This window comes from Sphingomonas sp. IC081 (genome assembly GCF_006874585.1).
Classification (GTDB): Bacteria; Pseudomonadota; Alphaproteobacteria; order Sphingomonadales; family Sphingomonadaceae; genus Novosphingobium.
Genome location: NZ_CP029761.1, coordinates 1484694 through 1540638 on the forward strand (window position 1 = coordinate 1484694; position 55945 = coordinate 1540638).

Sequence of the window (55945 nt, forward strand, 5' to 3'; positions counted from 1 at the left end):
GTCCTGATCGTCGAACCATTCGACGAGGGTGATCAGCGGATCGACACGGTCAATCACGGTGCGCACGGCGGCCGGCGTGCCTTTGAGGCGGTGCGAGGCAATGGCACCCGCCACGGCTTCACGCTTGGTTGCTTCCGGCCAGTCGGCATCCCAGACATCGACGGAAAAGCCCCAGGCGAGCCACGGCAGCAGTTCGATCGGGCAATCGTGCGGGGACCAGACTGCGCGCACCAGTTCCGGCAGATCAAGCATGGAGGCTGCGACCTGTTCCAGCGCTTTTTCGAGCGTCGTCGAACCGGGGGGAAGGATGGTCGGATAGGTCATTCGCCGTTGCCCGCGAAGCGTGCCGTCACGCCCGTGCAATAGGGCGCCTGCTGGCGGCTGATGGGAATGTCAGCGGCGGGGGAGCGCAGCAGGACGTTCTGCGCGCCTTCGGCGAGCGCGGCGCGGTGCAGCGCGGCAATGGTGATATCGCGGCCGAGGCGGTGGCTGTCCGCGACATAGGCATCGACTTGCGCCTTGGAGGTGGCGAACACGACATCGCGATCGGGGCCGCTGTAGGCGGTCAGGTCGTAATCGACGGCATACTCGACGATCTCGGCCGACTGCACGGTAACAAGGTCGGTGAGCGGACGGCGGGTGGCGGCCGACAGGTAGGATTCGACCGTGTCCAGCACCGCCTGCGGCGCGGCGCCGTTGCCGGTACGCGAAAGCACGGTGACGAGGACTTGGCCGGGGGAAGGGCTGGTGGCGGTCGCGTCGAGAACGTCAGAATCGGCTGACAGCGTGTGGAAGATATAGGCGCCTTCCGGCCCGGCGACGGAATAGCCCTCGGGCGCCAGCACAACGCGGCGGCGCAGGTCCGTGTCGCTTTCCATGACGGCGGCGGTGCCGGTATCTTCGTCTGCCGGCGTGATCGTCAGGCGGGTAACCCCGAAGTTCGCGGCCACGTTGTCGAGATCATTGCCGGTGGCGCTGGCGACCATGACGGCGCGAACCGCCTCGTTGATGCGCTGGCGCATCAGCTGGGCGAAGTAGGAGAAGGCCTGCAGGAGTTTGGTGGCCGGATCGCTGTTGCGCGCCGCGAAGGTCAGGCCGCTTTCGGCCATATATTCGCGCATCTTCGCGATGGCGTCCGCGAGGATCGTCTCGAAATCGAGTTCCTCTACGGCGTCCGACGCGGCGAGACGGGACAGGTCAACAGCGGTGTAGGATGCATCGGCCATGCCGCCCATGTCGCGGAGGCGAGGGGGCGGGCGCTATCCCCCGGCATTTGGCTGGGCGGCAGGCCAAATGGATTATCGCTGCTAAAGGTCAAGGACTGACATTCGTGGACCGATACCGCTCGCCCGCTTTATGCGCCAATCGGGCTGGATTTGCCAAACGACTGGACGGATGCCGAGTAAGCGTTGCCGGAGCCTTCAATGCCAGTCGCTGCCGATGCCGGATGACATTGCAATTGCTTCAGAATTTGCGGTTTGTGACGCTCTCCGGATAACATTTCCCGCTGAAAATGAAGCGAAAGAGCAGATTTCCCTGACTGTTGAAAGTGTCAGCTTGATGCTCGATTGTTCCCGCAAGGCGGTCAATTGTCGTTCGGTTCGGGGCCAGCGGGTAGATGTTATCTGCAAAGACAATGCTTTCGGCGGTGTAACTCAGCGTGCAATTCTGGCCAGTGTTGCAAATCGGTTGGCGAACGCCATTAGCGACAAGCCATACCCGACGGGTTGCGTCATCAAATATGTAATGGCGTATGGAGGTCTGCTGTTGGGCATTTAGCGTGTCGTTCAACTTCGCGCTGTTGGTGTATGCACGTGACTTCAGCATGTCGCAGCGGACTCGAACTTCTTTGCCGATCGCTGCGCATGGCGAAATTAAGGTCGCAATTGCGGCGATCGCGTAAACCGCTGATTTCATAGCTGCCTCCATAATTGGATGCTGGCATACGTCAGAAGGGAAAAAGATCAATTAACTTCCTGAACTTCGGTGTCCGAGGCGTGATGCTACATTGCTTTTTCGCTCCAATGTTACTGCATGATGGTAACTTCGTTTTGAGCCAAGTGCCGTCGTTCAAGGGCCCGAACAAGATGGTCCGTGACCGCTTCAAACCCTGCTATCTTGGGACATTTGCGCGAGCAGGGCGTCCAGTAGTCGCTCGCGATCTGCAGCCGTAGCCCCAAGCAATTGGCGCTGCGGATAGGCAACTGCCTTTGCGCGTAGGGATGGCTTGTCCCGCAAGCCGAACTGGTGAACCTCAGCGATCTGCGAAACTTTCCCGGTGAAGCCCACCCAAATGCCCTGATCATCAACGCCGGAACGCAGGAAGCGCGAACTGGCGAGGCGGCGGAACATGGCCTTGCGGCGCAGGCTTCCCTGCCGGCGCAGGCTGCTGCCGGTGGTGTTGCGGTGTTCTTCCGGGACGGGGAGCCACTTCACGATCTTGTCGAATTCGAACGTGCGGATATCGCCGGCCTCGATATCGAAGCCGGTGAGCATGCGGCCGGTGCCCCATGTGAAGCTTTTCATGATCACGCGGCGCGGCTCGCCGCTGCCGTGGGCCGGGTAGAGGAAACATGCGGCGCCCCGGCTCTGGACGGGCGGTGCCTTTTGCTTGCGCGGTTCGAACGCGGCGCCGGCGGGATCGCGCTGGGCGGCAATGCGCCTACGCTGACTGGCGGCAAGGTCGCGCGCCATGCGGTGCATCAGCGCGCGGCGCGGGCCGGGCTCAAGGCCGCGCAGGATGGCGCCGGCAATGCGCTCCAGTTCCCCCAGATCGTCCATCAGTCCGTGCCGCCCAGCATCAGCGTTTCATCACCGACGATCGCGTCGCTGAAGGTCGCGGTGACGCCGGCAAAGGTATCGGTAAAATCGGGTTCGGGCAGCGTGGTGATATCGTAGCCGCTGCCGTCCGCGCGCAGGTTCACCAGCACGCTTTCGGTCAGGTCGATCGAGAATTCCACGTCGGCCGTCTCTGCGTCGAGCAGCTGCGCTTCGAAGCCGAAAGGCTGGCTGTCCGATTTGCGCAGCAGGGCCGGCTGTTCGCGCTGGATCCACGCCAGCAGGGGCACGATGATGTCATTGGCATCGCCCGCGTAGTCCATGAAGAGTGCCTTCACGGTGTAGCCATAGGCGAACGACAGCGTGGCAGAGCGGCGCGCGTTCACGGTGCCGCTCTCGATGTAGATCTGCAGCTTGTCCGGGTGGACTTTCAGGTACGGGATATAGGCGGTGAGCCAGCGGCGCAGCCTATCGGCCTTCTGCATCGGTGCCTCCCATAGCGGTGCGGACTTGTGCCTGGAGTTCGATCAGCGTCGCGCGGATCTGGCCGGCGACGTCATAGAGCGCGGTCAGGCTGTTATGGGCGTCGGCGCCGTCCATGGTGCCGACGCTACTGCGCTGCACCTTTGGCAGTTGCGCCGGCGCCACCAGCAGCGCTGGCGACACCCGCGCCGTTCGCGACGTCGGCTGCACGGTCGAGCAGGCTGACGCCATCAGCATCAACGCAGACATTGCGATAGACCGGGCGTTCAACGACCTTCTGGCTTTCATGGTAGATTTCCCTGACGTTGGCCTGCCGGGTGTATTCGGCGGCCTGACTGCGCTCTGTGGAGGCGTCGATCTGGCCCTGTAGCTTGGCGCGCACCGCTTCGGCGGCATCGTCCGCGCGCTTCTGGGCGGCCTGTTCTTGCGCGGCGCCGACGTGCGTGCCGTAGAAGAAACCGCCAATGCCGGCGACGCACGAAGCGAGCGCACCGGCAAGAGCGATATGGGTCAGACCGAACTGGGTCAGGCCCAGCGTCACACCCAACCTGCCTTGATGAGTGCCGACTGGATGCGATCGGCATAGCTGGCGATGTCATCGGCCCGATCGGTGCCGTTGATGATGCGGCGGGCCATGATGAATTCGGAATGGGTGCCGGTGGGGCTGACATAGTCGGCCAGCTTGCGGCCGGTGAAGGCGCCTGCTTCCATGCCCATGATCAGGATCCGCACCGAGATATCGGCTTCAAGCGCGCGATCGAAGTTCTTGAGCAGGGTGCTGCCGAGGCCAAGGGCCTTGTCCGCCCACTCGTAATTGCGATCCCACGTCAGCTGGACAAGGCCGCGCCCGTATTGCGACTGGCCGTATTTGCCGGCGGCGGCATAAGGCTTGCCCTTGCCGAGCCCCCATTCGCGCTGGGGCTTGAAGCGGGCTTCGTGCCACGCGGTGGCGAGGGCGTAGGCCATCCAGCCCGCCGGCCAGATAGCGCCGGCGACGAGGATGGCGTTGACGATGTTGACCTGCGCCTGCGTCAGCGAGCCGGTGACGCTGCGCAGGGCGGCGAAAAAGGCATCGGGCGAGGTAAGCGCGCGGCGGCGCAGTGAAGGGCTGGCTTTGGTGGCCATGGCGATCAGTCCTTTTTCGGGAGGAAGCGGTCTGCGAGGCGACCGGGAAGGCTGGTGAGCGCATCGATCACCGCCCTGGAGACGCGCGGGGTGGCGTCAAAGGCGAGCAGGGCGATGGCAAAGGCGATCGACTGGGCGACAAAGCCGTTCCAGTCCGTCACGGCGACGATCGCGAGCGTGGCGTAATAGCTGACCGTGGAGCCCACTGCCCACTGCAGGAAGCGCTGGCGCCATGGCAGGCCGGGCTTCCATGCCTGCGCGACGGCCGAGCCGATCAGCGAGGGCGTGAGCGAGCCGACGAATTCAGCCGTGGTTTCAAGGATGCTGCGAAAGTCCGACATTCAAAGGCTCCAGAGTTGGACGAGGGGCAGCACTTGCGCGGTGCCGGCATCGGCCGAGGCCGGGACGATCACGACGGTGCCGAGGGGGAGGATGGGGCCGAGATCAGCCAGGCCGGGGTTCGCGTCGAGAACGCGCGCCAGATCGGCAATGCCAAGCCCGGCATCGCGCCAGAGCAAGAGGTCCAGCTTGTCGCCGGCCTTCGCGGTAAGGCGCTGCTGTGCGGCCATCAGATCAGGTCGACCGTAGTGCGCGGCTTGCCGAGGATATCGCGCACCGCGTGCATGGCATCGCGGCGCAGATCGCCGATCGAGGCGGTGAGATCCTCGCCCTGCGCGTTGCCGGCGGCCGTCGTGTCAAAGTCGCGGTGGCGTTCGACCAGTTCGGCCTTGGCGTAGAGGGCGACCGCACGCTGATAGCGGATCAGCTGCACGCTCTGGCCATCCAGCTGTTCGGCCGGGACACTGGCCAGCGTGGCATAGCCGCCTACCTTGCGGGCGGCGGCATAGGCGGCAAGGTCGTTGCCCACGGTCATGATCGCACCGAGGATCGCCGCGCGCAGCCGCGCCGGCGTGATGCTGGTCGGGATCCGGGCCTCTTCGCGCACGGCAGCGGGATCGACGTCGGGGAAGAAGCCGTCGTTGATGACGGCCTGTTCCGTCGACGGCGACTGTTCGATCTCGGTAGAGGGCGGTAGCGATACGAAAGACATGAGGGTCTCCGCGCACCCCGCCGGCTAACAGGGGTGGGGACCGGGGCAGATGGCGGCCCTGCGGCCCGAAGGCCTCCCGCATCGCGCGATCCGCCCCTGAGCGCCGGGGGCGAGCTTGTCAGGCGGCAGGGCCGCCGGGTTCGGTGGTCTGGGCGGTTTCGGCTGCGGTCACGGCGGAAAGCAGCTTGTCGGCGCGCTTGATGCGATCCTTCACGCCGATGCGGTCATTGAGGCGCTGGGCATCGCGCAGCGTGGCAATGGTGGCTTCCAGCGCGGCCTTGCTTTCATCGGCGGGCAGTTCCTCGGCCGCGCGCAGCTGCTCGATGCCGATCGCCTTCACCAGCTTGGCGCGGACTTCGTCATGGAGATCGAGGTGGGCGGTGAGATCATCGACACGTTCGAGGATATCGAGCGGAAAAGGATGGCCGAGGTTGTGGGCCTTATGGGCCGCATTGCCGATATTCTCGACCACTACGGTGGCCGCGTCGCGCTTGTAGCGCGCGGGCATGGCGACCTGATGGCGGAAGATGAAGGGGACAAGGTCGAGCGCCTGGCCGAATTCGCCGACGTCGATCAGCCAGACCATGCAGGTTGGCAGGACTTCGGCGGCAACGCCCGCGCCAACGCCGGCATCGGCGGCGAGCAGGCCTTCGATCCACGCGGCGTATTCGGGCAGCATTTCGCGCTTCGCCTCGATCTTGCGGTCGATCGAGCGGATGGCCTTGAGGCGGCGCAGGTCATGCGTGAAGCGCAGGACGATCTGCGCGGAGGTACGCTGTTCGGCGGACGTGGCCCGTTCGGGCGCGGCGACGATGGCTTCGGCCGCCGCACGCTCGCGATAGATCATCGCGGGCGTGCGTTCGGCAGTGGTGGCATGGGCAGGCGCGGAAGTGGAGTGCCCGCCCTCAGCGGAGGTGACGACCGGCTTCGGGTCGGCGGTTTGGGCTGCGGCAAGGGCGGCCATGCGCTCCCGGTGGAGACGTGCGGGTGTCATGATGTCGTTCCTGCTCGATGAGGGCGGGCGGCGGCGGAAGGCTTACGCCTTCGGGCCGAGCTGGATGTTTTCGAGGAGGGCGCACTTGCCGTATTCCTCGACCATGAAGGCGTCGTTGATGCTTTCGAAGTTATCGATCTGATCGAGCGACGGGTTGTCCAGAATGGCGCGCCGGGCAGTGCCGATCTGCCAGTAGTAGGACAGGTTCTTGAAGCTGGTGATGAGGATCGAGCCGGTCGGGAAGAACGGCACCTGCACGGTCGGCTTGCCGCCCAGCTGGCGGCTCGACATCAGCACGTCACGCGCGACCTGTTCGGTGGCGGTGTTGCCGGCTTCCTCGATAATCTTGAAATACTTGTCGTGGACGAGATCGCCGCCGACCATCACGACAAGGTCCGTCGCAGTGCGGAAACGTTCGTGGATCAGGTTCTGGATCGCGTCGAACACCAGCGCGTCGAGGTTCGCGTAGTCGGCCGTGCCGTCTGCCGACACGTAGATCTTGGCGGTGTCCTTCGTGCCGTGGGCCATGACGCGGCTTGCGGCATAGTTGCGGATCTTGTGCAGCCAGCCATAGTTGACGTCCTGCAGCAGCGGGAAGGCATCGCGGTCGGTTTCCACGGCAGCGTCCACGCCGTTGAAGCCGATGCACATGATGTCCTCTGCCTTCTGCGCCAGCACCGCGTCACGGCACAGCTGCTGGAACTCGGGCATGTGCGCCCATGCATCGAGCAGTTCGTAGGACCACGCGTAGTCGTAGTCGGTCTTCTTGCAGAGGTACTGGTCGATCTGGTCGGAGCCGGTGACGTCTCCCGGCGAACGACGGTTGCCGGCGGCGCGGTTGGTGCGGCTTGCCAGCGAGCGGTTCACGCCCACGCCGACGCGGCTGCCCTGCTGGTTGACCACGGGCATGACGTTGATGCGCGACATGAAGTCGCTGATCGTGCGCAGCTTGGCCTGCAGGCGCTGTTCGATGGCGGGCGAGACGTTGAATTCGTCCAGCTTGCCCGGCACCGCCGTGAAGGCGGCGGGCAGGCCGTTCAGCTTCGCGACCTGCGCGACGAAGGCGTGAAGAAGCAGGCGGGTGGAAGTCTGCATGCGAAGGTACTCCGGTGAAAGGCGGGCGTGCGGGGAGGGGCGCGGGGGAGGGGTGGCGGCTGATCAGCAGTCGGTCAGGAACGTGGCGTTGCCGCCGCCGCCGGTGGCCGGGGCGCGGGTGAAGTCCTGCGGCTGTTCCTCGGATTCCAGCTGGGCCTTGAGCTTGGCGAAATCCGCCCGAAGTTCGGCGATTGTGTCGTAGGCAGGCTTGACCGCCAGCACGACCTGTTCGCCCAGCGCAGTGCTGAAGGCGGCAACGTCGAAGCTGTTGTCGTTGGCGGGCGCCTTGGGGGGCGCGGCCTGCTCTTTCGGTTTCTCGGTCTTGAACATGGTTGCGAAGGCAGCAAGGATGCCGGACTTCGCGGCCTCGGCCATGCCGGCAGTGTCAGCTGGCCCATCTTCCATGCCGATGTCTGCCTCGATCGCGGCCGAGAACAGGTTGTCGGGGTGCTGCTTGCGCGCGTCGAACATCGGCTTGAGCGCGGAGAACGACAGCGCTTCGGTGCCGAGCGAGGCGGGATTGTCCGTCACGGCAAGGCCGATCAGCCCGACTTTGCCGGTGCCGCCGAAGTCGGGCGAGATCTCGACCGAGGTGAAGATCTTCTGGCCCTGCTTGTTGATCTTGAGCAGCTGCTCGTTCGGCTCGATCTGGGCGTAGAGGGCGCGGCGGCGCACGGTCTCACCGTCGATCACCAGTTCATCGGTCTGGGCCTTCACGGCGCTGACGCTGCCATAGGCATTGAACGGCGGTTCGGGGCTGAAGCCCTTGATGTGTTCGCAGTTGATGCGCGGGGTGTAGGTGCCCACGTTGAAGGTCGAGACAATGTCCTCGATCCACGAGGCTTCAATCTTGCGGCCATCGCTGGCGGTGAAGCCTTCGACGAAGACGCGGAAAAACTTGCTCTTTGCCATGTTCGGTTCCGGTTCCCTGAGTTGCTCGGCAGCGAGGCGGGGGCTTTGACGGGACCAAAAGGGCGGGTCTGGCGCGTTCTCTCAAGGGGCAGCATTTGGTCGGGCGGCCGTCCAAATGGATGGCGGTGATCGGGGGGCAAATTGCGGGCCATGGTCGCCGCCATGCCCTACCAACCTGAACCCGGCGGCCTGACCGCAGCGTGGAAATTCGATCCCCGCCGACATGCGCGCAGCCTCTACTGGCGCGGGTGGGGCGTGAGCCAGATCGCGGCGGAATTCGCGCTGCACGGCGTTGCTGGCGGCAATGGCAAGGCGATCCCGCGCGCCACGATTGAATCGTGGAAGCAGCGCGACAGGTGGGACGATGCCCCCTCGATCAGCAAGATCGAGGACGGGCTGGAAATCCGCCTGCTGACGCTGATCGCGAAAGAGAAGAAGACCAGCGCGGATCTGGTCGAGATGGACGCGCTGGCGCGCCAGATCGAAAGCCTTGCCCGCGTGCGCCGCTATGAGCAGCCCGGCGGCCATAGCGGTGACCTTAACGAAAAGGTGGGCAACCGGAACGCCGGGGCGCGCAAGAAGCCGAAGAAAAACCACTTCACGGCCGAGCAGGCGGCCGAACTCAAGCGCATCTTCCTTGAGGGTCTCTACGACTACCAGCTGACGTGGTGGAACGCGCTGAGCCAGCGCACCCGCATGATCCTGAAATCGCGCCAGATCGGCGCGACGTACTACTTCGCCTTTGAAGCCCTGATCGACGCGATCGAGACCGGCCGTAACCAGATCTTCCTGTCGGCATCGAAAGCCCAGGCGCACCAGTTCCGCAGCTATATCGTCAGCTTCGCCAAGCTGGTGGGCGTGACGCTGGGCGGCGATCCGATGCTGATCACTTCGGACTTGCGGCCGGAGGAAGAGGCGGCGGCCGAACTGCATTTTCTTGGCACCAACTTCCGCACGGCGCAGGGCCGCCACGGCAATTTCTATTTCGACGAATTCTTCTGGGTCCACTCGTTCGAGGAACTGAACAAGGTCGCCTCGGGCATGGCGACGCACAAGAAGTGGCGCAAAACCTACTTCTCAACGCCGTCCAGCGTGGCCCATCCGGCCTATCCCTACTGGACCGGCGAGCGCCGCAACCGGCGCCGGAAGAAGGAAGAGCGCGTCTCGATCGACGTCAGCCATGCCGCGCTTGCGGCGGGCAGCGTAGGCCCTGACCGGATCTGGCGCCACATCGTCAACATCATGGACGCCGAGGCGGGCGGCTGCGACCTGTTCGACATCGACGAACTCAAGGACGAGTACGCGCCCGACGAATTCGCGAACCTGTTCATGTGCGACTTCGTGGACGACAGCCAGTCGGCCTTCCGCTTCAACGACATGATCGCCTGCGGTGCCGACAGCCTTGTCGACTGGACCGACTTCAACATCGAAGCGGCGCGCCCCTATGGCAACCGCGCGGTCTGGGCGGGCTACGATCCGCAGGAAAGCGAGAACGGCGACAATGCCGCGCTGGTCATCGCGGCGCCGCCGCAGGTGGAAGGCGGGCAGTTCCGCATTCTGGAGCGGCACCCGCTGCGCGGGCTCGACTTCGAACAGCAGGCTGAATTCATCAAGGCGATGCTCAGCCGGTACAACTGCACCTATCTGGGCATCGACGCGACCGGCGTGGGCGCCGGCGTTTACCAGCTGCTGGCGAAGCCCGGCGCCATGCCCGGCTGCGCGGTGGCCAAGATCGAGTACTCGCTCGAACTCAAGGCGCAGATGATCATGAAGGCCCAGAACGTGATTCGGCGCGGACGCCTGCTGTTCGACGTCGGCTATCTCGATATCGTTTCGGCCTTCGTGTCGATCAAGAAGACGCTGACCACTAGCGGCCGCAACGTCACCTTCAAGGCCGGGCGCGGCGGTGGCGACGGCCACGCCGACCTTGCGTGGGCAACCATGCACATCCTCATGAACGAACCGCTCGACGGCAAGGAAAAGCCCAAGAGCACGATGGAGATCATCGAATGAGCAAGCGTACGCGCCGCCAGAATGTGCGGACCATGAGCCAGCACGAATCGGCCGCGGCTTCCAAGGGCGCGATCGAGCCGGCGGGAGAGGGCGGTGGCGCGGTGGAGGCGTTCACCTTCGGGGATCCCGAGCCGGTGCTGAGCCGGGCCACGATGCTGGACATGCTGGAATGCTGGCACAATTCGCGCTGGTATGAGCCGCCAATCCCGCTGGACGGACTGGCGCGGGCCTATCGCGCCTCTCCGCACCATTCGAGCGCGATCATCCTGAAGCGCAACATGCTGGCGGCCAGCCTCGATCCCGCGTCGCGCCTGAGCCGCAAGGCTTTTGCCGGGCTGGTGCAGGACTATCTCGTGATGGGCAACGCCTATGTCCAGCAGGTCCGCAACCGCCTGGGCGGCGTGCTGCGTATCGACCACTGCCTTGCGAAGTACGTGCGGCGCGGCGTGGAGCCGGGCCGCTTCTGGTGGGTGCCCAGCTTCCAGAACGAAACCGAGTTCGAGCCGGGCAGCGTGCATCAGTTGATGGCGCCCGACGTCAATCAGGAGATCTATGGCCTGCCCGAATACCTCTCTGCATTGCAGTCAGCCCTGCTGAACGAGAACGCCACGCTGTTCCGCCGCCGCTATTACGAGAACGGGAGCCACGCGGGCTATATTCTCCACGCGACCGGCCAGTTCGCGGACGGTGACGTGGAAGCCATCCGGCAGGCGCTGAAGAAGTCGAAGGGACCGGGCAATTTCCGCAACCTGTTCATCCACGCCCCGGACGGCAAGGAAAACTCAATCAAGCTGCTGCCGATTGCCGAGGCCGGGGCCAAGGATGAATTCCTCGGCATCAAGAACACGACGCGCGACGACGTGCTGGCTGCGCACCGGGTGCCGCCGCAGTTGCTCGGCATCGTGCCGGCTAACGCCGGCGGCTTTGGCGATGTTACCAAGGCCACCGACGCCTTCTTCGAACTGGAGATCGAACCGCTGCAATCCGTGTTCCTTGAACTCAACGATATGTTGGGCGTTGAGGCGGTGCGGTTTAGGGAGAGGGTTAAGGCGGCGGCTTAGGGCTTGCAGTGGCCGATACGGGCACCGTGTCGGTAATACGCCCTTTGTTGCCGGTCAGCCCGGTCTGTCCAATTCCCGAAAGCTGCCGTTATACGAGGGCAAGCAGCAATCTGTTCGAAGGGCCGGTGACCATTGTGGACTTACATTCCTAACAAGTATTCCGCGAAGTCCTCGGTCAGGTTCCAGCGGGGGACTTGATTACGACGAACATCGTAAATCGCGCTATAATGTTCGCAAATTTGGAGTTTGGCGAGAAGTTCGTCATGGTCCTCATGGTAATAATAAAAAAATGGAATTGATCCGGGATTGTAAGTTACGGCATTGGACAGGGCGATTATTTCCCTAGTGAAGGGTTTAGAGCGAATATCTTCCCGCATTTCTTTGATGAGTTCTGGCATCTTCGCCTCTAGTCCCGCGAAGTCCCGCCCCTTTCGGACCACGTATCCTCGAAGTTCTACTGATGCTGCAGCTTCAGCAAAAGTCTTCCACTCGATCAGATCTGCAACATCATATGCAGAATCATCTGCATCGACGAGGCGACTGCACTGCTGGCACAGCCATATGCCATTCTCGGGTGCCCGTCGGCCTTCGTTCGTCAGGTGTTCGTTAAACCGAGGCCCGCCTGACGAAGCAGCGGTTATGTGTGCGGCCACACCAAGGCTTACGGTTCCGCCGTCGGCCCCAGGGCCACTAGTTGGTTTTCGGCAATCTGGGTTTGAACACTTATATCCGACCCGCTTAGCCAAGCGCTGCGCTGTCGCTTGCGTGAAATCATCTCTCATCACACCTATTCCACATATCGATAAATGCTTCACGCTTCGCCGATGCGATGTCGGCGCCTACACGTTGCACCATCGCAGGTGAGCGCAGTGCGATGGCGTTAAAGGATTGAGATAGCGACCAAACGCTTACATCATCCATGATAAGTCGGTCATGAAGCAACTTAGGCGCAGCAAGCCGAAGTTCGATCGGGCGCGCTTGAGCATATTGCATCTTCCACCGTTCGACGGCCTCCGGAAGTCCTGCGTTCTTTTGCTTTCCGCTGGCCAGCAATCGTAGTGAGACCCCTTCTTTCACCATTGGTAGAAAGTCCGTCAGTGCAATCGCATCCATGTAGGGATCGACAATAAGCACTGAACCTTCACACTCGCGCAGAACACCCGCAATTGCCGTGAGCGCATCGAACGAATTACCAGCAGGAATGAATGCGCCTTTCGCGGTAGCAGGGGCGCTAAGCTCAGCTTTTGCCAAAGCGGTATATAGCAGACCTCGAATGTGTCGCATCTGCGTTTCGGCGTCGGTCAGAGTGGCCGTAAGCATTGTGGTACGCAGAGTGCCAAATTTGCTGTGGTCAACTATGCCGCTGACTTGCTCTATCAGCGCTTCGGCACGTCCCAACCACTGTAAAATCTCAATTGAGCCTCGTCCGCCGCCGGTTGGAATGTTCGGCTCATCCGAGATAATTTGCCCTAGCTGATGATAGAGCGCTTCCCAATCCGCTGGCGTCAACATCCCGGGTAGTTTCGCCATGCTCGATCCTTATGCGCTTGGTAATGGTGATATATTAGGGCAGCTATTCTGCGTCCACCATCCCAATGCCGACATTCCGCTACCGGCCCTAATGCCCAATTAGCGTGGCAGATGATAGCGTATAGTCAGGCTTGCCCCTTTGCCACTTGGCGGCCTCGAAATGATTTCGTCCAACGTGCGGCGCTCTTGTTCCATCACCTGGCAGCAATTCGGCATTTGATGATTACTTCCCGGATAGCCACCAAGCTGCCGATGCAGTTCGCCCGCATTGATCTCAACATGCTTGAGGCCACGAAGCTCGGCTTCCCGGATGATTGCGCCCAACTCACGTCGAAATTCATCTGCCGTCGGCATCGGTCACCTCCTTGAAAACTGCTTCAGTAATGCCGCGCTTGCATTTCACAATTGAACCCGACATTCCGCACCCGGCCCATCATCGCCCAACCCAGCCATCAACCGCGAAAGCGCTTGCGTTCACGCTTCCAAATCCTCTCGTCCGGCAGGGGGAGTTCGACCACGATCAACTGCTTAACGCTCTCGACGCGGATCGGTCGGACTTTGCGCTTTGCCGCCAGCCAGCACATGCGGCAGTAAAAACGCTCCCGAGCGTCGAAAAAATTGTCATGCCAGCCCTTGCGATAGAACTTCCACCAAAGGCCGTGCGGGGCGAACACCGCAGTGTGTCCACAGCGACAGGACACTTTCACATCGTAGTGGAACGCGGCCGCTTCGAAGATGGCGGTGGGGACTTTCAGTCCGTTGACGTACCGCGCCACTTCACTCGGTCAGCGCCTCTTTCTGTAGGCTGGCACAGGCCAACGCGCCGGTCATGTATGGACCATCGTCCTGCTCGCCCGATCGAATCTGGCGCAGAAATTCACGGTTATCGAGGCCGCGCACTTCCAGTGCCTGGGCGACCGCATTGCGGATGTCTTGGATGCTCATGGAATGTCTCCTAACGAGGAACATATGCGGAACATTCTTTGAGTCGGTCAAGCGTTGCGCGGCGGTTTGAATGCGTTCCATGGCTGATTTGTAGCATCGACAGCGAGGTTGCCGGCGTAAGGTACGCAAAGTTCGAGAGCTTCTTCCGGCGTGCCCGTCGTCCACTGATGCTGCATTTCGCCGGTGAGGATCACGGGCATGCGATCATGGATCAGTTCGATCGCCGGAGATCCGTCGGTCATCACCATGGAATAGACCGCACCCCATTCGGCGCTCTCGCGCCAGATGCCGGCGCAGGCGAATAGGGATGCGCCGGGTAATGAGAACCATGTGCGGGTCTTGGCACCGGGCGGCCCCTCTGCTTCGGCAAAGGCGCTAAGCGGGATCAGGCAGCGCCGGTGTTCGAAGCTGGAGCGCCAGAAGCCGGACGTCAGCTTGTCCGTGCGGGCGTTGTTCACTGCCTTCGGCTTTAGCGGCTGACCCGACTTGCCCTTGAGCGTCAGCGGGAAGCCCCAGATCATGCTGCGCACCCGCCCATCGGCCATGACCAGTCCGGGATAGCCGGGATAGACTTCCGCGCCGACGTTCGCGCCAGCATCTACGGTGCCGCCGAACAGCCGCGCGATCTCGGCTGTGGCTGACGTCATCCTGTACAGGTTGCACATGCCGGGGATGCTATGCCCGATGGCCCGATCGGGCAACGTCAGAGGGCAGGGTGCCGCCGCATCGGGCAGGGTAACAATATTGCGCGACCCGAGGCCTTCGTTGCCGACCCTCGGCGCGGGCTTTTCCCCCCACCTCGCCCGCGCACTTTTCATGTCGGTTTTGATGCGTTTTGGGGAGTTCCGCAAACCGCCCCAGAGCTTAGGCCGGCCTCCCGATACCTGCCGAGTATCGCTGATGCGGATTGATGCACCTAGCGGTGCGATTTCGCGCCTTCTCCGGACGCGCCATTTCCGCCTGCACGACGGCCGCTAATTGGCACGGCCGTTGCTCTTGCCCCCCTGACAGCCATGGGCGGCGCAAGCCGCCCCGCACTCCGCCGCCGCTTGGGCTACGAAGGGGGCTGGGAACTTCCCGATAGGCATGGGGGCAATACAAATCTTACGCCTGAAGGCGCCCTAGCGCCTTCAGTCCTTTCTCTCTTCTGTTCTGGGGGAGGGGTACAATGCCAAGTTGGCACTCGCACTCATCCCAAAAGAAAGACCGAGCATTTCCTCATGTTCCCGCAGTGCGGCGGGGTCATCCCGGTACATGTGCGCCATGCGATCTGCCATCGAGCCGCCGGTGAGCGAACGTCGTTCGGCGCGCTCGCGGGCTCCGGGTGCTGACAGGGAGCCTGCGATGTTCGCGAGTAGCTTGGCTGTCTTACCAGCTATGCGCGACGGCACCGGGCCTGAGCCTACCAGCTTACGGCTCGTCTCACGCAGTTTGTCGCCCAGCTTTTGGCGCAGCGTGCGGCCGATCTCGACAGGCAGCTTCGCAAGATCGATGAAATAGGCATTGCTGGTCTGTTGGCGCTTGGGGCCTTCGCCGGGGGCATTGCCGGTTTTGACTGTCCGGCGCACCCAGTTGACCAAGTTCTCTTTGCGCAGAACTTCCAGTTGGCGGACCACGGTACGGCGGGAAAGGCGGCTGCGCTTGGCGAGGCTGTCCAGACTTGGGTCGCAGCGGCCCGTCTTGCCATCCATGAAGCCAAAGAGGGCCTTGAGAACCTGAAGTGCGTTCAGCGAGATCGGCAGTGTCTTGCCCGGCTTGCGCACCAGATCAGCGTAAGCAAGCACAGTGTCGCGATAGGCATCCCTGAACTGGAACATGTTCGCGTTGTTCGCGGTCGGCTCCCAGTAAATGGTTGAAACCTGCGCTCGTGCGTCATCGACATCGAAGCTGCGGCGCCAAGAAGGCGAGGGGAGGCGTTCGCGGCTCAAGCGCGACCTCCCTCATTGATCAGCGCCTGGGAAGGTCGAGCAGTGTTTCTGCTGGCGCGAATCCGTCCATGAGCAAGTCCGCCCATTCCTGCGAGAGCTGTCGCCGACGAGGCATGTACGCAGCCCGATTGTATCGTGATTCGACCCCGTCTGGCTGGTGCGCCAACATAAGATCGATGATAGCTCGGTCGCCCGGCCGCTCGAGAGTGATCGCCCGCTCGTTCATTATGGTCGAGAAGGTTGCGCGCCAACCGTGCGGCACATGCCGGCCGGCAAAGCCCTGTGCCCGTCGATAAGCGGTATTGAGCGCATTGTCCGTGATGGGGCGATGCGAATGGCGCGCTGACGGGAACAGAAACTTGCGGCTGACAGCATGCATCGCCGCAGCCTTCACTGTTTCGACCGCTTGTCTCGCTAGCGGAATAACGAATTCGAATTCCGCCAATTCTGACTGAGCCCGTTGCAGCTTCATTTTCTCGGCGGGAATGCGCCAAATCGGCTCGGAACCGTCCAGATCCTCGAACTCCCGAAGCTCGGCCATTTGGATAGTACCCGGTCGCGCCGCAGTAAGCGCCAGCAGCCGTGACGCCAAATTGGTGGTCGGATGTCCGGGTTCCGCCTCGAATGCTCGTAGGAACGCGCGAGCGTCCTCCAGCTTCAGAAGTGCGGGCTGCTTTCCGCGAACCACAGGTCGCAAGGCGGCGCCGATGGCAGCCGCAGGATCCATGTCCGCCAACCCCGACGCAATCGCAAATCGAAAGACTGCTGAAATACGTTGCCTGAGGCGATGTGCGGTTTCGATCGCGCCGCGAGATTGAACAGCTTCCAGCAGTTCGCGAATCTGCGCCGGGCGAAGTTCCGAGATCTCCAAATCGCCAATCGCAGGAAAGACTTCCGATTCGAGACTGCCCAGAACGTCCTGAGCGTGCCTTGCCTTCCACTGGGGTTCTTGCAAGCTGTGCCAGCGCGTCGCGACCGACCGGAACCTGCGATCGTCCTCTACGCCCGCAGCCCGCCGCGTTGCGCGACGCTTGTATTCCAGGCCGGGGTCGCGCCCCTCCCTCAGTTCGATCCGTGCATCGTCCCGCATCTCTCGCGCCTTTCGAAGCGAGATTTCCGGGTAAGGACCAAACACGATCCGGCGCTCCTTGCCGCCAAAGCGGTACTTGTACCGCCAAGACTTGTGACCACTCGTGGTTACGTACAAATGTAAACCTTGCGCATCGGTCAGCTTCAGCGCTTTGTCCGCTGTCTTCGCTGCACGACACTGCAATTCGGTCAACATTCGGTGCCCCCAATTTGTTGAGTGCGTGCCCCCAAGATGCCCCCAGATGCAACGCGCTCAGCCAAGAATGCACCGGAATTACACGGCACGAATCGGGCTCACAACCCTTGATTTTTTGCGATTTTTTGGAAGTCCGCGGCGCTGCCCGGAAGGGGGCTTGGCGGAAGAGGTGGGATTCGAACCCACGGATAGGTTGCCCCATCGACGGTTTTCAAGACCGTTGCCTTAAACCACTCGGCCACTCTTCCATGCAGGCGTTGCTGCTGCGGGCAACGCGCATAGAGCAAAGCTGACAGCATGCAAGAGCAGTCGTTGCACTGTGGACAGATTGGGACGGAGTGCAGCCGGCATGCGGTGACTGTCCACCGTTGATGCCGCCGGGGCATTTGCATCGGCGCTGCATTGTGCAAGATTTGGCGGCGATGACTTTTTCCTCGAAGCTTCGTTTTCTGCGCCTTCCCATTCTTGCCGCAGCCGCGACTGCCGCGCCGATCGTGCCGGCTCATGCCCAGGCCGTTATCCAGAGCGTCGCCCCTCAGGGTTTCGATGCCTATTTGCAGACGGTCTCCGCGAGGGCACGGCGCGAAGGTGTCAGCGAACCGACGATCGCAAAGGTGCTAACCGGCTTGACGCCCAATCAGCGCGTGGTCGAACTGGACAGCGCACAGCCCAACCGCAGCAGTTCGCCGCCGCCGATCGCCCCCTATATCGCCAAGCATGTAGGCTCGAGCATCATCGCCCGCGGTCGGGATCGCTATGCCCAGAATGCGTCCATTCTGCCTGCCATCGAGCAGCGTTATGGTGTGCCGGCCAAAATGCTGTTTGCCATCTGGGGGCATGAGACCAATTTCGGCAGCTATGTCGGCGATTTCGATCTGGCGCGTTCGCTGGCAACGCTTGCCTGGGAAGGGCGCCGGCGGCAGTTGTTCGAGAACGAGCTGATCGCACTGATGAAGATGGTCGATCAGGGGGTGCCTACCTACAAGCTCAAGGGCAGCTGGGCAGGGGCCTTTGGCTATCCGCAGTTCCTTCCCAGCGTCTACCTGCGCCTTGCCGCAGACGGCGACGGCAATGGTACGCGTGACATTTTTTCCAGCCCGGCGGACACACTGGCGTCGATCGCGAACTATTTTCGTGATGCGGGCTGGCGGCCGGGCCAACCCTGGGGCGTGCGCGCCTCGCTCCCTGCGAGTTTTTCGGCCAGCGACTATGCGTCCAAACTGTCGGCACCGACCTGCGCTGCGGTCCACGCCCGGCATGGCCAGTGGAAAAGCGTGGCGGAATGGCGGGCGCTCGGCGTGACGCCGCTGGGACCGATTGGGGATCAGGTGCAGGCCTCGCTGTTCCAGCCCGACGGTCCTGGAACTTCGGCCTATCTGTTAACCGGGAATTATCGGGTCATCCTCCAGTACAACTGCTCGAACTACTACGCCTTGTCGGTGGGGTTGCTTGCAGATGAGATTGCCCGTTAGCCATGTGCTGCCGTTTGCGGCGCTGATTGTCCTCGTTGCCTCGCCGCTCGCGGCGAAAGAGCGTGGGGCGCCCGTTGTCGCACCGGCAGCAAGCGGACCTGCTGCCGATTATCCGGTGGTAGTGGGGGAGCCGTTCACGGTCGCTGGCACGACCTGGACACCGGCCGACCAGCTTAATTACGACGCCGTAGGCTATGCCACGACGGGTGAGGGCAAGGGCGTGACTGCCGCGCACAAGACGCTGCCCTTGCCAAGCTATGCGGAAGTGACCGCGCTTGGCACCGGCCGCACCATCCTTGTGCGCATCGAGCGCAGGGGCCCCATGGTCAACGACAGTCTCGTCGAACTCTCCGGCGATGCCGCTGCCCAGCTTGGTGTCACGCCAGGCTCGCACACCCCGATCCGGATCCGGCGCGTCAACCCGCCCGAGGCGGAGCGGGCCCTGCTGCGCAGCGGCACGCGCGCGCCGGAACGCATGGCCACGCCCGAAGGCCTGCTTGGCGTGCTCCGCCGCAAGCTTGCTGAGCAGTCGCCGTTGCTGCCGCCGCCTTCGACGCCGCCCAGAATGCCGACGACGCTGCCCCTGCCTCAGGATGGTCCCGTTAGTGCGCCCGCGCCGACGCCAAATCCTGTGCCAAGAGCGACGACTGCCGCACTACAGCCCCCCATCCGCACTGCGCCGCCCGCAGCGAAGCCAACCGAAAAGCCGACTGCGAAACCGGCAGTGGCATCTGCTCCTTCCACCAGCGCACCGCGCAAGGATGGCTCCTTCGTTCAGGTCGGGGCATTTTCCGTCGAAGCCAACGCACGAAAGGTGGCCGCGCAGCTGGGCGGCTCCGTTAGCAAGGCAGGCAAGCTCTGGCGTGTCCGGCTCGGTCCATTCCAGGCGGACACGCAAGCTGCGGCCGCGCTGCGCAAGGCGCAATCGGCAGGCTACAAGGACGCCAGGATCCAGCGCGGGGACTGATCGCCGGGGCCAGGGCCGGTCCGCTCCTTCGCAAACAGTGCACAAGCTGCCGCAGCGCTGGAGCGGACACCGCGCGCGCGGTATAGCCAATCGCGAATCTCGCGCGCCGGCCAATCTGGCGGCGCGCCCCGCACCATCGCACCCCACCGTGAGGGCGCGCCGGGAGAAGTCGCGTCTTGAAGTTCTTTCCTAAGTCCGCCCGTTTCATCACCTCGGCATTGGCTATCGCGCTCGGGGTTCCTGCAAATGCGGCAATTCCGACGCCGCCTGCGGAGTTGCAGGGCATTCCGGTCAGTCTGCTGGTCGATATCGGCTCGGGACAGGTGCTCGTGCAGAACCATCCGGACATTCCGTTCCTGCCGGCTTCCGTCACCAAGGTGATGACGGCATTCGTGGCTTTCGAGGAAATCGACGCGGGGCGCCTGCCGCTCGACCGCCGCTTCGCAGTGCGCCCGGAAACCGCGCGGGAATGGTTTGCCAAGGGTACCTCAATGTACCTGACCGAAAAGGACCAGCCCACCACGACCGACCTCCTCCACGGCATCATGACAGCGTCCGCCAATGACGGCGCGATCGTGCTTGCCCAAGGCTATGCCGGCAGTATTCCTGCGTGGACCGCAAAGATGAATGACGCCGCGCGCCGCCTCGGCATGTCGCGCAGCCACTACAATACGCCCAATGGCTGGATGGACGAGGGACACACTTACGTCACCGCCAGCGATCTTGTCCGTCTTGCCGACGCGATGATCACCCGCCATCCGGCGCTCTATCGCGAATTCTCGGGTGTAAAGCACTACATGTGGCGCGACGTCGCCATGCGCAGCCATGACCCGACAGTGGGGGTGGTTCCCGGTGCCGACGGCATCAAGACCGGTTACACGCGCGAGGCAGGATACAACTTCCTTGGCACCGCAGAACGCGATGGCCGCCGGCTGGTAATGGTGCTGGCAGCATCTCCCCTGCCCAAGCAGCGCGATGCCGCGGCGCGGGCCTTGCTGGAATGGGGCTTCTCCGCGTGGACGCCTCGACACCTGTTCGATCAGGGCCAGCCTGTCGCGCAGGCCGAAGTGCAGGGCGGAACCGACCGCTCGGTGCCGCTGGTCGCCAACCGCGAGGTTCATGCGACCCAGCCTACCGGTGACAATCGCAAGGTTACGCTCGCTGTCCATTACAAGGGGCCGCTGGTGGCACCGATCCGTAAGGGAGACGAAGTCGGAAGCCTCGAAATCAAGGTCGACGGCCTTGCGCCCGGCCGTGTCCCTCTTTACGCCGGGCGCGACGTTGCCGTGGGCGGCCCGCTGGACAGGCTCTGGAACGGCCTTATCAGTCTCTTCGCATGAAACCGGGACGATTCATTGCGCTGGAAGGCGGGGAAGGGGCTGGCAAGTCCACGCAGGCACGGCTGATTGCCGACGCCTTGCGTGGACTCGGGCTGGAAGTGGTGACCACGCGGGAGCCGGGCGGAACGCCCGGTGCCGAGGCGATCCGCAACCTGCTCCTCCATGCCGAAGGCGAAGGCTGGGGCGCACGCGCCGAGGCACTGCTGTTCGCGGCCGCCCGCGCCGACCATGTCGAGAAGCTTATCCGTCCGGCACTCGCCCGCGGAGCCTGGGTCATCTGCGATCGCTATCTCGATTCCAGTCGCGCCTACCAGGGCGGCGGCGGTGGGCTGTCGGATGCGGATCTGCGCACTTTGCACGCCATCGGCAGCGAAGGCCTGCTGCCGGACGTCACCCTGCTCATCGAAGTGTCGCCGGAAGTCGCCCGTACCCGCGTAACCCGCCGCGACGTCGACGGAAGCGATCGCATCGGCGGCCGTGAAGCGGCCTATCACGCGCGCGTCAACGCCGCATTTGTCCGGTTTGCGGACGAGGAGCCGAAGCGCTTCATTCGCATTGACGGCAATGGGTCGCCGGAACAGACACGTGCGCTTGCCGTGCAGGCACTGGAACCGCTGCTACCCGAAAGCGCCGGGACGTGAGCGAGGTGCTGCCGTTCGTCGGCCAACGCGAGGCATGGCACGAGTGGCTTGCTGCCATCGGCTCGGAGCGCATGCATCACGCCTGGCTGCTCGCCGGGCAGCGCGGGCTGGGCAAACGGGCCTTCGCGCGTGAAGCGGCGGCGGAACTGGTTCGCCAGCCCGGCCACCCGCGCCCGGATCACGCCTCCCACCCGGATATTCACATCCTCGAGGCATTGCCCGCAAACGACGACGAAGCCAAGAAAAAGGCGGAGGGCAAGCCCTGGCAGGCCAAGCGCAGCATCTCCGTGGACCAGGTGCGCGAGATGATCCGTCGCCTCGCCACCAAGCCCACGTTGGGCGAGCGCCGCGCCATCGTCATCGATCCTGCCGACGAACTGGAGAAAAGCGCGGTCAACGCCTTGCTCAAGGCCTTGGAGGAACCGCCGGCGGGAACGTTTTTCCTGCTGGTCACGCACCAGCCGGGGCGGCTGCTGCCGACTGTCCGATCCCGCTGCCGGGTCCTGCGCTTTTCGGCGCTCAGCGAAGCCGAGCTCGATGAAGTGATCCGGCGAGAGCTGCCGGAATCGGATGCCTCGATCCGCCGCACTGCCATCGAGGCCGCGCAGGGATCGCCCGGCGTTGCGCTGAGCTTTGTCGAGCATGACCTCGCCGGGATCCATCACTTGATGCTGAGGATCCTCCACGAAGGAGACCGTGATTACCACCTTCGCGGGGCCCTCGCTGACGAGATGGGGGCGAGGCCGGCGCGCGGCCGTCAGTTGGCGACGCTGGAACTGGCCCGCACGGTGGTGGCGGGAGAACTGGCTGCGGCTTCGCGGCCCCGGCAACTCGCGCTGATCGAGGCCCATGGCACGCTGATGCAGATATCCGCACAGTCACCGACCTACAATTTCGATGCCGGCCTTCTCGTAATGGAAATTGGCGGCTTGCTGGCATCGGCTGCGATGCCTAGAGAGGCGGCTCGCCCGTAAACTCCAGCAAGGAATTGCGACGCCGCATGGCCGAGCCTTATTACGTCACCACCGCCATTTCCTACCCCAACGGCAAGCCGCATATCGGCCATGCCTACGAGGCCATTGCCGCCGACGTCATCGCCCGCCACCGCAAGGCGGAAGGCTTCGACGTGCGGTTCCAGACCGGCACCGACGAGCACGGCCTGAAGATGGCGCAAAAGGCTCGTGACCTCGGCATCACGCCGGCGCAGCTGGCGACAGAAATGTCTCAGCATTTCATTGATATGTGCGCGGCTCTTAACATCGAATACGATGTCTTCATCCGCACCACCGAACCGCGCCATCACGAAGCGACGCAGGAATTGTGGCGCCGGATGGAAGCGAACGGCGACCTCTATCTCGACCGGTATGAAGGCTGGTACTCGGTTCGCGACGAAGCCTATTATGACGAGTCCGAACTGGTTGCCGGGGAAGGGGGAGGCAAGCTCTCGCCCCAAGGGACTCCCGTGGAATGGACCGTCGAGGAATCGTGGTTCTTCCGCCTGTCGAAGTACCAGGACAAACTGCTCGAGCTCTACAATTCGAGCGACTTCATCCGTCCCGACACCCGCCGCAACGAGATCCAGCGCTTCGTCGAAGGCGGCCTGCGCGATCTTTCGGTTTCGCGTACCAGCTTCGACTGGGGCATCAAGGTGCCGGGCAGCGACAACCACGTCATGTACGTCTGGGTCGACGCGCTGACCAACTACCTCACCGGCCTCGGCTTCCCGGATGAAAGCGGCGACTACGCCAAGTTCTGGCCGGCAGACCTGCACCTGATCGGCAAGGACATCGTCCGCTTCCATACGGTCTATTGGCCGGCGTTCCTGATGAGCGCAGGCCTGCCGCTTCCCAAGCTGGTCTACGGCCACGGCTTCCTGCTCAATCGCGGCCAGAAGGAATCGAAGTCGCTCGGCAACGTGACCGATCCGATCGGCCTTGCCGAGACCTTCGGCGTCGATGCCGTACGCTATTTCCTGCTGCGCGAAGTGGCCTTCGGTCAGGACGGTTCGTGGTCGCCCGAAGCGATTGTCACGCGTACCAATGCCGAACTCGCCAATAGCTTCGGCAACCTTGCCCAGCGCAGTCTTTCCATGATTTTCAAAAACTTGGACGGATCAATCAAGGCCGACTTCGAGGAATCTGAAGCTGACAAGGCGCTGTTTGCCGCTGTCGCCGAGGGTATCGCCGGCCTGCGCAAGAGCTTCACGGATCTCGCCTTCAGCGACGGCCTCGAAGCCTGGATGCGCGCCGTCTTCGCGTGCAACCAATATGTCGACGAGCAAGCTCCCTGGACGCTGCGCAAGACCGACCCCGCGCGCATGGAAGTTGTGCTCATGACCTTGTTCCGCGTCGTGCGCGATCTCGCCATCGCGGTGCGTCCGGTCGTGCCCAACTCGATCGACAAGTTGCTTGACCAGATGGGTATCGCCACGGAAGCTCGAGGCTACGCGTCGCTGGGCGATGCGGACTGGTTTACCGCACTTGCCGCAAGGGGCTTCAAGGTGGAAAAGCCGGAAGGCGTGTTCCCCCGCCTCGAATTACCCGAGGGTACGGAAGCAACGGCTTGATGTTTATAGATTCGCATTGCCATCTTGAATACGAAGGCCTGGTCGAGGATCAGCAGGGCGTGCTGGATCGCGCCCGCGCTGCCGGGATCAAGGGGTTCCTCAACATCTCGACGCGGCAAAGCGAATGGGATCGCGTGGTCGGCACGGCCGCGCGTATCCCGGACGTATGGGCTTCGGTCGGCATTCATCCCCATGAAGCCGACCAGCATGCCGATCTGGGCGAAGCTGCACTGCTTGAAGCAACACGGCACCCCAAGGTGATCGGCATCGGCGAGACCGGCCTTGATTACTATTACGACAAGTCTGATCGTGAGGTGCAGCAGGCGCTGTTCCGCACGCATATCCAGGTCGGCCGGACCACCGGCCTGCCGCTGATCATCCATACGCGCGATGCGGAAGACGACACCTTCCGCATTCTCGAGGAGGAAATGGGGAAGGGCGCATTCCCGGCACTGATCCACTGCTTTACCGCTAGCGCGGACTTCGGCCGCAAGGTGCTGGACCTGGGCCTCACGATCTCGATCTCGGGCATCGTGACTTTCAAGAACGCGGCTGACTTGCAGGAGGTTGTTAAGACGATTCCTGAAGATCGGCTGCTGGTCGAAACGGACTCTCCTTTCCTTGCCCCGGTCCCGCATCGCGGCAAACGCTGCGAGCCTGCCTATGCGGCCGACACCGCGCGTTTCGTCGCGAACCTGCGCGGCGTGAGCGAGCAGGAACTGGCAGAAGTTACGTCTCGCAACTTCTTTGCGCTGTTCACCAAGGCCGATCGAAAGGCCGTGTCGTGAAGGTGGTGATGCTTGGTAGCGGAACCTCGACGGGGGTCCCGCGCCTCGGCGGCGAATTCGGAGCCGATTGGGGGCTTTGCGACCCCAGCGAGCCTAAGAATCGCCGAACCCGCGTATCGATCCTGCTGGAAAGCGATGCCGGAAGCCGCATTCTCGTCGACACGTCGACCGACTTGCGCGCGCAGCTTCTGGCCAACGACATCCACCGCATCGATGCGGTTTTCTGGACCCATGACCATGCGGACCATTGCCATGGCATCGATGACATGCGTCCGCTGCGCTATGGGCGCGCAGGCCCCATACCCGGCTTTGCCAATTCCGAAACGGTCCGGCGCCTCCGGCAGCGCTTCGGTTATGTCTTTGCAGGTCAGTTCGGCTATCCAACCCTGATAAGCCTCGACAATCTCGATACCATGCGGCTGTGCGAAGGTTTCCGTGTCGATCACGTGCAAATGCCGCACGGACCGGCGGAATCCACCGCGTTCAGATTTGATTGCGACGGAAAATCAGTGTGTTACGCGACAGATTTCAGCGAAATTACCGGGGGAATGGTTGACCTCTGTTACGGCGCGGACCTGCTCGTGGTCGACTGCCTTCGCCGCGAACCGCATCCCACGCACGCACATCTCGGCATGGCGCTGGAACTGGCGTCGGTCTGCCGGGTGGGCAAGGCGGTTCTGACCCATCTCGACAAGTCGATGGACTACGCAACGCTTTCCGCCGAAGTGCCGGACAATGTCTCGGTAGGTTATGATGGAATGGTGATCGAACCGTGATCAACAGCGCAACGATCGTAGGCATCATTTCCGTGATCGGTGCGCTGATCCTGGTTTCCAGCCATTCGCGCTTTCGGGAGCTTGGCTTTACCAAGGGCATCAAGCTTGCGCTGATCTGGGCACTTATAATCATTGCGTTGACGTTGGTGATCGAAACCCTCGGCATGCGGCTAAGGGGATGACGTCGGATCGTACCGACCGCTCATTTAACATAATACATATTATCAACCTATCAAACCCCAGGTGACCATGACCCCGCACCACCACCAGATCGATCGTCTTCTGGGCATTATGGCGCGACTGCGCGATCCGGTTTCAGGCTGTGAATGGGACCGCGAGCAGGATTTCGTGACGATCGCTCCCTACACGATCGAAGAAGCCTATGAGGTCGCCGACGCTATTGCTCGCGACGACATGGTCGATCTGCGCGGAGAACTCGGCGACCTGTTGCTTCAGGTCGTTTTTCATGCTCGCATGGCCGAAGAACTGGGCCACTTTGCCTTTGGCGATGTCGCTGCCGCAATCTCGGACAAGCTGGAGTCACGCCATCCTCACATCTTTGGTGAAGAGACCTCGGGCGATCCACAGACCGAGCGTTGGGAAAAGCTGAAAGCCAAGGAACGCGCGAGCAAGGGCGAAACGAGCGCGGTCGACGGTGTGGCGATCTCCCTGCCGGCGTTGATGCGGGCCGAGAAGCTCCAGAAGCGAGCCGCCCGCGCCGGTTTCGATTGGCCCGATCCCAGCGGTGCTGCGGAAAAGGTTACCGAAGAGATGGCCGAACTCGCAGAGGCTGGCGAGGCAGACCGCCTGGAGGAAGCCGGCGACCTGCTTTTTGCTGCCGTCAACCTGGTCCGCCTCAATGGTATCGCGCCCGAAGACGCCCTGCGCGCCGCCAATGCCAAGTTCGAGCGCCGCTTCCGGTCCATGGAGGCCTTTGCCGCCCGGGATGGACTGGATTTCGCGGCGCTCTCGCTCGATGAACAGGAGGCCTACTGGCAGGCAGTCAAGCGGTCAGAGCGCGCTGAAACGGCCTAGCTCGCGGTCGGCAAGGCGTACCTGCACCCGCAGCAGAGGCCCCTGCTCGTTCTCGCCGGCATCTTCTTCGGACACGACGTCACCCCGCGCATGCAGGAATGCCAGCCGCTGGCCGTCCGCCGCAGGAATGACAAAGCTGTAGAGCTTTGCATCCTCGGTGAGAGACAAGCCCACCGTATCCAGCAGCGCGTCGCATCCCATGCCGGTGAGCGCGGAAATCGGCACGATCGTCTCGCCAACGCGGTGAGCAATTACCTCGCGCAGTTCTTCGGCCTGTTCAGGCCCGAGAAGATCCCACTTGTTCCACACCTCGACCATTGGGATCGCGGGCTCGGCCTCCCCTTCTCCGTCCTCGTTCTCGCCGCTGCCGAGCACTCCGAGGTCGGCCAGTACGTCCAGCACTTGCCGCTTCTGTGCTTCGGTGTCGGGGTTGGCGATGTCACGGACGTGCAGGATAAGATCGGCGGCTGTCACTTCCTCCAGGGTCGCACGGAAGGCCGCGACGAGCTGGGTAGGAAGGTCGGAAATGAAGCCGACGGTATCCGAGAGGATCGCCTTTTCGACGCCGGGCAATCGAATTGCCCGCATCGTCGGATCCAGCGTGGCGAACAGGAGATCCTGCGCCATCACCTGAGCGCCTGTCAAATAATTGAAAAGGGTCGATTTCCCTGCGTTCGTATAACCAACAAGCGCGACGATCGGCCAGGGCGCCTTTTCACGCCGGTCGCGGTGCAGGCCGCGTGTCCGGCGGACTTGCTCCAGTTCCCGGCGGATCTTGCCCATGCGATCGCGGATCATGCGGCGGTCCGCCTCGATCTGCGTTTCGCCGGGGCCGCCAAGGAAGCCGAAACCGCCGCGCTGACGCTCAAGGTGAGTCCAGCTGCGCACGAGGCGACCAGCCTGGTAATCGAGGTGCGCGAGTTCGACCTGGAGGCGGCCTTCCGCGGTCGCGGCGCGTTCGCCGAAAATCTCCAGGATCAGTCCGGTACGGTCGATGACCTTGCGCTTGAGCTTTTCCTCGAGATTGCGCTGCTGGATCGCCGACAGGGAGCCGTCGACGATGATCAGTTCTGCCTCGTTCAGCTCGCAGGCGACGCCGATGTTCTGGATCTGGCCTTCGCCGAAGAGCGTGCCGGCGCGCGGCTCGCGGATGGGAATTGCCATGGCTTCGGCCACGACAAGGCCGATCGCGAGGGCGAGCCCTTTCGCTTCTTCAAGACGGGCTTCGGTATCGAGGTCTCCACGACCCCGCATTTGCGGATAGACGACAAGGGCACGCGCGCCGCGCGTGACCTCGCCCTTGAGTTCGTCGTTCAAATCGGTTCAGCTTTGCTCGTCAGTCTTCGTCGATTTCTTCATGCGCCTGAAGGTCGACCGGAGTCACGGGCTGAATCGTCGAAACCGCATGCTTGTAGGCCAGCTGAACGTAGCCTTCGCGTTCCAGCAGCATGCAGAACAGGTCGTAAGCGGCAACACGGCCCTGAAGCATGACGCCATTGATCAGGAACATCGTGACCTGCACACCGGCGTTACGGATGCTGGACAGGAAGACATCCTGAAGAACGCGGGTCTTCTTGGTGCTTTCAGCGCCGTTGGAAAACTGACGCGCGTCGATCGGTGTCGAGGGCATGATCGTCGAGATCGCATGCTTGTAGACAAGCTGCGACTGACCGTCACGACGCAGGAGAATCGAGAAATTGTCGAACCAGGTCACGATGCCTTGGAGCTTGACGCCCTTCACGAGGAACATCGTGACCGGTGTCTTGTTCTTGCGGAGGAGGTTCAGGAACTGGTCCTGGAGGTTCTGCCCCTTGCTCGCCGAAGTGCCGGCGGCAACCGGAGGCGACGCGAGGTTTTCCTCCGCAGGCGGGGGGGTGGGACGAGGACGCGCGGTCAGCGTGCGGCCAGCCATGTTCATGCTCCTTTTTTTGGCGGCCGCTTATGCGGTCCGCGATCTGGCCCTGCCCTGATGGCAATGACCGTTCTCGAATCAAAATCTATCGCCTTGCTGCAATGCAGTAAACGCGAAAAATGTAGCAAGACGATGACAGATGCTGAGAGACGCTCCGAATCCCTGAGGTTTCCGCCATTTTGGAGGCCTCAGATTTCCTCGTCGTCAGGCTCGCCCTCGCGCCGCTCGGCCATGCCGAGCAGCTTGAGTTTGCGATGCAGGGCCGAACGCTCCATGCCGATGAACGATGCCGTCTTCGAGATATTGCCCGAGAAACGGCGAATCTGAAGCCGCAAATATTCTCGCTCGAAGGTTTCCCGCGCCTCACGCAGCGGTGCGCTCATCATCACCGAGATTCCGGCCTCGCCGCCGGTGCGATTGGCGAAGATCTCGGGCGGCAGCATGTCTACCTCGATCCGGGCCAGCTTTTCGCGCGGTGCCATGATGACGGTCCGTTCGACCACGTTGCGAAGCTGGCGGACATTGCCTGGCCATTCATAAGCCTGCAGCGCGGTCATTGCCTCGGCGCTGACCTGCGGCGGGGCAATCCCCTGTTCGTTCGCGTAGCGTGCGAAGAAATGATCGATCAGCGATGGAATGTCATCGCGCCTCTCGCGCAGAGCGGGAATGGTGACTGGTACCACGTTCAGGCGATAGAAAAGATCCTCGCGGAAGCGCCGTTCGGCGATTTCCTTTTCGAGATCGCGCGATGTGGAGGATACCACGCGCACATCCACGCGGATCTGGCGGGTGCCGCCGACACGGACAAACGCCTGATCGGTCAACACCCGCAGGATGCGGGCCTGCGTCGATAGCGGCATATCGGCCACTTCGTCGAAATAGAGTGTCCCGCCGTCGGCCATCTCCAGCAGGCCCGGGCGCACGAGTGCCCCTTCGCTTTCCTCACCGAACAGTTCCTGCTCGAAGCGTTCAGGCGTGATACGCGCCGAATTGACGCTGACGAAAGCGCTGCTTGCGCGCGCACTCCAGGCATGGAGCAACCGCGCGGCCACTTCCTTGCCCGATCCTGCGGGCCCCGTAATCAACAGGCGGCTGCCGGTATTGGCGACTCGCTTCAGCGTCGCGCGAACCTGGTTGATGACGCCGCTGGATCCGGTGAACTCCTCGCCACTGGTGAAATCCGAGCGCAACTGTGCATTTTCGCGGCGCAGCCGCTCCGTTTCGGTTGCGCGCTCGACGAGGTGCAAGAGCTTTTCGGCCTCGAACGGCTTTTCGATAAAGTCCACGGCGCCGCGACTGATGGCCGCAACCGCAGTATCGATATTGCCGTGGCCGGAGAAGATGATCACCGGCAGCCCCGGCTCACGCGCCTTGATCGCGTCGAGCACCTCGAGCCCGTCCATCGGGCTCCCGTGAAGCCACACGTCCAGCAGGACCAGCGAAGGACGGCGCGCATCGACCGCGGCCAACGCAGCGCCGCTGTCCCCTGCTGTGCGGCATTCATAGCCTTCGTCGCTCAACACGCCCGCAACCAGTTCGCGGATGTCGCGCTCGTCATCGACAATCAGAATTTCGAGGGCCATGGCATTGTCTTCATCTGGAGGAATATGGAGAGCGATCGAAGGATCGCTGGAGACCTTGTTGGAGGACGCCCTGTCATTCAGCGGCCTCCGCCTTGCGAGCCTGCGCGGTGGGATCGACGGCGAACCGCATGGTCACCGTGGTCCCGCCGCCAAGCGTCGGCAGGAACTGCATTTCGCCGCCATGCTCTTCGATGATCTTGTTGACGATGGCGAGACCGAGGCCGGTCCCCTTCTCGCGCGTGGTCACGTAAGGCTCGATGATGCGTTCGCGGTCCTGCGACAAGCCGATGCCGTTGTCGGCGATCCGCACGAGGATGGCGTCGCTCAGCGCGTCGACAGAGACCGCGATGGCGCCGTGATAGTCGTCACCGGCATCCTTGGCCTTGGCCTCGACTGCCTCGACCGCGTTCTTCAGCACGTTGGTCATGGCCTGGCCGAACTGGTGACGGTCGCAGTCGATCGAACCGATGGCCCCGTCGCTGGCAAAGCTGAAGGCGATGTCCGGACGGGCGACTTCCTGCAGGAACAAGGCCTGCCGGGTCAGTGCGACCGGGTCCTCAGGCCGGAAGACCGGCTTGGGCAGGCGGGCGAAGGACGAGAACTCGTCGACCATCTTGCGCAGGTCTCCGACCTGGCGGATGATCGTGCGGGTTAGATCCTCGAACAGTTCCGGATTGTCGACGATCTGCTTGCGATAGCGCCGGCTGAGGCGTTCGGTCGCGAGCTGGATCGGAGTCAGCGGGTTCTTGATCTCGTGGGCGATGCGCTGCGCGACATCAGACCAGGCCGCGGTGCGCTGGTCGAGCAACTGGCGGGTGATGTCCTCGAAGGTGATGACATAGCCGGTCGCATCGCGCGTGACCTTGACCGCGAACGTGAGCAGGTCGCCGTGCCGGTGATACTGAACAAGCCCGCCGCTACTTCCCTGCTCGACCAAAGCGGCGAACTGCGCGGCCACATCGGCCAGCGGAGTGCCTTCCGGCACCTGCTCCAGCGTGGTGAGCAGCTTGAGCGCGGTGCTGTTCATCAGGAGGATGTAGCCCTCCTTGTCGAGCGAGATGATACCCGAGGTGACCGATTCCAGCACCGCCTCGATGAAGATACGGCGTTCGTGCAGTTGCCGGTTGGCCCCCAGTAAAGCCTGGGTCTGCTTCTCGATCTGCGCGGTCATCCGGTTGAAGGCACGGTTGAGCAGCCCGATCTCGTCGGTGCCCACCCTTCCCTCCAGACGGAGTGCGAAATTGCCGCTGCCGACCGTACGTGCCGCGTCGACAAGTTCGTAGAGCGGCTTGACCTGCCTGTCCGCAAATCGCAGCGCGAACCAGACAGCCAGCCCCACGAGTGCGAGCGAAGCGATGAACAGCGCGATGTTGAAGCGCAGCTGGAAAACCCGTGCGCGGCTTGTCAGCACTTCGTAGGCCTGGACGATATTCTCGGCGTTTTCGGCGCGTTGTCCCTGGCTCAGGGCAAGCAAGTCGTTGCTGCGCGCCGCGTAGAGATAGATGCCGGCATCCCGCTCGATCGGGACGACCGCCACGATCCGGTTGGCGTCCGAAGTGACGACGTAAGGCTCCTTTTGAAGCCTTTGCTGAACATCCGGTGCGATCCGCTTGGAATCCGATTTCCGGTCCGGATCGACGATGATCGGCGTGCGCTGCTCACCGTCGGGCGTCACCTGGACCAGGGCGGCGACCGAAAGGTTTCGGCGATAGACCTGGTCGCCGAAAAACGCCTGGAATTCGCGGCTACCCACCGGATATTCACCCAGCCAGTCCCGGGTGTCCTGCGCCATGGCCACAGATTCGTAACCGACGTCGCGCTGGGTCTGCTCGTAATAGCCACGCGCCAGCTTGTTGGCGTTTTCCAGCAGGCCGCGCGAGGAATCAGAGAACCAGAACTCCACGCCCGACTGGAACAGCCAGGACGCAAAGACCACCACAAGCAGGGTCGGCACCGCGGCGATCAACGAGAAGATGAACACCATGCGCACATGCATCTGCCCGGTGCCGCCGATATGTTCGGCCGCGCGGCGCAGGGCCATCCGGCGCCCGAACAGCACGAGGATCGCCATGGCCGGCACCAGCGTCCCGACAAGCAGCGTGGCCGTCAGGTTCGAGGGGAGCAGCGTTCGCTTGTCCGCCCCGGTATTGAGCGCCATCCAGGTTGCCGCCGTCATCGCCAGGAAGGCGAGAATGGAGGCGACTTCCATGACCGCAAAGAAATTCGCCCGGCGCGCCCCGATCTGGACACGCCGCCACCAACGCGGCCAAGCGCGCTTGCGGACCCATTGTTCGTTCATCGTGGCCGAGTTACAACGCCAGTGTTGCCGGTTTGCAAGTGCAAATGCATCAAGCGCGGCTCATGAACGACGGGTGAATTCCTCGGGATCGAGCGCAAGTTCGCTCAATCGCTTGCGCAAGGTGTTGCGATTGATACCCAATGCCTGAGCAGCCCGAAGCTGGTTCCCACCGGTCTCGCGCAGCACTTCGCTGAACAAGGGCCGCTCGAAGGCAGCCACCGCCGCTTCGTAGATCGTGCCGCTGGCAGGCCGTTCGGCTGCAAGCCAGCGACTGACCGCATCGGCAATGCCCCCTTGCCCGATCACTGCCCCCTCTCCGCCGCCCGAAAGGTCGTCCCCGGCCGCAGCGGGGGCGGTATCCGGGCTCAATAGGGCCTGTACGCTTTCGGCATCGATCATATCCTCCCGCGCAAGCAAGGCGAGGCGATAGATCACGTTCTTGAGTTCGCGCACATTGCCGCGCCACGGCTGCCGGGCCAGCAATTGCGCCGCTTCAACGCTCAACTGGCGGCGCGGAAGCCCTTCACCTGCGGCCAGTTGCAGGAAATGGCGGGCAAGAACCTCGATGTCGTCGCGCCGCTCGCGCAGGGGCGGCATATGGATCGGCACGACGTTGAGGCGGTAATAGAGATCCTCACGGAAGCGCCCCGCAGCGATCTCCGGTTCGAGGTCCTTGTTGGTCGCTGCGATGATGCGCACGTCGAGGCGAACCTCCTCGCGTCCGCCAACACGCCTGACAGTGCCGGACTGGAGGGCGCGAAGGAGGCGGGTCTGCGCCTGCATCGGCATGTCACCGATCTCGTCCAGGAACAGCGTGCCCCCGGAAGCCTGTTCGAACTTGCCGACATGGCGCGCGACAGCGCCGGTGAAGGCCCCTTTCTCGTGGCCGAACAACTCGCTCTCGATCAGGTCGGCCGGGATCGCCGCGGTATTGACCGCGATGAACGGTCCGGCCCGGCGATGACCGAGATTGTGCACGGCTTCGGCCACCAGTTCCTTACCGGTTCCCGATTCTCCCAGGATCAGCACGGTCAGGTCATTGCGCAGGACCCGCGTTATCATGCGGAAAACCGATTGCATGGCGACACTGCGACCCACCAGCGGCAGGCCGTCGCCCAGCGGTTCATCCCCGTCCGGCAGCAACTCCTTGCCCGCCCCGGCCGCCTGGCGCACGGTGCGCGCGAGTTCGTCGATGTCGAAGGGCTTCGGGAAATACTCGAAGGCGCCGGTATCGCTCGCCCGCACTGCGGTATCGAGCGTGTTCTGCGCCGAAAGAATGATGATCGGCATCAAGGGGTGCAGCGCCCGCGCACGATCGATCGTCTCGATCCCGTCGCCGTCCGGCAGCATGACGTCGGTGACCAGGGCGTCGAAACCACGCTCACCCAATAGACGGTCACGCTCGGCGATTGTCTGGCAATGCGTCACCGCAAAACCCTCGGCCTCCAGCGCGGCGGTGATGACGATGGCGATCGAGACGTCGTCCTCGACCAGCAAAACACTCATGGCGCGACCTTTCTCCTGCTCGCCCTGCCGCGGGTTTCACGCGCAAGCGGCAGGTGAACGCGAAAGTGCGTCAGGCCTGCTTCATCGTCGCGTTCGTGGGTAATGCGCCCGTTCATGTCGCGAACGAGCTTGCGCACCAGCGGCAGGCCGAGCCCCTGCCCCGCCTTCTTGGTGGTGACGAAGGGCTCGAAAATATGTTCGCGCATTGCCGCATCGACGCCGGGACCGTTGTCGGTGACGCGCAGTTCGACGGGGAGCCGCACCGGCTCGCCCGAATCGGTGGTGTGAAGCTGGAGGCCGCTGGCAAAGCGCGTGCGAATGGCCACTCGCGGCGCGGCTTCCCCCTGACAGGCTTCACGGGCATTGGCGACAAGGTTGATGATCACCTGCACCAGGGCATCGGGACTACCGAGTACGGCTGGCAAGGAAGGATCAAATTCTTCCTTAATTCTGACCTTTACCACCGAACCTTCATGCGCCGCTGAAAGAACGTCGATGGCGCGGCGAGCGGCCTCGTGGAGGTTGCACGGCTCGACCGGCGGCGTCGTGCGCCGAGACAGCTTCTGCATGCGTTCGATCAGGTTGGCGATCCGGTCCACTTCGGAAGTGATGAGTTCGGTCAGCGGAAGATCGCGCTCGCTGGCATGGCGCCCCAGCAATTGCGCTGCCCCGCGAATGCCCGCCAATGGGTTCTTGATCTCGTGCGCCATGATCTCCGGGCCGCGCAGCACGGCATTGTCGGCGCTGCCGGAATCGTCTCCCAGCGCATCGGTGGCGCTATTGTCGTGGATCGTCAGGACCTGCCAGCCCGGCGTGTCGGCCACCGGCGCGACGTTGACATCGATGCGCAGGACCCCGCGCCCGCGGATTGAGACCGTCACCTCACGTGCGGAAACCGGAGTTTCGTAATCGTCCAGACGCTCCAGCAGGCGCGCGTCGGGCACCGTCATGACGTCGCGCAGGCGATTGCCGACAAGACGGCGGGCAGATTGCCCGAAGAACTGTTCCGCCGCCGGATTGAGCGAAGCGATCCTGAGCCCCGGCTCCAGCACCACAACGGCCACCGGCAGGCTCGCCATCAACCGCCCGATGTCCGGCCGAGCATTGACCGAAGGGGCGTTCATGCAGCCTGACGCTGAAGGGTGTTCGCCTCGCCGGGTTCATCGCGATAGGGAGCGTAGAACTCGGCAAGTTCGGCAAGCACACGATCGGGATCGTCGATGAAGTTCACGTGATTTCTGAACTCTGCCGACCCGCGAATGCCGCGCACGTACCAGCCCAGATGCTTGCGCGCCATCTTGACGCCGGTCTCGCGCCCGTAATGGCTGAGCATCTCTTCGTAATGCTCACGAATGATCTCGTACTGGGCGCCGAAACCGGGCTCAGCCCCGAAGCCGTTTCCGCGCCACCACTGCATGATCTGCGCCAGCGCCCAGGGCTTGCCGTAGGCACCGCGCCCGACCATCAGGCCATCCGCGCCCGACTGTTCCAGCGCCTTGGCCGCATCTTCGATCCCGCAGATATCGCCATTGACGATCAACGGGATGGAAACCGCGTCCTTGACCCCGCGCACAAATGCCCAGTCGGCCGAGCCCTTGTACATCTGGTTGCGGGTACGACCGTGAACGGTGATCATCTTCGCGCCCAAATCCTCGGCAATGCGCGCGAGTTCCGGAGCGTTGAGGCTGTCATGACACCAGCCCATGCGCATCTTGACGGTGACCGGGACCTTCACGGCCTTCACCGTCGCCTCGATCAGGCGAGTCGCCAGGGGCACATCGCGCATCAGCGCCGAACCGGCATCGCCGTTGACGACCTTGCGGACCGGGCATCCCATGTTGATGTCGATGATGGCAGCACCGCGATCCTCGACCAGCTTGGCGGCCTCGCCCATCTGCTCGGGATCGCAACCGACAAGCTGCATCGACACCGGGTCTTCCACCGGATCCCACATCGCCTTCTGGAGCGACACGCGAGTCTCCCGGATGGCCGCCGGGCTGGCGATCATCTCGGTGACGTTGAGGCCTGAGCCGAAGCTGCGCACCATACGGCGGAACGGCAGGTCCGAAACCCCGGTCATTGGTGCCAGCACGACCGGACACTCGATCCGCACGGGACCGACTTCGATCGGCTTCATGGCCGGAGGAGTGGGAAGTTCGTTCATGATGCGAGCCCGACAATTGCCTGAATGACGCCACGTGCCTAAAAAACGTGACATGCCTAAAAAACAGGCAGCGCATAGTGGATTGCCCTCGGGACGGCAAGCGATTACCGGCAGGCACGATGTCGCAGGACCAGACAATTTCGCAGGCGCGAAGCATAGCCGGGCAGAAGGCCGCAGCCATCGTCGTTGCAGCCGGCCAGGGACTTCGTGCCGGCCAGCCTCTCCCCAAGCAATTTGCGCTCTGGCGCGGCAAACCGGTGCTGCGGCACTCGGTGGAGGCCCTGGCGAACGCCGGCATGGCCCCTATCCTCGTGGTCATCCCGGAAGGCGCCGATCCGCTGGTTCGCGAGATTCTTTCGGGGATCAAGGACATCCAGCTGACGACAGGCGGCGCAACTCGTCAGGAATCGGTTCGGATCGGACTTGAGGTGCTGGCCGGGTCTGCGCCAGACCTCGTGCTGATCCACGACGCGGCCCGCCCGGTCCTGCCGGCCGCCGTGATCGAGCGATTGACGGCGGCACTGGACCGCCACCCAGGCGCAATCCCGGTGCTGCCGGTGGTCGACAGCCTTGCGCATGCGGAGATGGGCGCAGAGGGCGAGACGATGGGCGCTCCTGCCCGCCGCGAGGACCTGCGCCGCGTCCAGACCCCGCAGGCATTCCGATTCGCCGAAATCCTCGCCGCCCATCGCAACTGGGAAGGCCCTTCCCATGCCGGCGACGATGCCCAGGTCGCACAGGCTGACGGCCTTCAAATCGCGCTCGTCGAAGGAGACGAAGCCTTGCACAAACTGACGTTCGCGACCGACTTCGCGCCCTCCGCCCCGCCGATACGCGTCGGTACCGGCTATGACGTCCACCGCCTTGAAGCAGGCGAGGACCTCTGGCTCTGCGGGGTAAAGATCGAGCACAGCCACGGCCTTGCCGGCCACAGCGACGCCGACGTGGCCATCCACGCACTGGTCGATGCCCTGCTGGGCGCGATCGGCGCGGGCGACATCGGCCAGCACTTCCCGCCGAGCGATCCGCAATGGAAGGGCGCCGCCTCCGATCGCTTCCTCGCGCACGCCGGATCACTGGTCACCAAGGCGGGCTACATGCTTGCCAATGCCGACGTCACGATCATCTGCGAAGCCCCCAAGATCGGCCCGCACCGCGAAGCCATGCGTGCCCGGCTTGCCGAAATTCTTGGCGCCGATCCCACCGTCGTCAGCGTCAAGGCAACCACGACCGAGAAACTGGGTTTCACCGGCAGGTCCGAAGGCATCGCGGCGCAAGCCGCCGTAAGCCTGATCCGCCTCTAGGGAATAGTCGATGACCGTTCACCGCAAGACACTCACCCTCGCCGCCATGCTGCTGGGAATCGCCCCAAGCATCGCGCAGGCAGAAACGGCCTGCCTGACACGGCCCGAAGCGCAGGCCATGTTCACCTATGCCCTGCCCCAGGTCATTTCCGGCACCGCCAAGCGCTGCGAGCAGGTTCTGCCTGCCGACTCCTATCTAAGGACGCACGGCAGCGAACTGGCAGCGCGCTATGCGTCTCAGAAAGGACGCTCCTGGCCCGAAGCCAAGGCCGCTTTCCTGAAGCTTTCCCAAGGGCAAAGCAGCGATGTTGCCAAGTTCGCGCGCAATTTGCCCGACGAATCGCTGCGCCCCCTGGTCGACATCACGGTCGAGGGACTGGTCTCGCAGCACCTCCCGCTCAAATCGTGCGACCGGATCGATCTTGCGGTCGACCTGCTCGCCCCGCTGCCGCCCGAAAACACCGCCGGCCTTATCGCGCTGATCGTCGAGATGACCGCGAAGGCCAAGGACGTCGCGCCCGCCGATGTGGCCGACAAGGCGAAGATCGCCGGCCTGACCCTCTGCAAGGACTGACATGCCCGACACCCTCCTTTTCCCGCAGGATCTCTACGCCCTGGCGGAGCGCGTCATTACCGAGAACAAGGCTGCCGGCCGCAAGGTGGCGGTCGCGGAAAGCTGCACGGGTGGCCTCGTCTGCGCGGCATTAACCGAAGTTCCGGGCTCTTCGGCGGTACTGGATCGCGGCTTCGTGACGTATTCGAACGAGGCCAAGCAAGAACTGCTGGGTGTCTCACCGGACATCATCGATACGCTGGGCGCAGTATCACCGGCCACGGCATGGGCCATGGCGCAAGGCGCCATTGCGAACAGCCGGGCGGATGTGGCCGTGGCAATCAGCGGCATTGCCGGTCCTGACGGCGGCAGCGAGTTCAAGCCGGTGGGAACCGTGGTCTTCGCACGCGCCTTGCGCGGCGCGGAAGAGGAAGATGCCGAACAGAAGCTGCTGGACGGCACGGGCCGGACGGAAATCCGCCATCAGGCCGCGCTGATCGCACTGGAACTGCTGCTGCCCGAAAACGCCTGAAGGACGGCCAGAAGGACTGGATGGAGCGGCCCTCGTAGCAGGCCGCTCCAAACTCATGAAAACTCAGCTTTCCTGCGGCTCGCCATAGAGTTCGTGCGCCCGGGTTTCGAAAGCGGCGACCATCTTGCGGAAGGCCTTGTCAAAATACTGGCCGGCCAGCTTCTCGAACAGCACGTTGCGGAAGCTGAAACGTACGTCGAACTCGATATCGCAGCTATGCGCATCCACCGGATGGAAGATCCAGTGGTTGTCGAGATCCTTCATCGGCCCGTCGACATAATGCACCTTGATCTCGCGCGGACGGACCTTCTCGACGCGCGAGGTGAACTTTTCGCGCAGCGCCTTGAAGCCGACCAGCATATCCGCGATCATCTCGCTGCCGTCGTCCGACTTGACCCGGGTGGCGACCACCCAGGGCAGGAATTCCTGGTAGCGGCCTACGTCCGCGACAAGATCGAACATCTGTTCGGCGCTGTAAGGCAGCCGCTGCGTCTCATGAATACCGGGCATGCGTCAGGCCTTCGGAGCGGCCTTTGCGAGCTTGGCTTCACGCGCCGCACGCATTTCCGCAAAGTCCTTGCCGGCATGGTAGCTCGAACGCGTCAGCGGCGAGGAGGCGACCTGCAGGAAACCCTTGGCACGGGCAATCGCGCCATAGGCATCGAATGCCTTGGGGGTGACGAACTCCTTGACCTCGGCGTGCTTGGGCGTCGGCCGCAGGTACTGGCCCATGGTCAGGAAATCGATGTCGGCGCAGCGCATGTCGTCCATCACCTGATGGACTTCGAGACGCTCTTCGCCCAGCCCCAGCATCACGCCGGACTTGGTGAAGATCAGCGGATTGTGGGCCTTCACCTCTTCGAGCAGACGCAGCGATGCGTAGTAACGTGCACCGGGACGAATGGTCGGGTAAAGGCGGGGAACCGTCTCGAGGTTGTGATTGTAGACGTCGGGCCCGGCCTCGACGATGGCCTCGACCGCGCGGCGCATCTTGCCGCGGAAGTCGGGCGTCAGGATCTCGATGGTGGTATTGGGCGTTGCTGCGCGCAGCGCCTGGATCACCTTGACGAACTGGTTGGCACCGCCATCGGGAAGATCGTCGCGATCGACCGAGGTGATGACGATATGTTCAAGACCGGTCTTCAGCGCCAGTTCGGCGACATGTTCGGGTTCGAGCGGATCGACGCGCCCCGGCATGCCGGTCTTCACGTTGCAGAACGCACAGGCGCGCGTGCAGGTATCGCCCAGGATCATCACCGTGGCGTGCTTCTTGGTCCAGCACTCGCCGATATTCGGGCAAGCCGCCTCTTCGCAGACCGTATTGAGCTTCAGGTCCCGCATGAGCTGGCGCGTTTCGCCATAACCCTTGCTGGTCGGCGCCTTCACGCGGATCCAGTCGGGCTTGCGCTGACGTTCGGGCTTCTGCTCGGGGCTCGGCACGGAAGAGAGGTCGTTCATGAGGCCCAGATAGTCGCAAGCGCCGCCGCTTGCCAGTGCGAATATCCGGTCTATGGGTTGCGTGCGTTTCAACGGAGGCCCCCATGACCGATTCTTCCACCGGAACCAGCGCAGGCGACAATCGCGTGCTCGATGGTTTGATCGCCGGCTACCGCCGTTTCCGCGACTCGGGCTGGACCCCGCATCGCGAACGCTGGGCCCGTCTCAGCGAAGGCCAGCAACCCGAAGTGATGATCGTCGCCTGCTCCGACAGCCGCGTCGATCCTTCGCAGATCTTCGACGTCGACCCCGGCGAGATCTTCGTGGTCCGCAATGTCGCCGCCCTTGTCCCGCCCTTCGAGACCTCGCCCGGCCACCACGGCGTGTCCGCCGCACTGGAATTTGCGGTACAGGTCCTCAAGGTGAAGGAGATCGTAGTCATGGGCCACGGCATGTGCGGTGGCTGCAAGGCGGCGCTGACGCAGGAACTTCACGGCACCGAGCCGGGTGAAGGCGGCTTCATTGCCGACTGGATCTCGATGCTCGACGAGGCCCGCGCCCCGGTCGCAGCCGAATTCGGCACCACCGGCCGTCCCGCCGAGCGGGAAATGGAACAGGCTGCGGTGCGCGTCAGCATCGAGAACCTGATGTCGTTCCCCTGCGTGCGCCACAAGGTGAAGAACGGTGAACTGACCCTGCGCGGCACCTTCTTCGCCATTTCCGATGGCGTGCTGCACCTGATGGATCAGGAAACCGGCGAGTTTGCACCGGTAGCCTGATCGCTCGCTACCGACAGCCCACAAATAAAAAGGGCGGCGGGTAATCCCGCCGCCCTTTGTTTTGGGCATATATTGCCGATCAGGCGGCCGGCTTGCCCTTGGTGGCGGCATAGGCCGACCACAGCTTGGCAATCGACGAGCGCTTGTCGGTCACCTTGGCGAGCGTGGCCTGCGCTTCGGCAACCTTGCCCTGCATGGCCTGGGCCATGCCGAGGCGCAGGTTAGCCTTGTTGGCATCGACACCCGGCTTGGTCAGTGCGGACTGGAGCAGCGCCTCGACCTTGGCATACTGTTCATAGCTCAGCAGCACGTCGGCCGCGCCCATGATCTGGGCTGCGGTCGCGCCGGGCTTCTGGGCATCGCGTTCGGTCGCGGCGAGCGAGGCCTTGTCGCCAGCGACGCGCGAGGCGGCATTGGCGCGATCGGCGCCGACTTCTGCCTGGGTCAGCTGGCCCTTCGCGAGGCCCTGATCCATGACCTTGAGTGCTTCACCCGGATAGGCGCGCGGATCGGCGTTTTCCAGGTACTCATAGTAGTCGCGCTTGTCCTTCATGCCGCCGGTGATGAACATCAGGCGCATGAGGTCGAGGTTGTCCGACTTCTCGAACGACCCCAGCTGGCGCACGATCGAAGCCGAGATGTTCCAGGTGTCGTTGCGCGGATAGTACTGCGCAAGCATCGCCGCGTAGTCTGCCGAGGCGTCGAGCTGCTTGGCGGTATAAGCCGCCTGAAGCACGTTGCGGATCGACGTTTCGCTCGGCGCCACGCCCTTGGCCTTGGCGCCGTCGACTTCGGCCTTGGCCATGTCCATGGCCGCCTGCGGGTTTCCGCCGCGCTTGTAGGATTCCGACAGGATCAGGTCGAGCTGGTTCTGGGGATCCTGATAACCGGCATCCTTTGCCTGCTTCACGTATGTCGCAGCGGTCGCATAGTCCTTCAGGTTGAAGGCGTTGACGCCGGCATCGAAATAGGTCGCGGGAAGCGAGGCGGCGGGAACCTTGCCGCTCTCGATCATCAGCAGGACACCCTTCTGCTTGAATGCGAGGTCCTGCGAAAGCACGCCATAAGTGCGGGCGAACTGGCCCATCGCCATCTTGTCGTCAGGCGTGGTGGCCGAAGGCAGGGCCGCCTCGATGGCCGCCTTGCCGTCGCCGCCAAGCGCGGTGTCGATGCTGGCCTTGGCCGCCGGGAAGGCATCCGCGCCAGCGCCCTGCGGAATCGCGGCGGTCGCGGCGTTGATCGCCTTTTCGATCGGACCGGCAGCCTTGATGAAGCCTTCCGAGTACTTGCTTTCGGATTTCTTGGCTTCCTTTGCCGAAGCAACCGGCGCCATCGCCACGGCCATGCCGCCACCCAGGGCCACGGCAAGGGCAACACGGGAAATCAGGAACTTGCGAGCCATCAAGGCCAACTCCTCAAAAAGACATGTACGGTCGCGCCGCGAACCACGGCACTATAAATTCGCCGGGCCGGTTTGACGGCGAAATCGCCGCTTGGCAACCTTGCCGCCCGATTAGACGCGCCCCACTGAACGCTGATTGAATGCAATTCGTCGCAAGTTCGCAGGGCTTCGCCGCAGCCCTTTGGCAACGCCTTGCCATAAGTGTGGAAAAAGCAATGCCCACCCCGGTCCCCGCACGCGTTCCGGTGGCTTTCATCCGCCGCATGCCCTAGGGCCGAATATCAACCCTTGTCCCGCAGCAACGAACGATCCAGCGCGTGAGCGACGACACCGACATTCCCGAGCAGAACGGTTCCGGACACACCGGCCCCGAAGGCGAATACACACGCATCGACATCGTCGATGAGATGAAGACGAGCTATCTCGATTACGCGATGAGCGTGATCGTGAGCCGCGCGCTTCCCGACGTGCGCGACGGCCTCAAGCCCGTCCATCGCCGCATTCTCTATAGCTGCCACGAAGCGGGCTACGTTGCGGGCCGACCGTACCGCAAGTCGAGCCGCATCGTCGGTGACGTCATGGGTAAATATCACCCGCATGGCGACAGCGCGATCTACGACGCGCTTGCCCGCATGACGCAGCCCTGGTCGATGCGACTGCCGCTGATCGACGGTCAGGGCAACTTCGGCTCGATGGACCCCGATCCGCCGGCCGCAATGCGTTACACCGAAGCGCGCCTCGACAAGGTGTCGAACGAGCTTCTGGCCGACATCGAGAAGGCCACGGTCGACTTCGCCGACAACTACGACGGTTCCGAAAGCGAGCCGACCGTACTGCCGGCGCGCTTCCCGAACCTGCTCGTAAATGGCGCCGGCGGCATCGCCGTCGGCATGGCCACGAACATTCCGCCGCACAACCTCGGCGAAGTGATCGACGGCTGCCTTGCCATGATCGACAATCCGGCGGTCACCATCGAGGAACTGATCCAGATCATTCCGGGGCCGGACTTCCCGACCGCTCCGCTGATCCTCGGCCAGGGCGGCGCCCGCAACGCGTACCTGACCGGGCGCGGCTCGATCATCATGCGCTGCCGCCACGAGATCGAGGAGGGCCGCGGCGACCGTCGCTCGATCGTGCTCACCTCGATCCCCTACCAGGTCGGCAAGGCCGGTCTGGTCGAGAAGATCGCCGAAGCCGCCAAGGACAAGCGCATCGAAGGCATCGCGGACATCCGCGACGAATCGAACCGCGAAGGCATGCGCGTGGTCATCGACCTCAAGCGCGATGCAACGCCGGAAGTCGTGCTCAACCAGGTCTGGCGCAACACTCCGGCACAGTCGAACTTCGCGGCCAACATGCTGGCCATCAAGAACGGCCGCCCCGAAGTCTTCAACCTGCGCGATATCCTCGCCTCGTTCATCCAGTTCCGCGAAGAAGTCATCACCCGCCGCACCAAGTTCGAACTGAACAAGGCGCGCGACCGGGCGCACATCTTGCTCGGTCTGGTCGTCGCGGTTTCGAACCTCGACGAAGTGGTGAAGATCATCCGCGGCGCGCCGAACCCGGCGGAAGCCCGCGCCCGCCTGCTGGCGCGCGAGTGGCCGATCGGCGATATCGCGCCCTACATCCGCCTGGTCGAAGCCATCGAGCCCAATGCCGAGGAAACCGGCGGCGTCTATCGCCTGTCCGAGATCCAGGTGAAGGCCATCCTCGACCTGCGTCTGCACCGCCTGACGGCACTCGGCCGGGACGAGATCGGCGACGAACTCAAGGAACTCGCCGCCGCGATCGAGGAATATCTCTCGATCCTCTCCGACCGCGTGAAGCTTTACGGCGTCATGCGCGGCGAACTGGTGGCCGTCCGTGACCTCTATGCCACCCCGCGCGTTTCCGAGATGACTGGCGCCGCCGAAGGCATCGAGGACGAGGACCTGATCGAGCGCGAGGACATGGTCGTTACGGTGACCATGGACGGCTACATCAAGCGCACGCCGCTCTCGACCTTCCGGGCCCAGAACCGTGGCGGCAAGGGCCGCGCCGGCATGGCGACGAAGGACGAGGACGTGGTGACGACCATGTTTGTCACCTCGACCCACAACCCCGTGCTGTTCTTCTCGACCGCCGGCAAGGTCTACCGCCTCAAGGTCTACAAGCTGCCCGAAGGCGGCCCGACCACGCGCGGCCGCCCGATCGTCAACCTCCTGCCCGCGCTGGACAAGGACGAGACGATCCAGACCGTACTCGCCCTGCCCGAGGACGAGAAGGAATGGAGCAAGCTCTCGGTCGTCTTCGCGACGGCCAAGGGCAACGTGCGCCGCAACGCGATGGACGCCTTCGCGAACATCCCGTCGAACGGCAAGTTCGCGATGAAGTTCGACGAGGACAGCGACGATCGCCTGATCGGCGTCGCGCTGCTCAGCCATCAGGACGACGTGCTGCTGGCAAGCCGCCAGGGCAAGGCAATCCGCTTTGCCGGCGATCTTGTACGCGAATTTGCAAGCCGCACCTCGACCGGGGTCAAGGCAATGACGCTGAAGGACGACGACGAGGTCATCTCGCTCTCGATCCTCCACCGCGTCGGCGTGAAGGACCAGGACGAGCGCGAGGCCTACCTGCGCTTTGCCCCGTGGAAGGGCGAAAAGGAGGGCGAACCCTCGCTCGAAGCCGACCGTTACACCTACCTGGCCGAGATGGAGCAGTTCATCCTCACGGTCTGCGCCAACGGCTATGGCAAGCTGTCCTCGGCCTACGAGTATCGCCGCACCGGTCGTGGCGGCCAGGGCATCACCAACATCGACAACATCGCCCGTAACGGCCCTGTCGTCGCAAGCTTCCCAGCCACGCGTGCGGACCAGCTCATGCTGGTGACCGATCAGGCCAAGCTGATCCGCCTGCCGCTCGATTCGCTGCGCGTGATCGGCCGCGGTTCGGCGGGCGTACGCCTGTTCAACGTCTCTGGCGGCGAACACGTGGTGAGCGCCGTGCGCCTCGATGAAGCCGAAGCGGAAGACGTGGCCGAAGGCGAAGCCATCGACACCCCGGCAACCGAAGCACCCGAAACGCCGGAATCCGAAGCGTGAGCGATACCGTTGCCTACAAGATCCTGACCGGCGAGCAGTTCCAGCAACTGCTCGCCGACAAGGTGTTCACCGGCGCACCGATCGACAAGGCGGATGGCTACATCCACATGTCGACCGCAGCGCAGGCCCAGGAAACGCTCGAAAAGCACTTCGCTGGGCAGGACGGCCTTGTTCTCGCCGCCGTTGATCTGTCGGTGCTGGGCGATGCGGTGAAATGGGAAGTATCGCGCGGCGGCGCGCTGTTTCCGCATATCTACGCCGATCTACCGCTCTCCGCGGTAATCGCGCACGGCCCGGTCGCCTACGACGCCGACAGCAAGCTGACCTTTCCTGCGTAAGCGGGGCGCGCTCACCCTTTCCCATCCCGTCGCAAAGGTCTAGGCGCAGGCGCCATGACATACGACGTTCACATCATCGGCGGCGGCCTTGCCGGCAGCGAAGCCGCCTGGCAGCTGGCCCGCCGCGGCTTCAAGGTCCGCCTCTCCGAAATGCGCGGCACGGGTGAGAGAAGCCCCGCGCATCAAGGCGATGGCCTGGCCGAGCTGGTCTGCTCCAACTCGTTCCGCTCGGACGATCACGAAAAGAACGCCGTCGGCTTGCTCCACGAGGAAATGCGCCGCTGCGATTCGCTGATCATGTCGGCGGCGGGCAAGGCGCAGGTTCCCGCAGGATCGGCGCTCGCCGTCGACCGCGACGTGTTCTCGGCGGAAGTCGAAGCGCGCCTTGCCGCCCTGCCCAACCTCGACATCGTGCGCGAACGGATCGACGTTCTGCCCGAAGCCGGCACCACCATTGTCGCCACCGGACCGCTCACCGCCGAAGCGCTGGCCCACAGCATCGGCGCGGCGACCGGCGCGGACAGCCTGGCGTTCTTTGATGCCATCGCCCCCATCGTCTACCGCGACACCATCGACATGGACGTGTGCTGGATGGCCTCGCGCTGGGACAAGGGCGAGACCAAGGACTACATCAACTGCCCGATGGACAAGGACCAGTACCTGGCTTTCCATCAGGCCCTGCTCGACGGCGAAAAGACCGCCTTCAAGGAATGGGAAGCCAACACGCCCTATTTCGACGGCTGCATGCCGATCGAGGTCATGGCCGAACGCGGCGTCGAGACCCTGCGATTCGGCCCGATGAAGCCGGTCGGACTCGACAATCCGCACTGGGCGACCGAAGAGCACCCCAAGGGCCGCTGGGCCTATGCGGTTGTCCAGCTTCGGCAGGACAACAAGCTGGGCACGCTGTGGAACATGGTCGGCTTCCAGACCAAGCTCAAGCACGCCGAGCAGGTGCGCCTGTTCCGCACCATTCCGGGGCTTGAAAATGCGGAATTCGCGCGCCTCGGCGGTTTGCACCGCAACACTTTCCTGAATTCCCCGGTACTGCTGGATCGCCAGCTTCGCCTGAAAAGCGCGCCGCACGTCCGCTTTGCCGGGCAGATCACCGGCTGCGAGGGCTACGTCGAAAGCGCCGCCGTCGGCATGATGGCGGGACTGATGACGGCAACCGAACTCGCGGGCCGCGAATGGCAGGCGCCCCCACGCACGACCGCACTCGGCGCCCTGCTCTCGCACATCACCGGTGACGCCGAGGCGGACAGCTATCAGCCGATGAACGTCAACTTCGGCCTGTTTCCGCCGCTTCACGAGGTGAAAAAGAAGCAGCGCAAGGAAGCCTATACCGAGCGCGCCAAGGAAGACATCGCCCCCTGGCTGGCTAACCTTTCGCCCGCCTGAGCTATTTGCAGGAGCACTTGGGCTTCGGCTTCGCCGGTGGCGGAGCCGTTGACCGAAACTCCTCGGGCGTCAGGATCTGGTCGTGGTCGCCGTCGGCATGTTCAAACTTGTCGACCGTCGCCACGGCCCATTCCTCGAAAGTCAGCAGATTGTTGCCGTCCTTGTCGAGCTTGCGAAATGCGGCTGTGCGCGTCGAGAGCATCTCCTCGCGCGTGATCCTGCCGTCACGATTGAAGTCATAACGCGAGAAACGCCGCTGTTCGCGCGTCAGCGGCGTTGCCTCGGGCAATTCGGGGCCGGCGAGGTCTTCAAGATCGGCGCTAGGTATTTCGGTGGGCTGCGGCTGCGCCTGCATCACCGCCGGCGGCGGAGCGGCCTTCTCCACTTCCGCCCGGCCCTGCCACCAGAACAGGCCCAGCGACAGCAGTACAAGCACTGTCACGCCGCCGAGGATGAAGCGCTGCATCGCCAAACTCCCTGAAGTCGCGCGCGGGTTATCCGCCCACCACGGCATTCCAGGGAAATTACATAACTGTTATCACGGGCAATTCAGCGCCCGAGCAGGCCGATCCTCATGGCCTTCAGTACGGTTTTAGCGGAGCCCTGCCCACCATTGGCCATGTTCTCGCTGGCCAATCCTTCCAGCACGGCGAGAGGACGCAGCATCCGCGAAACCCGCGCCAACCGTCCCTTCTCGGCTTGAGCCAAACGGCGCACCACCACGCTTTCGCCTGGATGGTTCAGTTTGGTGGCAAGATCGGCCAGGGCCCAGCGCCGCCCGAGTGCGCGCGCAACCCCTGCCTCACCCTCCCGACCGAGCGCCTCGGCCAGCCCGCCAAAAGCAGCGGTACGGCCATCCACCATCTCTTCCAGAGCCGAGGGCGCCAAGGGGGCTTCTCCCGTCAGCGCTTCCCAGCCATCGACCAGGCCGACAAGAGCACGGTGCTTGCCGTTCCAGCTTCGCAAGACGGCCAGCAAGGGTTCGCCCTCAGGCCATTCGGCCGCATCGCGGTCCAGCGTCTCGCGCCACCACGCCAGGCGGATCTGCGCCATCATCGGCTCGCGCGAATGGCGCAGCAAACCGGCGAGACGCTGGTCGAGCGCCAGCAATGCCAGTGTCGGCAACTTCGCGCGCGCGGGCGCATAAGCGAGCGCCAGTTGCATGGTCTGCGGCAAAGCAGGCAGCAGCAGGTCTTCGGGGCGACTTGAAGGGGCAGATGGCTCGAACACCGAGCCTCTCTAACCGGCACGGCCCCTCGCGCAAGTGCGTAACGCAAAACGGCGGCGAAGCCAGTGCTTCGCCGCCGCTTCAGACGCCTACCAGACGGCAGGATCAGCGATAGCAGACCTTGCGGACCGCTTCGACGATGCGCGGCGTGTCGATCAGCGCGAGCTTCTCGAGATTGGCCGCATAAGGCAGTGGCACGTCTTCGTTGCAGACGCGGACAACCGGGGCATCGAGGTCGTCGAAGCCGTCTTCCATGCAGATCGCGATGATTTCCGAAGCGATCGAGCAGACCGGGAAGCCTTCCTCCGCAACGACCATGCGGTTCGTCTTGGCGAGGCTGGCCAGCACGGTTTCCTTGTCGAGTGGACGCAGGGTGCGAAGGTCGATGACTTCGGCATCGATGCCTTCACCGGCCAGCTGCTCGGCGGCTTCGAGCGCAAGGCCGACGCCGATCGAGTAGGACACGATGGTCACGTCCTTGCCTTCGCGCATGATGCGCGCCTTGCCGATCGGCAGGACGTGATCGTCGAGTTCGGGCAGTTCGAAGGTGCGGCCATAGACCAGCTCGTTCTCAAGGAACACGACCGGATCCTCGCTGCGGATCGCCGCCTTGAGCAGGCCCTTGGCGTCCGACGCGTCATAAGGCGCGATGACAACCAGACCCGGCACGTTGGCGTACCAGGGACCGTAGTTCTGCGAGTGCTGCGCGCCGACGCGGGCGGCAGCGCCGTTGGGACCACGGAAAACGACCGGGCAGCGCATCTGGCCGCCCGACATGTAGTTGGTCTTGGCGGCCGAGTTGATGATGTGGTCAATCGCCTGCATGGCGAAGTTGAACGTCATGAACTCGATGACCGGGCGCAGACCGCCCATCGCGGCGCCGGTGCCGATACCGGCAAAGCCGTACTCGGTGATCGGGGTATCGATCACGCGGCGCGGACCGAATTCCTCGAGCAGGCCCTGGGTCACCTTGTAGGCGCCCTGGTACTCGGCCACTTCCTCGCCCATCACGAAGACGCGGTCGTCGCGACGCATTTCCTCGGCCATCGCGTCGCGCAGGGCTTCACGAACGGTCGAGGTCTTCATGTTGGTGCCGAAGGGAACTTCGGGGTCCTTCTTCGCAACCGGAGCAGGGGCTTCGGGGCGAGCCGCAGCCGCGCCAGCAGCAGGGGCAGCCTCGGCCTTCGGCGCCGCGGCCGAAACGGTCGAAGCATCTTCGCCTTCACCCGCAAGCACGGCGATCACGGTGCCGACCTTCACGCCCTCGGTGCCTTCGGCCACGAGCAGCTTGCCGACGGTGCCTTCGTCGACGGCTTCGAATTCCATCGTCGCCTTGTCGGTCTCGATTTCGGCGATGATGTCACCCGAGGTGACTTCGTCGCCTTCCTTTACCAGCCAGCGGGCAAGCTTGCCCTCTTCCATCGTCGGAGAGAGCGCCGGCATCTTCAGTTCGATCGCCATCAGTAGCGCTCCACCAGGACGTCAGTATAAAGTTCAGCAGCTTCGGGCTCGGGCGAATTTTCGGCGAAGTCAGCCGATTCGGCGACGGCCGCGCGCACGCGCTTGTCGATGTCCTTGAGCGCGGCTTCATCCACGCCCATGGCGATCAGTTCGTTCTTCGCATGGTCGATCGGGTCGCGCTTTTCACGCACGTCCTGAACTTCCTCGCGGCTGCGGTACTTCGCCGGATCCGACATCGAGTGGCCGCGATAGCGGTACGTGTTCAGTTCCATGAGAACCGGACCGTTGCCTGCGCGGACATATTCCAGAGCCACTTCGGCAGCCTTGCGGACTTCGAGCACGTCCATGCCGTCTACCTGCATGCCAGGGATACGGAACGCAGTGCCGCGACGATAGAAGTGGGTCTCGGCCGAGCCGCGCTTCACGGCGGTGCCCATGGCGTAGCCGTTGTTCTCGATCACGAAGATGATCGGCAGCTTCCAGAGAGCCGCCATGTTGAAGCTCTCGTAGACCTGGCCCTGGTTGGCCGCGCCGTCGCCGAAGTAGGCCATCGCGACACCGCCGTCTTCACGGTACTTGTGCGCGAAAGCGAGGCCTGCGCCGAGCGAGACCTGCGCGCCGACGATGCCGTGGCCGCCGTAGAACTTATGCTCGACGCTGAACATGTGCATCGAACCGCCCTTGCCGCGCGAGATACCGGCAGCGCGGCCGGTCAACTCGGCCATGATCACCTTCGGATCGATGCCGTAGGCAAGCATGTGACCGTGGTCGCGATAGCCGGTAATGACCGAATCGCGTTCACCGTCGAGCGCGGACTGCAGGCCCACGGCAACGGCTTCCTGGCCGATATAGAGGTGGCAGAAACCGCCGATCAGGCCCAGCCCATAGAGCTGGCCTGCGCGTTCCTCGAAGCGGCGGATGAGCAGCATCTGCTCATAGAAGTGAAGCAGCTCTTCCTTGCTGGGCTTGTAGCGCTTGTCGGCTTCCAGGGCTTCCTGGAGGCTGCGCAGCGCAAAGTCTTCGTCCTGTGCCGGTACTACGGCTGCTGGCTCGGCGCCGGACCCGGCGTCACTCTTAGCTTTGGGCAACGGGACTCCCCATCGTTGGTGCGATTGATTACCGGCCGCTTATAGGACGCCGGACGGAAATCGGAAGCGCGATGACGGAAATTTGCCGTACCCGGCACAAAAATTATGGCGAATGGAAATGTTGCATCGCAACATGATGCGCCACGAAGCTCAGGAGCAAAGCCCTGAAAGGCGCAAAATCAGCGCTTGATCAGCATGACCATTTCATCAGGGCGCGCGACATTGAGGTTCGAGCGCAGCAGTTCACCGGCAAGATCGGGGTCAACCTTGCTGGAATCGAGCAAGGCAACGCGATTTTTCAGGCGATCGCGCTGACCTTCCAGTTCGGCCAGCTTTTCATGGCGCTGCTCAAGAAGACGCTGATTTTCGCCCCAGGCGAGCACACCACTGGGTCCGGCGATCACGAAACCACCCATGAGCAGGAGCAAGGCCAGGGCACCGCCCTGAACCAGCCGCTCTTTCGCAAGGTTGTTGTCGTGATGCATGGCCCTCATGCCGTGATAGAATCACAAGTGATTCCGCGTTGCAAGCACGAATATTACCCGATTCGCCCCCGCAAGCGACAGACCCGCGCGCCACGCTGCACCGCAAAATGAACAATTTAGATGTTGATAAGTTTTACGCGCCAGCAACATAAAGCTGGCCGTTCAACCTGGCGGGTCACTCGGCGGGACATTGCCGATGGCCTTGCTGATGGCGGCCAGGCGGGTTCGCAGCCGGGCATCGCTCTCGTCCAGATCCCGCTCCGCCCCCAGAACCGCACGGCGAGCGTCGATCACCGGAAGGTAGTTGACCTGTCCCGCCCGGTAGCGCGCCTCCACCAGCGCGGCATGCGACCTTGCGTGATCCAGCCGCATCGCGAGGTCGGAACGAACCTGCCATTCAGCCGTATAGCCGGTCAGCGCATCGTCGATCTCCTGCCAGGCCTTCAGCACCGTGACCTGGAAATTTACAGCAGCCTCGCGCTCTTCCAGCTTGCGGACCTGTACAGCCGCCCGGCGACGGCCGCCATCGAAGAGCGGCAGGCTGAGGCTGGGACCGATCTGCCAGGTCCGGCTCGCCCAGTCGAACAGGTTCTGCGAGCGATAGCTTTCCAGGGCAAATCCGCCGCCGAGCGTGATGCTGGGATAGAGATCAGCCGTCGCCACGCCGATCTGCGCGGTCGCCGCATGAAGCCTTGCTTCGGCGGCCTGCACGTCGGGCCGCCGAAGCGCCACTTCGGATGGTAGTCCAAGGGACATGTCGGGCAGGCCCGGCGGCAACGGGCCGAATGGCGCCGGTTTCAACACGTCCCGCAAGACCCCGGGCTGGACGCCGAGCGCAACCGCGATTCGATTGGCCTGCACTGCCTCCTCGGCCCGTGCTGCCGGAAGACCGGCCTGCGAGGCGCGCAAGCTGGCAGAATCGGTTTCGATCGCCGCGTGATCGCTCAGGCCTCCAGCCGTCCGGGCACTCGTCAGTTCGACCCGGCTTTGCAGGAGAGAGATGTCATCGGACGCTGCCCGGACCTGCATCTGGGCGCTTCGCATGGCAAAATAGGCTTGCGCGACTTCCGCGGTAACCGCAAGGCGCGTGAGGTCCAGCAAGGCCCCCTGCTGATCGACGCCGGCATCCGCCGCCTCGACCGAACGCCGGACCTTGCCCCAGAGGTCGATTTCCCACCCCGCATCGAAACCCGCCTGATAGTCGGTGAACGGATCGCCGATGACCTCGGCGATCTCGTCCCGATTCGAGCCGGCAAGGGCGTTGAACAGGCGCGTCGACGCACCGTTCTCGCTCATGCGTTCACGCGTCACGCTGCCGCTGGCGTTGACTTGCGGCAGCGCCGCGGAGGCGATTCCACCGCGCTGGGCCCGGGCCTGGGCATAATGAAGTGCCGCCGTCTGAAGATCGGGACTGGCAGCCAGAGCCCTGCGCTCCAGATCGTCCAGAACAGGATCGCCAAGCAAAGTCCACCACTGCGCCGGCATCGCCTGCGTCCCTGCCGGAACGGCAACCACATCGCCGCTCCCGCTGCGCCACTGCGACCAGTCGCCGGGGGCGGTCACCGCCGGCGGCTTGAAATTCGGGCCGACCGTGCAGGCCGACATGCCGAGGCAGAGAGCAAGCGCGCCGCCAAGCGGCAGCCAGGCAATGGTCCGGGCACGAGACATGGCCAATTATCCTCAGGAAAGCCGGTGGCGGAACAGCCACGCGGAAAGCGGCAGGGTCACCGCCGCGACCGCGAGTAGCGGCACGAAGTTGATGGCGATCTCGCCGAGTCCGGCGCCTTCAAGGTAGACCCGGCGCACGATGGCAACCCCGAACCTCAGCGGGTTCACATAAGTCGCATACTGAAGGACCAGCGGCATGTTGCGGATGGGTGTCAACAGACCGGACAGCAAGGTCAGCGGCATGATCAGCACGAAGGAATACAGCATCGCCTGCTGCATGTTCAGCGCAAAGGCCGATAGCGTCATGCCGATGCCGACGGCGGCGATATTGAAGCAAAGAAGGCCAAAATACAGGAGGAACGGCGAACCGCTCATCGGTATCCGGAACCAGAGCAACACGATCAGCATCACGATCGTCGATTGCAGGAGTCCGACAACGATGGACGGCAGCGCCTTGCCGACCAGTATCTGCAAGGGTGTCATCGGCGTGACGAGAAGCTGGTCGAATGTCCCCTGCTCCCGCTCACGCGCTACCGAAAGGGCTGCCAGCAGCATGGTCTGAAGCATCGACAGCGTCGCGATCATGGCCGGCATGATCTGCCAGCGCGACTCCAGGTTGGGGTTGAACCAGGCGCGCCGGACGACGGCCACCCCCTTCCCGCCCGAACGCGCGGCGTTGAGCGCCTGCACCACCGCGCTGACATAGGACGCCGCCGATCCCGCCGTCGTCGAATTGCGACCGTCGAACACGACCTGCACCTCGCCATTGCCCCCGCTGGCCAGCTTGCGATCGAAGTCGGCGGGAATGGTGACGGCCATCAGCACCTGCTGACGGTCTATCAACGGCGCGATCTGGCTGGCGTTCACCAACGTCGCCTGCCGGGTGAACACCCCCGTCCCGTCAAGCCGCGCGATGAGTTCGCTGGCAGCCTGACCCCGGCTCTGGTCAAGCACGGCATAGGGCACATGTTGCAGATCGAGGATCGCGCCATAGCCGAACAGCAAGGTCTGAATGAAAGCCGGTGCGAACAGGATGATGCGGTTGGCGGGATCCTTGAACAACGCCAGCACTTCCTTGCGGAACAGGAAGGCGACTTCCCCCAGCCACCCGAGGACCGAGGCCAAGATAGGGGGCAGAGCGCGGCCGGATTCACGGTCCATCACGTCAGCCCAGTCGCTTGCGCAATGTTCTGCGCGTAAGGAATGTGAGAACCACGATATAGCCCAGCAGGATCGCGCTGTTGCTGGCGACCATGCCCCAGTCGGTGCCCGCGAGGAACAGCGTCTTGATCACACCCATGAAGTGCGTTGCCGGCAGGATCTCCGCAACGATGCGGACGGCGAGCGGAATGTTGCGGAGATCGAAGACGAATCCGGACAGCATCAGCGCCGGCATGAAGCTGGCAAGCAGGGCCACCTGGCTGGCCGCGAACTGGTTGCGGGTAACGCCGGAGATCAGCAGTCCCACCAACAGCGACACCAGCAGATAGAGGAAAGACACCAGGACGATCGCCACCAGTGACCCGCGGATCGGCACGGCAAACAGCACGACAGCCGCGATGATGCACATCGCCAGATCGATCAGGCCGATGATGATATACGGGGCCAGTTTGGCAAGCACGAGTTCCAACGGCCGCACCGGCGTGACGAACAGCGCCTCCAGCGTTCCGCGCTCCCACTCGCGCGCGATCAGCAGCGAACTGAGGAAGGCGCCAACCAGCGTCATGATCAGCACGACGAGCCCCGGCACCAGGTACCAGCGGCTGTTGCCTTCCTCGTTGAACCAGGTCCGGGTCATCAGCGTGACCGTGCCTGTGGCCACACCGCCGCCTCGATCCGCCTGCCGCGCCGTGGCGGTGGCCAGCGCGCCCTGCACATAGGCCTCGAGCGTTTGCGCCGTGGTCGAATCGACCCCGTTGAGGACGAGCTGCACCTGCGCGCCGCCCTTCACCTGCCGACTGGTGAAATCGCCGGGGATCTGGACGATGGCATCCACCTTGCCATCCACCAGCATCCCGCTGGCCTCCTCCATCGTCTGGACGTCGACAGGGTCGAGGTACGGCGAACCGCGCAGCCCCGACACCAACTCGCTCACAGTTTCGGAGCGATCCTGGATCACCAATGCAACCGGCGCATCCCTGACGTCGAACGAAAGGCCATATCCGAACAGCAGGATCAGCACGACCGGTAGCAACAACCCCACCATCAGGTTGCTGCGATCACGCAGCATCTGGCGGGTTTCCTTGCGCACCAGGGCGACCAGACGGGTGGTGAAGCCGCTACCGTCCGCGGAGGTGTTGCGCGCATCGCTCATGCCGCGGACCTTCGCTTGACCCGCCCCTGCTCGACGATGGCGATGAAGGCCTGGTTCATGTCGTCCACGCTTTCACCCCCGGCCTGCTCACGCACTTGCCCGGGAGTGCCAAGTGCCAGCATGCGGCCTGCGTCCTGGATGGCGATGCGGTCGCAATACTCGGCCTCTTCCATGAAATGGGTAGTGACGATCACGGTCACCCCCGATTGCGACAGCGATGTGATCGTGCGCCAGAACGCCCGGCGCGCCAGCGGATCGATGCCGCTGGTCGGTTCGTCGAGGAACAGGATCTCCGGCTCGTGCACGAGGCCCGCCGCCATGGCGAGGCGCTGCTTGTAGCCGTGGGGCAAGGCCCCGCTGGTCGCCGCACCGTCGAGCCCGAACTGACCAAGAATGGCGTGGACCCGTTGCTTCAGCACACTCCCGCGCAGCCCGTAGGCACCGCCGAAAAATTCGAGGTTCTCGCGCACCGTGAGATTGGCATAGAGCGAGAATTTCTGCGCCACATAACCGATCTTGCGCCGCGCCTCGGAGCGCGCACGGCGCAAGTTCACGCCGGCGACTTCCAGCGTTCCGCTGGTCGCGGGAAGCAATCCGCACAGCATGCGGAAAGTCGTGGTCTTGCC

At 63.4% G+C, this 55945-nt stretch carries 60 protein-coding genes and 1 tRNA gene (2 of these 61 only partly in view); 19 read left to right on the forward strand and 42 right to left on the reverse strand.

Annotation, left to right across the window (positions count from 1 at the left end; translation table 11 throughout):
* The 14 genes from DM450_RS07165 to DM450_RS07230 all read right to left on the reverse strand — a co-directional run.
* Window positions 1-324, reverse strand: partial view of a phage tail protein I gene (locus DM450_RS07165; protein ID WP_142633693.1) — the 5' portion only. Its footprint begins 318 nt before the window's first position; the window shows 324 of its 642 coding nt (coding positions 1-324); the start codon lies at window positions 322-324; the stop codon falls past the left edge of the window.
* Window positions 321-1226, reverse strand: a complete 906-nt coding sequence (locus DM450_RS07170) for a baseplate J/gp47 family protein (RefSeq protein WP_142633695.1) — start codon at window positions 1224-1226, stop codon at window positions 321-323. The genes DM450_RS07165 and DM450_RS07170 overlap by 4 nt, the downstream gene beginning before the upstream one ends.
* Window positions 1227-1464: 238 nt before the next feature.
* The gene (locus tag DM450_RS07175) at window positions 1465-1917 is read right to left on the reverse strand and encodes a hypothetical protein (RefSeq protein ID WP_142633697.1); all 453 of its coding nucleotides are present in this window, start codon (window positions 1915-1917) and stop codon (window positions 1465-1467) included.
* Between the two features lie 186 nt (window positions 1918-2103).
* Window positions 2104-2781 carry a phage virion morphogenesis protein gene (locus DM450_RS07180; protein ID WP_142633699.1) on the reverse strand — a complete coding sequence of 226 codons (678 nt, stop codon included), beginning with the start codon at window positions 2779-2781 and terminating at the stop codon, window positions 2104-2106.
* On the reverse strand, window positions 2781-3263 hold the full coding sequence (locus tag DM450_RS07185; RefSeq protein WP_142633701.1) for a phage tail protein: 483 nt from the start codon (window positions 3261-3263) through the stop codon (window positions 2781-2783). The genes DM450_RS07180 and DM450_RS07185 overlap by 1 nt, the downstream gene beginning before the upstream one ends.
* The gene (locus DM450_RS07190; RefSeq protein WP_260610280.1) at window positions 3247-3402 is read right to left on the reverse strand and encodes a hypothetical protein; all 156 of its coding nucleotides are present in this window, start codon (window positions 3400-3402) and stop codon (window positions 3247-3249) included. The genes DM450_RS07185 and DM450_RS07190 overlap by 17 nt, the downstream gene beginning before the upstream one ends.
* Entirely contained in the window at window positions 3389-3802 is a 414-nt protein-coding gene (locus DM450_RS07195; RefSeq protein ID WP_142633705.1) for a hypothetical protein, read from the reverse strand. Before DM450_RS07195 ends, DM450_RS07190 begins: the two co-directional genes overlap by 14 nt.
* The gene (locus DM450_RS07200; protein WP_142633707.1) at window positions 3799-4386 is read right to left on the reverse strand and encodes a hypothetical protein; all 588 of its coding nucleotides are present in this window, start codon (window positions 4384-4386) and stop codon (window positions 3799-3801) included. The genes DM450_RS07195 and DM450_RS07200 overlap by 4 nt, the downstream gene beginning before the upstream one ends.
* A 5-nt stretch (window positions 4387-4391) precedes the next feature.
* On the reverse strand, window positions 4392-4727 hold the full coding sequence (locus tag DM450_RS07205) for a hypothetical protein (protein ID WP_142633709.1): 336 nt from the start codon (window positions 4725-4727) through the stop codon (window positions 4392-4394).
* Window positions 4728-4955, reverse strand: coding sequence for a tail protein X (locus tag DM450_RS07210; RefSeq protein WP_142633710.1), 228 nt, complete (start codon window positions 4953-4955; stop codon window positions 4728-4730).
* Entirely contained in the window at window positions 4955-5437 is a 483-nt protein-coding gene (locus tag DM450_RS07215) for a head completion/stabilization protein (RefSeq protein WP_142633712.1), read from the reverse strand. Before DM450_RS07215 ends, DM450_RS07210 begins: the two co-directional genes overlap by 1 nt.
* A 118-nt stretch (window positions 5438-5555) precedes the next feature.
* Window positions 5556-6431, reverse strand: coding sequence for a phage terminase small subunit (gene gpM / locus DM450_RS07220; protein WP_142633713.1), 876 nt, complete (start codon window positions 6429-6431; stop codon window positions 5556-5558).
* A 42-nt stretch (window positions 6432-6473) separates the two neighbouring features.
* Window positions 6474-7526: a phage major capsid protein, P2 family gene (locus tag DM450_RS07225; RefSeq protein WP_142633715.1), complete on the reverse strand. Its 1053-nt coding sequence runs from the start codon at window positions 7524-7526 to the stop codon at window positions 6474-6476.
* 63 nt (window positions 7527-7589) lie between these two features.
* On the reverse strand, window positions 7590-8438 hold the full coding sequence (locus tag DM450_RS07230; RefSeq protein WP_142633717.1) for a GPO family capsid scaffolding protein: 849 nt from the start codon (window positions 8436-8438) through the stop codon (window positions 7590-7592).
* 162 nt (window positions 8439-8600) lie between these two features.
* Here DM450_RS07230 and DM450_RS07235 point away from each other — a divergent pair, with 162 nt between their 5' ends.
* Together DM450_RS07235 and DM450_RS07240 are read left to right on the forward strand one after the other, a co-directional pair.
* Window positions 8601-10451: a terminase large subunit domain-containing protein gene (locus DM450_RS07235; protein ID WP_185928730.1), complete on the forward strand. Its 1851-nt coding sequence runs from the start codon at window positions 8601-8603 to the stop codon at window positions 10449-10451.
* Window positions 10448-11512: a phage portal protein gene (locus DM450_RS07240; protein ID WP_142633719.1), complete on the forward strand. Its 1065-nt coding sequence runs from the start codon at window positions 10448-10450 to the stop codon at window positions 11510-11512. Before DM450_RS07235 ends, DM450_RS07240 begins: the two co-directional genes overlap by 4 nt.
* Before the next feature lie 140 nt (window positions 11513-11652).
* On the opposite strand, the gene DM450_RS07245 is transcribed toward DM450_RS07240, so the two are convergent.
* The 9 genes from DM450_RS07245 to DM450_RS07280 form a co-directional block, all read right to left on the reverse strand.
* Complete coding sequence (locus DM450_RS07245; RefSeq protein WP_142633720.1) at window positions 11653-12294, reverse strand: hypothetical protein; 642 nt, start codon at window positions 12292-12294, stop codon at window positions 11653-11655.
* Window positions 12284-13042: a hypothetical protein gene (locus DM450_RS07250; RefSeq protein ID WP_142633722.1), complete on the reverse strand. Its 759-nt coding sequence runs from the start codon at window positions 13040-13042 to the stop codon at window positions 12284-12286. Before DM450_RS07250 ends, DM450_RS07245 begins: the two co-directional genes overlap by 11 nt.
* Window positions 13043-13141: 99 nt before the next feature.
* Complete coding sequence (locus DM450_RS07255) at window positions 13142-13396, reverse strand: HNH endonuclease (protein ID WP_142633724.1); 255 nt, start codon at window positions 13394-13396, stop codon at window positions 13142-13144.
* Between the two features lie 98 nt (window positions 13397-13494).
* Window positions 13495-13818, reverse strand: a complete 324-nt coding sequence (locus DM450_RS07260; RefSeq protein WP_142633726.1) for a hypothetical protein — start codon at window positions 13816-13818, stop codon at window positions 13495-13497.
* Between the two features lies 1 nt (window position 13819).
* Window positions 13820-13987, reverse strand: a complete 168-nt coding sequence (locus DM450_RS25750) for a hypothetical protein (RefSeq protein WP_185928731.1) — start codon at window positions 13985-13987, stop codon at window positions 13820-13822.
* Between the two features lie 47 nt (window positions 13988-14034).
* On the reverse strand, window positions 14035-14652 hold the full coding sequence (locus tag DM450_RS07265; RefSeq protein WP_142633728.1) for an SOS response-associated peptidase: 618 nt from the start codon (window positions 14650-14652) through the stop codon (window positions 14035-14037).
* Window positions 14653-15117: 465 nt separating this feature from the next.
* Window positions 15118-15915: a helix-turn-helix domain-containing protein gene (locus DM450_RS07270; protein WP_260610283.1), complete on the reverse strand. Its 798-nt coding sequence runs from the start codon at window positions 15913-15915 to the stop codon at window positions 15118-15120.
* Between the two features lie 19 nt (window positions 15916-15934).
* Complete coding sequence (locus tag DM450_RS07275) at window positions 15935-17200, reverse strand: tyrosine-type recombinase/integrase (protein WP_142633730.1); 1266 nt, start codon at window positions 17198-17200, stop codon at window positions 15935-15937.
* A gap of 158 nt (window positions 17201-17358) precedes the next feature.
* Window positions 17359-17448 (reverse strand) — tRNA-Ser (locus tag DM450_RS07280).
* Between the two features lie 174 nt (window positions 17449-17622).
* Between DM450_RS07280 and DM450_RS07285 the strand changes: the two genes are divergently transcribed.
* From DM450_RS07285 to mazG, 10 genes are all read left to right on the forward strand, one after another.
* Window positions 17623-18672, forward strand: a complete 1050-nt coding sequence (locus DM450_RS07285; RefSeq protein ID WP_142637613.1) for a lytic transglycosylase domain-containing protein — start codon at window positions 17623-17625, stop codon at window positions 18670-18672.
* Window positions 18656-19639 (forward strand): SPOR domain-containing protein, encoded by a 984-nt coding sequence (locus tag DM450_RS07290; protein WP_142633732.1) that lies wholly within the window; start codon window positions 18656-18658, stop codon window positions 19637-19639. Before DM450_RS07285 ends, DM450_RS07290 begins: the two co-directional genes overlap by 17 nt.
* Before the next feature lie 176 nt (window positions 19640-19815).
* Window positions 19816-20979, forward strand: a complete 1164-nt coding sequence (locus tag DM450_RS07295) for a D-alanyl-D-alanine carboxypeptidase family protein (RefSeq protein WP_142633734.1) — start codon at window positions 19816-19818, stop codon at window positions 20977-20979.
* Window positions 20976-21620: a dTMP kinase gene (tmk, locus tag DM450_RS07300; RefSeq protein ID WP_142633736.1), complete on the forward strand. Its 645-nt coding sequence runs from the start codon at window positions 20976-20978 to the stop codon at window positions 21618-21620. Before DM450_RS07295 ends, tmk begins: the two co-directional genes overlap by 4 nt.
* Window positions 21617-22594 (forward strand): DNA polymerase III subunit delta', encoded by a 978-nt coding sequence (locus tag DM450_RS07305; protein WP_142633738.1) that lies wholly within the window; start codon window positions 21617-21619, stop codon window positions 22592-22594. The genes tmk and DM450_RS07305 overlap by 4 nt, the downstream gene beginning before the upstream one ends.
* Before the next feature lie 26 nt (window positions 22595-22620).
* Window positions 22621-24186: a methionine--tRNA ligase gene (metG, locus tag DM450_RS07310; protein ID WP_142633740.1), complete on the forward strand. Its 1566-nt coding sequence runs from the start codon at window positions 22621-22623 to the stop codon at window positions 24184-24186.
* Entirely contained in the window at window positions 24186-24974 is a 789-nt protein-coding gene (locus DM450_RS07315; protein ID WP_142633742.1) for a TatD family hydrolase, read from the forward strand. The genes metG and DM450_RS07315 overlap by 1 nt, the downstream gene beginning before the upstream one ends.
* Window positions 24971-25750 (forward strand): MBL fold metallo-hydrolase, encoded by a 780-nt coding sequence (locus tag DM450_RS07320; RefSeq protein ID WP_142633744.1) that lies wholly within the window; start codon window positions 24971-24973, stop codon window positions 25748-25750. Before DM450_RS07315 ends, DM450_RS07320 begins: the two co-directional genes overlap by 4 nt.
* A complete protein-coding gene (locus tag DM450_RS07325) occupies window positions 25747-25932 on the forward strand; it encodes a hypothetical protein (protein ID WP_142633746.1) in 186 nt (61 codons plus the stop codon). The genes DM450_RS07320 and DM450_RS07325 overlap by 4 nt, the downstream gene beginning before the upstream one ends.
* A 67-nt stretch (window positions 25933-25999) precedes the next feature.
* Window positions 26000-26785 carry a nucleoside triphosphate pyrophosphohydrolase gene (gene mazG / locus DM450_RS07330; protein ID WP_142637616.1) on the forward strand — a complete coding sequence of 262 codons (786 nt, stop codon included), beginning with the start codon at window positions 26000-26002 and terminating at the stop codon, window positions 26783-26785.
* Here mazG and hflX read toward each other — a convergent pair.
* The 7 genes from hflX to dusB all read right to left on the reverse strand — a co-directional run bounded on the left by hflX (window position 26762) and on the right by dusB (window position 36249).
* Entirely contained in the window at window positions 26762-28102 is a 1341-nt protein-coding gene (gene hflX / locus DM450_RS07335) for a GTPase HflX (RefSeq protein ID WP_185928732.1), read from the reverse strand. The two genes, mazG and hflX, sit on opposite strands and share 24 nt — an antisense overlap.
* Window positions 28103-28121: 19 nt before the next feature.
* Entirely contained in the window at window positions 28122-28697 is a 576-nt protein-coding gene (hfq, locus tag DM450_RS07340; protein ID WP_142633748.1) for an RNA chaperone Hfq, read from the reverse strand.
* Between the two features lie 188 nt (window positions 28698-28885).
* Window positions 28886-30280, reverse strand: a complete 1395-nt coding sequence (locus tag DM450_RS07345; protein ID WP_142633750.1) for a sigma-54 dependent transcriptional regulator — start codon at window positions 30278-30280, stop codon at window positions 28886-28888.
* A gap of 73 nt (window positions 30281-30353) precedes the next feature.
* A complete protein-coding gene (locus tag DM450_RS07350; RefSeq protein WP_142633753.1) occupies window positions 30354-32579 on the reverse strand; it encodes an ATP-binding protein in 2226 nt (741 codons plus the stop codon).
* Window positions 32580-32639: 60 nt separating this feature from the next.
* The gene (locus DM450_RS07355) at window positions 32640-34085 is read right to left on the reverse strand and encodes a sigma-54-dependent transcriptional regulator (protein ID WP_142633755.1); all 1446 of its coding nucleotides are present in this window, start codon (window positions 34083-34085) and stop codon (window positions 32640-32642) included.
* Entirely contained in the window at window positions 34082-35209 is a 1128-nt protein-coding gene (locus DM450_RS07360; protein WP_142633756.1) for a nitrogen regulation protein NR(II), read from the reverse strand. The genes DM450_RS07355 and DM450_RS07360 overlap by 4 nt, the downstream gene beginning before the upstream one ends.
* Window positions 35206-36249 carry a tRNA dihydrouridine synthase DusB gene (gene dusB, locus DM450_RS07365; protein ID WP_142633758.1) on the reverse strand — a complete coding sequence of 348 codons (1044 nt, stop codon included), beginning with the start codon at window positions 36247-36249 and terminating at the stop codon, window positions 35206-35208. Before dusB ends, DM450_RS07360 begins: the two co-directional genes overlap by 4 nt.
* A gap of 119 nt (window positions 36250-36368) precedes the next feature.
* Here dusB and DM450_RS07370 point away from each other — a divergent pair, with 119 nt between their 5' ends.
* The 3 genes from DM450_RS07370 to DM450_RS07380 are packed head-to-tail and all read left to right on the forward strand — an operon-like array spanning window position 36369 to window position 38638.
* On the forward strand, window positions 36369-37553 hold the full coding sequence (locus DM450_RS07370) for a bifunctional 2-C-methyl-D-erythritol 4-phosphate cytidylyltransferase/2-C-methyl-D-erythritol 2,4-cyclodiphosphate synthase (RefSeq protein WP_142637620.1): 1185 nt from the start codon (window positions 36369-36371) through the stop codon (window positions 37551-37553).
* Window positions 37554-37563: 10 nt separating this feature from the next.
* Window positions 37564-38127, forward strand: a complete 564-nt coding sequence (locus tag DM450_RS07375; RefSeq protein WP_260610285.1) for a hypothetical protein — start codon at window positions 37564-37566, stop codon at window positions 38125-38127.
* A 1-nt stretch (window position 38128) separates the two neighbouring features.
* Window positions 38129-38638, forward strand: coding sequence for a CinA family protein (locus DM450_RS07380; protein ID WP_142633760.1), 510 nt, complete (start codon window positions 38129-38131; stop codon window positions 38636-38638).
* 63 nt (window positions 38639-38701) lie between these two features.
* Here DM450_RS07380 and DM450_RS07385 read toward each other — a convergent pair whose 3' ends face one another.
* Together DM450_RS07385 and lipA are read right to left on the reverse strand one after the other, a co-directional pair.
* On the reverse strand, window positions 38702-39148 hold the full coding sequence (locus DM450_RS07385) for a type II toxin-antitoxin system RatA family toxin (RefSeq protein ID WP_142633762.1): 447 nt from the start codon (window positions 39146-39148) through the stop codon (window positions 38702-38704).
* 3 nt (window positions 39149-39151) lie between these two features.
* Window positions 39152-40096 carry a lipoyl synthase gene (gene lipA / locus DM450_RS07390; RefSeq protein ID WP_142637624.1) on the reverse strand — a complete coding sequence of 315 codons (945 nt, stop codon included), beginning with the start codon at window positions 40094-40096 and terminating at the stop codon, window positions 39152-39154.
* Window positions 40097-40179: 83 nt separating this feature from the next.
* Here lipA and DM450_RS07395 point away from each other — a divergent pair, with 83 nt between their 5' ends.
* Complete coding sequence (locus DM450_RS07395; protein WP_142633763.1) at window positions 40180-40854, forward strand: carbonic anhydrase; 675 nt, start codon at window positions 40180-40182, stop codon at window positions 40852-40854.
* A gap of 79 nt (window positions 40855-40933) precedes the next feature.
* Here DM450_RS07395 and DM450_RS07400 read toward each other — a convergent pair whose 3' ends face one another.
* Window positions 40934-42256 carry a hypothetical protein gene (locus DM450_RS07400; RefSeq protein ID WP_142633766.1) on the reverse strand — a complete coding sequence of 441 codons (1323 nt, stop codon included), beginning with the start codon at window positions 42254-42256 and terminating at the stop codon, window positions 40934-40936.
* Between the two features lie 317 nt (window positions 42257-42573).
* Between DM450_RS07400 and gyrA the strand changes: the two genes are divergently transcribed.
* Genes gyrA through trmFO form a run of 3 tightly spaced genes read left to right on the forward strand, consistent with a single transcriptional unit; the run spans window position 42574 to window position 47075 of the window.
* On the forward strand, window positions 42574-45336 hold the full coding sequence (gene gyrA, locus DM450_RS07405; RefSeq protein ID WP_142633768.1) for a DNA gyrase subunit A: 2763 nt from the start codon (window positions 42574-42576) through the stop codon (window positions 45334-45336).
* Window positions 45333-45674, forward strand: coding sequence for a DUF952 domain-containing protein (locus DM450_RS07410; RefSeq protein ID WP_142633771.1), 342 nt, complete (start codon window positions 45333-45335; stop codon window positions 45672-45674). Before gyrA ends, DM450_RS07410 begins: the two co-directional genes overlap by 4 nt.
* A 54-nt stretch (window positions 45675-45728) precedes the next feature.
* Window positions 45729-47075 carry a methylenetetrahydrofolate--tRNA-(uracil(54)-C(5))-methyltransferase (FADH(2)-oxidizing) TrmFO gene (trmFO, locus tag DM450_RS07415; RefSeq protein ID WP_142633773.1) on the forward strand — a complete coding sequence of 449 codons (1347 nt, stop codon included), beginning with the start codon at window positions 45729-45731 and terminating at the stop codon, window positions 47073-47075.
* Window position 47076: 1 nt separating this feature from the next.
* On the opposite strand, the gene DM450_RS07420 is transcribed toward trmFO, so the two are convergent.
* From DM450_RS07420 to DM450_RS07460, 9 genes are all read right to left on the reverse strand, one after another.
* The gene (locus tag DM450_RS07420) at window positions 47077-47541 is read right to left on the reverse strand and encodes an EF-hand domain-containing protein (protein WP_142633775.1); all 465 of its coding nucleotides are present in this window, start codon (window positions 47539-47541) and stop codon (window positions 47077-47079) included.
* Window positions 47542-47624: 83 nt separating this feature from the next.
* Window positions 47625-48305 (reverse strand): hypothetical protein, encoded by a 681-nt coding sequence (locus DM450_RS07425; RefSeq protein ID WP_142633777.1) that lies wholly within the window; start codon window positions 48303-48305, stop codon window positions 47625-47627.
* A 103-nt stretch (window positions 48306-48408) separates the two neighbouring features.
* Window positions 48409-49764 carry a pyruvate dehydrogenase complex E1 component subunit beta gene (locus DM450_RS07430; protein WP_142633779.1) on the reverse strand — a complete coding sequence of 452 codons (1356 nt, stop codon included), beginning with the start codon at window positions 49762-49764 and terminating at the stop codon, window positions 48409-48411.
* Complete coding sequence (pdhA, locus tag DM450_RS07435) at window positions 49764-50852, reverse strand: pyruvate dehydrogenase (acetyl-transferring) E1 component subunit alpha (protein WP_142633781.1); 1089 nt, start codon at window positions 50850-50852, stop codon at window positions 49764-49766. Before pdhA ends, DM450_RS07430 begins: the two co-directional genes overlap by 1 nt.
* Before the next feature lie 179 nt (window positions 50853-51031).
* The gene (locus tag DM450_RS07440) at window positions 51032-51346 is read right to left on the reverse strand and encodes an FtsB family cell division protein (RefSeq protein ID WP_142633783.1); all 315 of its coding nucleotides are present in this window, start codon (window positions 51344-51346) and stop codon (window positions 51032-51034) included.
* Between the two features lie 153 nt (window positions 51347-51499).
* Window positions 51500-53005 (reverse strand): efflux transporter outer membrane subunit, encoded by a 1506-nt coding sequence (locus DM450_RS07445; protein ID WP_142633785.1) that lies wholly within the window; start codon window positions 53003-53005, stop codon window positions 51500-51502.
* Window positions 53006-53017: 12 nt separating this feature from the next.
* Complete coding sequence (locus tag DM450_RS07450) at window positions 53018-54166, reverse strand: ABC transporter permease (RefSeq protein ID WP_142633787.1); 1149 nt, start codon at window positions 54164-54166, stop codon at window positions 53018-53020.
* Window positions 54167-54170: 4 nt separating this feature from the next.
* Window positions 54171-55319: an ABC transporter permease gene (locus DM450_RS07455; protein ID WP_142633789.1), complete on the reverse strand. Its 1149-nt coding sequence runs from the start codon at window positions 55317-55319 to the stop codon at window positions 54171-54173.
* A protein-coding gene (locus tag DM450_RS07460; protein WP_142633791.1) for an ATP-binding cassette domain-containing protein crosses the window boundary here: on the reverse strand, window positions 55316-55945 show its 3' end. It continues 1131 nt past the right edge of the window; only the last 630 of its 1761 coding nucleotides appear in the window; its start codon lies off the right edge, out of view; it ends in the stop codon at window positions 55316-55318. Before DM450_RS07460 ends, DM450_RS07455 begins: the two co-directional genes overlap by 4 nt.

What these genes read in the sequence shown, in the direction of transcription:
- DM450_RS07445 (WP_142633785.1), bottom strand. Translation starts at nt 53,005, where the DNA reads ATGTCTCGTGCCCGGACCATTGCCTGGCTGCCGCTTGGCGGCGCGCTT.
- DM450_RS07185 (WP_142633701.1), bottom strand. Translation starts at nt 3,263, where the DNA reads ATGCAGAAGGCCGATAGGCTGCGCCGCTGGCTCACCGCCTATATCCCG.
- mazG (WP_142637616.1), top strand. Translation starts at nt 26,000, where the DNA reads ATGACCCCGCACCACCACCAGATCGATCGTCTTCTGGGCATTATGGCG.
- DM450_RS07360 (WP_142633756.1), bottom strand. Translation starts at nt 35,209, where the DNA reads ATGAACGCCCCTTCGGTCAATGCTCGGCCGGACATCGGGCGGTTGATG.
- DM450_RS07385 (WP_142633762.1), bottom strand. Translation starts at nt 39,148, where the DNA reads ATGCCCGGTATTCATGAGACGCAGCGGCTGCCTTACAGCGCCGAACAG.
- DM450_RS07235 (WP_185928730.1), top strand. Translation starts at nt 8,601, where the DNA reads ATGCCCTACCAACCTGAACCCGGCGGCCTGACCGCAGCGTGGAAATTC.
- DM450_RS07315 (WP_142633742.1), top strand. Translation starts at nt 24,186, where the DNA reads ATGTTTATAGATTCGCATTGCCATCTTGAATACGAAGGCCTGGTCGAG.
- DM450_RS07275 (WP_142633730.1), bottom strand. Translation starts at nt 17,200, where the DNA reads ATGTTGACCGAATTGCAGTGTCGTGCAGCGAAGACAGCGGACAAAGCG.
- trmFO (WP_142633773.1), top strand. Translation starts at nt 45,729, where the DNA reads ATGACATACGACGTTCACATCATCGGCGGCGGCCTTGCCGGCAGCGAA.
- DM450_RS07440 (WP_142633783.1), bottom strand. Translation starts at nt 51,346, where the DNA reads ATGAGGGCCATGCATCACGACAACAACCTTGCGAAAGAGCGGCTGGTT.
- DM450_RS07180 (WP_142633699.1), bottom strand. Translation starts at nt 2,781, where the DNA reads ATGGACGATCTGGGGGAACTGGAGCGCATTGCCGGCGCCATCCTGCGC.
- DM450_RS07240 (WP_142633719.1), top strand. Translation starts at nt 10,448, where the DNA reads ATGAGCAAGCGTACGCGCCGCCAGAATGTGCGGACCATGAGCCAGCAC.
- dusB (WP_142633758.1), bottom strand. Translation starts at nt 36,249, where the DNA reads ATGAACGAACTTCCCACTCCTCCGGCCATGAAGCCGATCGAAGTCGGT.
- DM450_RS07375 (WP_260610285.1), top strand. Translation starts at nt 37,564, where the DNA reads ATGACCGTTCACCGCAAGACACTCACCCTCGCCGCCATGCTGCTGGGA.
- DM450_RS07420 (WP_142633775.1), bottom strand. Translation starts at nt 47,541, where the DNA reads ATGCAGCGCTTCATCCTCGGCGGCGTGACAGTGCTTGTACTGCTGTCG.
- DM450_RS07205 (WP_142633709.1), bottom strand. Translation starts at nt 4,727, where the DNA reads ATGTCGGACTTTCGCAGCATCCTTGAAACCACGGCTGAATTCGTCGGC.
- DM450_RS07170 (WP_142633695.1), bottom strand. Translation starts at nt 1,226, where the DNA reads ATGGCCGATGCATCCTACACCGCTGTTGACCTGTCCCGTCTCGCCGCG.
- DM450_RS07370 (WP_142637620.1), top strand. Translation starts at nt 36,369, where the DNA reads ATGTCGCAGGACCAGACAATTTCGCAGGCGCGAAGCATAGCCGGGCAG.
- DM450_RS07430 (WP_142633779.1), bottom strand. Translation starts at nt 49,764, where the DNA reads ATGGCGATCGAACTGAAGATGCCGGCGCTCTCTCCGACGATGGAAGAG.
- DM450_RS07455 (WP_142633789.1), bottom strand. Translation starts at nt 55,319, where the DNA reads ATGAGCGATGCGCGCAACACCTCCGCGGACGGTAGCGGCTTCACCACC.
- DM450_RS07210 (WP_142633710.1), bottom strand. Translation starts at nt 4,955, where the DNA reads ATGGCCGCACAGCAGCGCCTTACCGCGAAGGCCGGCGACAAGCTGGAC.
- DM450_RS07345 (WP_142633750.1), bottom strand. Translation starts at nt 30,280, where the DNA reads ATGGCCCTCGAAATTCTGATTGTCGATGACGAGCGCGACATCCGCGAA.
- DM450_RS07450 (WP_142633787.1), bottom strand. Translation starts at nt 54,166, where the DNA reads ATGGACCGTGAATCCGGCCGCGCTCTGCCCCCTATCTTGGCCTCGGTC.
- hfq (WP_142633748.1), bottom strand. Translation starts at nt 28,697, where the DNA reads ATGGCTGGCCGCACGCTGACCGCGCGTCCTCGTCCCACCCCCCCGCCT.
- DM450_RS07225 (WP_142633715.1), bottom strand. Translation starts at nt 7,526, where the DNA reads ATGCAGACTTCCACCCGCCTGCTTCTTCACGCCTTCGTCGCGCAGGTC.
- DM450_RS07400 (WP_142633766.1), bottom strand. Translation starts at nt 42,256, where the DNA reads ATGGCTCGCAAGTTCCTGATTTCCCGTGTTGCCCTTGCCGTGGCCCTG.
- DM450_RS07175 (WP_142633697.1), bottom strand. Translation starts at nt 1,917, where the DNA reads ATGAAATCAGCGGTTTACGCGATCGCCGCAATTGCGACCTTAATTTCG.
- DM450_RS07285 (WP_142637613.1), top strand. Translation starts at nt 17,623, where the DNA reads ATGACTTTTTCCTCGAAGCTTCGTTTTCTGCGCCTTCCCATTCTTGCC.
- DM450_RS25750 (WP_185928731.1), bottom strand. Translation starts at nt 13,987, where the DNA reads ATGAGCATCCAAGACATCCGCAATGCGGTCGCCCAGGCACTGGAAGTG.
- DM450_RS07215 (WP_142633712.1), bottom strand. Translation starts at nt 5,437, where the DNA reads ATGTCTTTCGTATCGCTACCGCCCTCTACCGAGATCGAACAGTCGCCG.
- tmk (WP_142633736.1), top strand. Translation starts at nt 20,976, where the DNA reads ATGAAACCGGGACGATTCATTGCGCTGGAAGGCGGGGAAGGGGCTGGC.
- gpM (WP_142633713.1), bottom strand. Translation starts at nt 6,431, where the DNA reads ATGACACCCGCACGTCTCCACCGGGAGCGCATGGCCGCCCTTGCCGCA.
- DM450_RS07380 (WP_142633760.1), top strand. Translation starts at nt 38,129, where the DNA reads ATGCCCGACACCCTCCTTTTCCCGCAGGATCTCTACGCCCTGGCGGAG.
- DM450_RS07245 (WP_142633720.1), bottom strand. Translation starts at nt 12,294, where the DNA reads ATGAGAGATGATTTCACGCAAGCGACAGCGCAGCGCTTGGCTAAGCGG.
- DM450_RS07250 (WP_142633722.1), bottom strand. Translation starts at nt 13,042, where the DNA reads ATGGCGAAACTACCCGGGATGTTGACGCCAGCGGATTGGGAAGCGCTC.
- DM450_RS07200 (WP_142633707.1), bottom strand. Translation starts at nt 4,386, where the DNA reads ATGGCCACCAAAGCCAGCCCTTCACTGCGCCGCCGCGCGCTTACCTCG.
- DM450_RS07230 (WP_142633717.1), bottom strand. Translation starts at nt 8,438, where the DNA reads ATGGCAAAGAGCAAGTTTTTCCGCGTCTTCGTCGAAGGCTTCACCGCC.
- DM450_RS07395 (WP_142633763.1), top strand. Translation starts at nt 40,180, where the DNA reads ATGACCGATTCTTCCACCGGAACCAGCGCAGGCGACAATCGCGTGCTC.
- DM450_RS07255 (WP_142633724.1), bottom strand. Translation starts at nt 13,396, where the DNA reads ATGCCGACGGCAGATGAATTTCGACGTGAGTTGGGCGCAATCATCCGG.
- lipA (WP_142637624.1), bottom strand. Translation starts at nt 40,096, where the DNA reads ATGAACGACCTCTCTTCCGTGCCGAGCCCCGAGCAGAAGCCCGAACGT.
- DM450_RS07265 (WP_142633728.1), bottom strand. Translation starts at nt 14,652, where the DNA reads ATGTGCAACCTGTACAGGATGACGTCAGCCACAGCCGAGATCGCGCGG.
- DM450_RS07350 (WP_142633753.1), bottom strand. Translation starts at nt 32,579, where the DNA reads ATGAACGAACAATGGGTCCGCAAGCGCGCTTGGCCGCGTTGGTGGCGG.
- DM450_RS07290 (WP_142633732.1), top strand. Translation starts at nt 18,656, where the DNA reads ATGAGATTGCCCGTTAGCCATGTGCTGCCGTTTGCGGCGCTGATTGTC.
- metG (WP_142633740.1), top strand. Translation starts at nt 22,621, where the DNA reads ATGGCCGAGCCTTATTACGTCACCACCGCCATTTCCTACCCCAACGGC.
- DM450_RS07355 (WP_142633755.1), bottom strand. Translation starts at nt 34,085, where the DNA reads ATGAGTGTTTTGCTGGTCGAGGACGACGTCTCGATCGCCATCGTCATC.